This window comes from Alcaligenes sp. YSL9 (assembly GCF_030515105.1).
Lineage (GTDB): Bacteria > Pseudomonadota > Gammaproteobacteria > Burkholderiales > Burkholderiaceae_B > Alcaligenes > Alcaligenes phenolicus.
Map to the genome: position 1 here is coordinate 568,958 of NZ_JALXJU010000003.1, position 56,753 is coordinate 625,710.

The 56,753-nt window shown below is 56.8% G+C and carries 52 protein-coding genes (1 of these 52 cut by a window edge); 28 read left to right on the top strand and 24 right to left on the bottom strand.

The features are described from left to right. Positions 1-478: 478 nt before the first annotated feature. Entirely contained in the window at positions 479-2,128 is a 1,650-nt protein-coding gene (locus tag M2Q46_RS15220) for an AMP-binding protein (protein WP_009460576.1), read from the top strand. A 57-nt stretch (positions 2,129-2,185) separates the two neighbouring features. On the opposite strand, the gene hemL is transcribed toward M2Q46_RS15220, so the two are convergent. From hemL to M2Q46_RS15235, 3 genes are read right to left on the bottom strand one after another with little or no spacing between them, the layout of a single operon-like run. Beyond that, positions 2,186-3,469, bottom strand: a complete 1,284-nt coding sequence (gene hemL, locus M2Q46_RS15225; protein WP_239054677.1) for a glutamate-1-semialdehyde 2,1-aminomutase — start codon at positions 3,467-3,469, stop codon at positions 2,186-2,188. Between the two features lie 44 nt (positions 3,470-3,513). Beyond that, the gene (thiE, locus tag M2Q46_RS15230; RefSeq protein WP_239054676.1) at positions 3,514-4,200 is read right to left on the bottom strand and encodes a thiamine phosphate synthase; all 687 of its coding nucleotides are present in this window, start codon (positions 4,198-4,200) and stop codon (positions 3,514-3,516) included. Continuing rightward, positions 4,193-5,002: a bifunctional hydroxymethylpyrimidine kinase/phosphomethylpyrimidine kinase gene (locus tag M2Q46_RS15235; protein ID WP_031233047.1), complete on the bottom strand. Its 810-nt coding sequence runs from the start codon at positions 5,000-5,002 to the stop codon at positions 4,193-4,195. Before M2Q46_RS15235 ends, thiE begins: the two co-directional genes overlap by 8 nt. A gap of 140 nt (positions 5,003-5,142) precedes the next feature. Here M2Q46_RS15235 and M2Q46_RS15240 point away from each other — a divergent pair, with 140 nt between their 5' ends. The 4 genes from M2Q46_RS15240 to M2Q46_RS15255 all read left to right on the top strand — a co-directional run bounded on the left by M2Q46_RS15240 (position 5,143) and on the right by M2Q46_RS15255 (position 7,153). Continuing rightward, positions 5,143-5,307: a rubredoxin gene (locus M2Q46_RS15240; RefSeq protein ID WP_009460582.1), complete on the top strand. Its 165-nt coding sequence runs from the start codon at positions 5,143-5,145 to the stop codon at positions 5,305-5,307. 112 nt (positions 5,308-5,419) lie between these two features. After that, positions 5,420-5,941 (top strand): YqgE/AlgH family protein, encoded by a 522-nt coding sequence (locus M2Q46_RS15245; protein ID WP_009460584.1) that lies wholly within the window; start codon positions 5,420-5,422, stop codon positions 5,939-5,941. 16 nt (positions 5,942-5,957) lie between these two features. Further along, positions 5,958-6,365 carry a Holliday junction resolvase RuvX gene (gene ruvX / locus M2Q46_RS15250; protein ID WP_009460586.1) on the top strand — a complete coding sequence of 136 codons (408 nt, stop codon included), beginning with the start codon at positions 5,958-5,960 and terminating at the stop codon, positions 6,363-6,365. Between the two features lie 23 nt (positions 6,366-6,388). Next, entirely contained in the window at positions 6,389-7,153 is a 765-nt protein-coding gene (locus M2Q46_RS15255) for a 1-acyl-sn-glycerol-3-phosphate acyltransferase (RefSeq protein ID WP_009460588.1), read from the top strand. A 5-nt stretch (positions 7,154-7,158) separates the two neighbouring features. On the opposite strand, the gene M2Q46_RS15260 is transcribed toward M2Q46_RS15255, so the two are convergent. The 8 genes from M2Q46_RS15260 to mpl form a co-directional block, all read right to left on the bottom strand. Next, entirely contained in the window at positions 7,159-7,995 is an 837-nt protein-coding gene (locus M2Q46_RS15260; RefSeq protein WP_115634419.1) for a symmetrical bis(5'-nucleosyl)-tetraphosphatase, read from the bottom strand. A 3-nt stretch (positions 7,996-7,998) separates the two neighbouring features. Beyond that, complete coding sequence (lptG, locus tag M2Q46_RS15265; RefSeq protein WP_022983599.1) at positions 7,999-9,159, bottom strand: LPS export ABC transporter permease LptG; 1,161 nt, start codon at positions 9,157-9,159, stop codon at positions 7,999-8,001. 53 nt (positions 9,160-9,212) lie between these two features. Then, entirely contained in the window at positions 9,213-9,932 is a 720-nt protein-coding gene (gene mtgA / locus M2Q46_RS15270) for a monofunctional biosynthetic peptidoglycan transglycosylase (protein ID WP_035275164.1), read from the bottom strand. Between the two features lies 1 nt (position 9,933). After that, positions 9,934-10,785, bottom strand: coding sequence for a shikimate dehydrogenase (gene aroE, locus M2Q46_RS15275; protein ID WP_035270447.1), 852 nt, complete (start codon positions 10,783-10,785; stop codon positions 9,934-9,936). 106 nt (positions 10,786-10,891) lie between these two features. Next, positions 10,892-11,761 (bottom strand): energy transducer TonB, encoded by an 870-nt coding sequence (locus tag M2Q46_RS15280; RefSeq protein WP_009460600.1) that lies wholly within the window; start codon positions 11,759-11,761, stop codon positions 10,892-10,894. Positions 11,762-11,766: 5 nt separating this feature from the next. After that, a complete protein-coding gene (locus M2Q46_RS15285; RefSeq protein ID WP_060186661.1) occupies positions 11,767-13,656 on the bottom strand; it encodes a ribonuclease catalytic domain-containing protein in 1,890 nt (629 codons plus the stop codon). A 41-nt stretch (positions 13,657-13,697) separates the two neighbouring features. Then, positions 13,698-14,285 (bottom strand): YqiA/YcfP family alpha/beta fold hydrolase, encoded by a 588-nt coding sequence (locus tag M2Q46_RS15290; RefSeq protein ID WP_026484405.1) that lies wholly within the window; start codon positions 14,283-14,285, stop codon positions 13,698-13,700. Between the two features lie 28 nt (positions 14,286-14,313). Next, positions 14,314-15,678, bottom strand: coding sequence for a UDP-N-acetylmuramate:L-alanyl-gamma-D-glutamyl-meso-diaminopimelate ligase (mpl, locus tag M2Q46_RS15295; protein ID WP_239054675.1), 1,365 nt, complete (start codon positions 15,676-15,678; stop codon positions 14,314-14,316). 141 nt (positions 15,679-15,819) lie between these two features. On the opposite strand from mpl, the gene M2Q46_RS15300 reads away from it, so the two are divergent. The 8 genes from M2Q46_RS15300 to M2Q46_RS15335 all read left to right on the top strand — a co-directional run bounded on the left by M2Q46_RS15300 (position 15,820) and on the right by M2Q46_RS15335 (position 22,561). Next, positions 15,820-16,284: a TlpA disulfide reductase family protein gene (locus M2Q46_RS15300; RefSeq protein WP_302357588.1), complete on the top strand. Its 465-nt coding sequence runs from the start codon at positions 15,820-15,822 to the stop codon at positions 16,282-16,284. A gap of 161 nt (positions 16,285-16,445) precedes the next feature. Further along, the gene (gene aroQ, locus M2Q46_RS15305) at positions 16,446-16,880 is read left to right on the top strand and encodes a type II 3-dehydroquinate dehydratase (protein WP_009460608.1); all 435 of its coding nucleotides are present in this window, start codon (positions 16,446-16,448) and stop codon (positions 16,878-16,880) included. Between the two features lie 86 nt (positions 16,881-16,966). Further along, a complete protein-coding gene (accB, locus tag M2Q46_RS15310) occupies positions 16,967-17,419 on the top strand; it encodes an acetyl-CoA carboxylase biotin carboxyl carrier protein (protein WP_009460610.1) in 453 nt (150 codons plus the stop codon). Between the two features lie 4 nt (positions 17,420-17,423). Further along, positions 17,424-18,773 carry an acetyl-CoA carboxylase biotin carboxylase subunit gene (gene accC, locus M2Q46_RS15315; RefSeq protein WP_302357589.1) on the top strand — a complete coding sequence of 450 codons (1,350 nt, stop codon included), beginning with the start codon at positions 17,424-17,426 and terminating at the stop codon, positions 18,771-18,773. 96 nt (positions 18,774-18,869) lie between these two features. Continuing rightward, entirely contained in the window at positions 18,870-19,790 is a 921-nt protein-coding gene (prmA, locus tag M2Q46_RS15320; protein ID WP_009460614.1) for a 50S ribosomal protein L11 methyltransferase, read from the top strand. 24 nt (positions 19,791-19,814) lie between these two features. Continuing rightward, entirely contained in the window at positions 19,815-21,062 is a 1,248-nt protein-coding gene (locus M2Q46_RS15325; RefSeq protein WP_203145444.1) for a zinc-ribbon and DUF3426 domain-containing protein, read from the top strand. An 8-nt stretch (positions 21,063-21,070) separates the two neighbouring features. Beyond that, positions 21,071-22,012, top strand: a complete 942-nt coding sequence (locus M2Q46_RS15330) for a carbohydrate kinase family protein (protein ID WP_239054673.1) — start codon at positions 21,071-21,073, stop codon at positions 22,010-22,012. Positions 22,013-22,069: 57 nt separating this feature from the next. Beyond that, complete coding sequence (locus M2Q46_RS15335) at positions 22,070-22,561, top strand: glycine zipper 2TM domain-containing protein (RefSeq protein ID WP_026484397.1); 492 nt, start codon at positions 22,070-22,072, stop codon at positions 22,559-22,561. Between the two features lie 61 nt (positions 22,562-22,622). Here the strand turns inward: M2Q46_RS15335 and M2Q46_RS15340 are convergent, their stop codons facing one another. The 4 genes from M2Q46_RS15340 to M2Q46_RS15355 all read right to left on the bottom strand — a co-directional run bounded on the left by M2Q46_RS15340 (position 22,623) and on the right by M2Q46_RS15355 (position 29,494). Further along, positions 22,623-23,858 carry a methylated-DNA--[protein]-cysteine S-methyltransferase gene (locus tag M2Q46_RS15340; protein ID WP_239054672.1) on the bottom strand — a complete coding sequence of 412 codons (1,236 nt, stop codon included), beginning with the start codon at positions 23,856-23,858 and terminating at the stop codon, positions 22,623-22,625. 138 nt (positions 23,859-23,996) lie between these two features. Further along, the gene (locus tag M2Q46_RS15345; RefSeq protein ID WP_009460629.1) at positions 23,997-24,560 is read right to left on the bottom strand and encodes a YggT family protein; all 564 of its coding nucleotides are present in this window, start codon (positions 24,558-24,560) and stop codon (positions 23,997-23,999) included. Positions 24,561-24,674: 114 nt separating this feature from the next. After that, positions 24,675-25,574: a histone H1-like repetitive region-containing protein gene (locus tag M2Q46_RS15350; protein WP_239055700.1), complete on the bottom strand. Its 900-nt coding sequence runs from the start codon at positions 25,572-25,574 to the stop codon at positions 24,675-24,677. A 461-nt stretch (positions 25,575-26,035) separates the two neighbouring features. Continuing rightward, positions 26,036-29,494 (bottom strand): indolepyruvate ferredoxin oxidoreductase family protein, encoded by a 3,459-nt coding sequence (locus M2Q46_RS15355; protein WP_239054671.1) that lies wholly within the window; start codon positions 29,492-29,494, stop codon positions 26,036-26,038. Between the two features lie 112 nt (positions 29,495-29,606). Here M2Q46_RS15355 and M2Q46_RS15360 point away from each other — a divergent pair, with 112 nt between their 5' ends. The 3 genes from M2Q46_RS15360 to M2Q46_RS15370 all read left to right on the top strand — a co-directional run bounded on the left by M2Q46_RS15360 (position 29,607) and on the right by M2Q46_RS15370 (position 31,299). Next, positions 29,607-30,065 (top strand): Lrp/AsnC family transcriptional regulator, encoded by a 459-nt coding sequence (locus M2Q46_RS15360; protein WP_009460635.1) that lies wholly within the window; start codon positions 29,607-29,609, stop codon positions 30,063-30,065. Between the two features lie 99 nt (positions 30,066-30,164). Then, a complete protein-coding gene (locus M2Q46_RS15365; RefSeq protein ID WP_026484394.1) occupies positions 30,165-30,674 on the top strand; it encodes a hypothetical protein in 510 nt (169 codons plus the stop codon). 76 nt (positions 30,675-30,750) lie between these two features. Continuing rightward, positions 30,751-31,299: a YaeQ family protein gene (locus M2Q46_RS15370; RefSeq protein ID WP_009460639.1), complete on the top strand. Its 549-nt coding sequence runs from the start codon at positions 30,751-30,753 to the stop codon at positions 31,297-31,299. A gap of 197 nt (positions 31,300-31,496) precedes the next feature. Here M2Q46_RS15370 and gltX read toward each other — a convergent pair whose 3' ends face one another. The 5 genes from gltX to M2Q46_RS15395 form a co-directional block, all read right to left on the bottom strand. After that, the gene (gene gltX, locus M2Q46_RS15375; protein ID WP_009460641.1) at positions 31,497-32,906 is read right to left on the bottom strand and encodes a glutamate--tRNA ligase; all 1,410 of its coding nucleotides are present in this window, start codon (positions 32,904-32,906) and stop codon (positions 31,497-31,499) included. Between the two features lie 103 nt (positions 32,907-33,009). Next, positions 33,010-33,651 carry a response regulator transcription factor gene (locus tag M2Q46_RS15380; protein ID WP_009460643.1) on the bottom strand — a complete coding sequence of 214 codons (642 nt, stop codon included), beginning with the start codon at positions 33,649-33,651 and terminating at the stop codon, positions 33,010-33,012. After that, entirely contained in the window at positions 33,648-34,727 is a 1,080-nt protein-coding gene (locus tag M2Q46_RS15385; protein WP_035270490.1) for a sensor histidine kinase, read from the bottom strand. Before M2Q46_RS15385 ends, M2Q46_RS15380 begins: the two co-directional genes overlap by 4 nt. A gap of 130 nt (positions 34,728-34,857) precedes the next feature. Next, positions 34,858-37,560: a magnesium-translocating P-type ATPase gene (mgtA, locus tag M2Q46_RS15390; RefSeq protein WP_302357590.1), complete on the bottom strand. Its 2,703-nt coding sequence runs from the start codon at positions 37,558-37,560 to the stop codon at positions 34,858-34,860. A 134-nt stretch (positions 37,561-37,694) separates the two neighbouring features. Continuing rightward, entirely contained in the window at positions 37,695-37,913 is a 219-nt protein-coding gene (locus tag M2Q46_RS15395; protein WP_083054633.1) for a hypothetical protein, read from the bottom strand. A gap of 392 nt (positions 37,914-38,305) precedes the next feature. Here M2Q46_RS15395 and M2Q46_RS15400 point away from each other — a divergent pair, with 392 nt between their 5' ends. After that, the gene (locus M2Q46_RS15400; protein ID WP_060186673.1) at positions 38,306-40,777 is read left to right on the top strand and encodes a GNAT family N-acetyltransferase; all 2,472 of its coding nucleotides are present in this window, start codon (positions 38,306-38,308) and stop codon (positions 40,775-40,777) included. Positions 40,778-40,964: 187 nt separating this feature from the next. After that, on the top strand, positions 40,965-43,043 hold the full coding sequence (locus M2Q46_RS15405) for a CocE/NonD family hydrolase (protein WP_302357591.1): 2,079 nt from the start codon (positions 40,965-40,967) through the stop codon (positions 43,041-43,043). A 59-nt stretch (positions 43,044-43,102) separates the two neighbouring features. Here M2Q46_RS15405 and M2Q46_RS15410 read toward each other — a convergent pair whose 3' ends face one another. Beyond that, complete coding sequence (locus M2Q46_RS15410; protein WP_022983590.1) at positions 43,103-43,771, bottom strand: alpha/beta hydrolase; 669 nt, start codon at positions 43,769-43,771, stop codon at positions 43,103-43,105. Next, the gene (yjgA, locus tag M2Q46_RS15415; protein WP_009460660.1) at positions 43,768-44,322 is read right to left on the bottom strand and encodes a ribosome biogenesis factor YjgA; all 555 of its coding nucleotides are present in this window, start codon (positions 44,320-44,322) and stop codon (positions 43,768-43,770) included. Before yjgA ends, M2Q46_RS15410 begins: the two co-directional genes overlap by 4 nt. Positions 44,323-44,389: 67 nt before the next feature. Between yjgA and pmbA the strand changes: the two genes are divergently transcribed. The 7 genes from pmbA to erpA all read left to right on the top strand — a co-directional run bounded on the left by pmbA (position 44,390) and on the right by erpA (position 50,739). Next, on the top strand, positions 44,390-45,757 hold the full coding sequence (gene pmbA, locus M2Q46_RS15420; RefSeq protein ID WP_026484387.1) for a metalloprotease PmbA: 1,368 nt from the start codon (positions 44,390-44,392) through the stop codon (positions 45,755-45,757). 281 nt (positions 45,758-46,038) lie between these two features. After that, positions 46,039-47,142 (top strand): TRAP transporter substrate-binding protein, encoded by a 1,104-nt coding sequence (locus M2Q46_RS15425; protein WP_026484386.1) that lies wholly within the window; start codon positions 46,039-46,041, stop codon positions 47,140-47,142. Positions 47,143-47,472: 330 nt separating this feature from the next. Next, positions 47,473-47,901 carry a 50S ribosomal protein L13 gene (rplM, locus tag M2Q46_RS15430; protein WP_003801836.1) on the top strand — a complete coding sequence of 143 codons (429 nt, stop codon included), beginning with the start codon at positions 47,473-47,475 and terminating at the stop codon, positions 47,899-47,901. A gap of 9 nt (positions 47,902-47,910) precedes the next feature. Further along, positions 47,911-48,303, top strand: a complete 393-nt coding sequence (gene rpsI / locus M2Q46_RS15435) for a 30S ribosomal protein S9 (RefSeq protein ID WP_026484385.1) — start codon at positions 47,911-47,913, stop codon at positions 48,301-48,303. Between the two features lie 149 nt (positions 48,304-48,452). Continuing rightward, positions 48,453-49,517 (top strand): N-acetyl-gamma-glutamyl-phosphate reductase, encoded by a 1,065-nt coding sequence (gene argC / locus M2Q46_RS15440; RefSeq protein ID WP_302357592.1) that lies wholly within the window; start codon positions 48,453-48,455, stop codon positions 49,515-49,517. A 35-nt stretch (positions 49,518-49,552) separates the two neighbouring features. Next, the gene (locus M2Q46_RS15445; protein ID WP_143241235.1) at positions 49,553-50,290 is read left to right on the top strand and encodes a DUF6776 family protein; all 738 of its coding nucleotides are present in this window, start codon (positions 49,553-49,555) and stop codon (positions 50,288-50,290) included. Positions 50,291-50,370: 80 nt separating this feature from the next. Then, the gene (gene erpA, locus M2Q46_RS15450) at positions 50,371-50,739 is read left to right on the top strand and encodes an iron-sulfur cluster insertion protein ErpA (RefSeq protein ID WP_003801826.1); all 369 of its coding nucleotides are present in this window, start codon (positions 50,371-50,373) and stop codon (positions 50,737-50,739) included. A 387-nt stretch (positions 50,740-51,126) separates the two neighbouring features. Here erpA and M2Q46_RS15455 read toward each other — a convergent pair whose 3' ends face one another. Both M2Q46_RS15455 and M2Q46_RS15460 read right to left on the bottom strand, forming a co-directional pair. Further along, positions 51,127-52,224 (bottom strand): anhydro-N-acetylmuramic acid kinase, encoded by a 1,098-nt coding sequence (locus tag M2Q46_RS15455; RefSeq protein ID WP_302357593.1) that lies wholly within the window; start codon positions 52,222-52,224, stop codon positions 51,127-51,129. A gap of 3 nt (positions 52,225-52,227) precedes the next feature. Continuing rightward, positions 52,228-53,595: a M23 family metallopeptidase gene (locus tag M2Q46_RS15460; protein WP_026484381.1), complete on the bottom strand. Its 1,368-nt coding sequence runs from the start codon at positions 53,593-53,595 to the stop codon at positions 52,228-52,230. 242 nt (positions 53,596-53,837) lie between these two features. Between M2Q46_RS15460 and tyrS the strand changes: the two genes are divergently transcribed. From tyrS to glyA, 3 genes are all read left to right on the top strand, one after another. After that, positions 53,838-55,064 (top strand): tyrosine--tRNA ligase, encoded by a 1,227-nt coding sequence (gene tyrS, locus M2Q46_RS15465; protein WP_009460677.1) that lies wholly within the window; start codon positions 53,838-53,840, stop codon positions 55,062-55,064. Between the two features lie 19 nt (positions 55,065-55,083). Further along, a complete protein-coding gene (locus M2Q46_RS15470; RefSeq protein WP_009460679.1) occupies positions 55,084-55,719 on the top strand; it encodes a YbhB/YbcL family Raf kinase inhibitor-like protein in 636 nt (211 codons plus the stop codon). Positions 55,720-55,902: 183 nt separating this feature from the next. Then, positions 55,903-56,753, top strand: partial view of a serine hydroxymethyltransferase gene (gene glyA / locus M2Q46_RS15475; RefSeq protein WP_009460681.1) — the 5' portion only. It continues 400 nt past the right edge of the window; only the first 851 of its 1,251 coding nucleotides appear in the window; its start codon is at positions 55,903-55,905; its stop codon lies off the right edge, out of view.

The following is a 56,753-nucleotide window of genomic DNA, read 5'->3' on the forward strand; positions in this document are numbered from 1 at the left end:
GAATAATCTTCGGACGGCGCTCTAACTTTGATCCGACACGATAAGCTGGCTAAATTCAAGTGATTATTTAGTTGAAGTATAAGGCATTTGCCTCTGTATCGCCTGTTCGCTTAATCACTTTTCTGCTTTTTTTGATACTTTTTTTGTTTCAAAAATAATGCCTGCCGTAATTTTTCTTAATTGAAAAAAATGCATGCAGAAGATCGATTTATTTCTTATATCCTGAAATTCATTATTGAATTTTGCGTTGCGCGGGCAAGGGCCTCAGAGGAGCCGGGATCAGTCTAGGATACCCCTTGAAACAGCGGAGGATGATGCGCTACTGCGGATAACCCGTAGTCGGGATTGCTGATACTGGAGCATTTTTTTTGCTAATATCCTTTAGAACTAAACAATATAGACCTTGCCAATTTGGCTGGCGCCTTTGATGGACCAAGGTCTACGCCTGAGTGGGGCGTAATCTACGCAGGAGATAAGGATGGAACGTTCAGCGCACCTTGATACCTTTGCACGCGACAATCTGCCACCCATGGAGTGGTGGCCAGAGATGTTGCTGGAAGGCAATCCGGATGTGGACTATCCCGCTCGTCTCAATTGTGCCGTGGCGCTGTTGGGAGAGCAGGTAGCAGCGGGGCATGGTGATCGCGTGGCTTTGCAGTGGGCACAGGGCGATGAGAATCGCAGCCTGACCTACAAGCAGCTGGACGTGCTGACCAACCGTATTGCTCATGTTCTGGTTGAGGACATGAAGCTGGTGCCCGGCAACCGGGTTTTGCTGCGTGGTCCCAATAACCCCATGATGGCCGCCTGCTGGTTGGCCAGCATCAAGGCCGGTCTGGTCACGGTTCCCACCATGCCTTTGTTGCGGGCGGTGGAACTGAAGACGATTCTGGACAAGGCCGAGATTCATGCTGCCTTGTGTGACGAGCGCCTGCGTGAAGAGCTGGAACACTGCATGGACTCCACGCATGATTCCTACACGCCTGCTCTGAAGCAACTGTTGTGCTTTAACGATGAAAGCGCCAAGGGTCTGGAAGCCTTGTTGGCTGACAAGCCCGAAGAGTTCACCGCTTGCGATACGGCGGCTGACGATGTTTGTCTGATCGCTTTCACCAGCGGCACGACCGGCCAGCCCAAAGGTTGCATGCACTTCCATCGTGATGTGCTGGCAATGTGCGATACCTTCTCGCGTCACGTACTGCGTTTGACCCCGGATGATGTGGTCTGCGGTACGCCTCCTTTGGCCTTTACTTTCGGCCTGGGCGGTCTGCTGTGCTTCCCGCTGCGTGTGGGTGCATCCACTGTCCTGCTGGAGCGTCTGACGCCTTCCGATCTGCTGGGCATGATTGATCGCTTCAAAGTGACCATGAGCTTTACCGCACCCACCTTCTATCGTCAGATGGCTGGTTTGGTGGATCGTTACTCCTTGGCCAGCTTGCGTGCCACCGTGTCGGCAGGCGAAGCCTTGCCAGATGCGACGCGTCAGCTTTGGAAGCAGGCCAGCGGCATCGAGATGACAGATGGCATTGGTGGCACGGAAATGATTCACGTGTACGTGTCCAGCCCACCTGAAAAAGTGCGTGCTGGTGCCATTGGCCAAGTGGTGCCCGGTTATGTCGCCACGATTCTGGACGATGATCTGAATCCGGTGCCAGTCGGTACGGTAGGCCGTTTGGCCGTAAAGGGGCCAACAGGCTGCAAGTACCTGAACGACGAGCGTCAGAAGCAGTTTGTTCAGGGCGGTTGGAACTTCCCTGGCGACACCTTCAAGATGGACGAGGACGGCTACCTGTATTACCAGGCTCGTAACGACGACATGATTGTTTCCTCGGGCTACAACATTGCCGGTCCTGAAGTGGAAGGCACCTTGCTCAAGCACGAGGCTGTGGCCGAGTGTGGCGTTGTAGGTGCCGCCGATGAAGAACGGGGCCAGATTGTGCAGGCCTTCATTGTGCTCAAGCCTGGCTTTACCGGAAACGATGAGCTGAAAAAGAAGCTGCAGGATTTTGTGAAAGAGAACGCAGCGCCGTACAAGTATCCACGCGCCATTGAGTTCGTGACTTCCTTGCCTCGTACCGAGACAGGGAAGTTGCAGCGCTTTGTCTTGCGGCAGATGGCGCAAGACTGATTGTTCAGCGTATAAAAAAAAGCGGGCATATAGCCCGCTTTTTTGTGTCTGGTACTTTTAGTTTTTGAAGGTGGCAAAAACTTCGCGTGCCGCTTGCACAGTGGCGTCGGTAATGTCCGGGGTGTGCTGCACCGAAACAAAACCTGCTTCAAAGGCCGAGGGTGCGAAGTATACACCCTTGTCCAGCATGGCGTGGAAGAACTGCTTGAAGCGCTCGATGTCGCCAGCCGACACTTGGGCCAGGGAGGTGGGCACGGTTTCGCTGAAGTAGATACCGAACAAGCCGCCCTGGTGGTCTGCCGTAAAAGGTACGCCTGCTTCTTTTGCAGTGGCCTTCAAGCCCTGGATCAGGTTGGCGGTGTTAGCTGTCAGGGTGTCGTAGAAACCGGGTTGAGCCAGTTTCTTCAAGGTTGCCAGGCCAGCGGCCACAGCAACAGGGTTACCGGACAGGGTGCCTGCCTGGTAAACGCCACCGACGGGAGCGACGCATTGCATGATGTCGCGACGGCCACCGAAAGCACCGACGGGCATGCCGCCACCAATCACCTTGGCCAGGGTGGTCAGGTCAGGACGAATGCCGGTCAGGCCTTGCACGCCTTGAGGGCCAACACGGAAGCCGGTCATGACTTCGTCAAAAATCAGTACGGCACCGTATTCGGTACACAGTTCGCGCAAGCCTTCCAGGAAGCCGGGGGCTGGGCGCACCAGGTTCATGTTGCCGGCAAAAGGCTCAACGATAATGCAGGCGATTTCGCTGCCTTTCTGTTTGAAAGCATCGCGCACGGCGTCCAGATCGTTGTAGTCCAGCACCAGGGTGTGGCCGACAAATTCGGCTGGCACACCTGCAGAGGTGGGGTTGCCAAAGGTCAGCAAGCCGGAACCGGCTTTGACCAGCAAACTGTCAGCGTGGCCGTGGTAACAGCCTTCAAACTTGATGATGGTGTTGCGGCCGGTAAAGCCACGGGCCAGACGAATGGCGCTCATGGTGGCTTCGGTGCCGGAGCTGACCAGACGCACTTGCTCGATGGACGGCAGCATTTTGGTCAGAGTTTCAGCCAGCACGACTTCGCCTTCGGTAGGCGCGCCGTAGGACAGGCCGTGTACGGCGGCTTCCTGTACGGCCTTGATAACGTCCGGATCGGAGTGGCCCAGAATGGCCGGTCCCCAGGAACCCACGTAGTCCGTGTATTGCTGGCCGTCTGCATCCCAGATGTAAGGGCCCTGAGCGCGTTCGATAAAGCACGGGGTGCCGCCCACGGAACCGAAGGCACGGACGGGCGAGTTGACGCCGCCGGGGATGACTTTGCAGGCACGTTCAAAAAGTTCGGAGTTACGGGACATGAGGCAAGAATCCAGATGTGAAAAGGTCAAGGCCAGGCAAGGGGTCAGCGCATAAAGCGCGATGAGTCCTGGGCGTGAAAGTAGTCGGTAAAGCGTTGCGCCGTGGCGCGTATATCGCTGGTTTCAAACAGGCTGCTGATAACGGCAACGCTATCGACCCCTGCTTCCAGCAGTTCGGGCATTTTCTCGGGTATGATGCCGCCAATCGCAACAATGGCAGCACGTCGTCCCTCGTGTTCTTGTTCTTGGCAAAGCAGTCGAGCTTGTCGCAAGGTGTTCAGTTCAGCCGGGGGGGCTTCGGGTTTGACGCTGGAAGGGTACATGGCCCCAAAGGCAATGTAGTCTGCATCGTCTGCCAGGGCCTGGCGAGCCAGATCCAGACTGTTATAGCAGGAGCGTCCCAGCAGGGCTTGCGGCCCCAGTGCCTGACGGGCCTGGGTCAACTCGCCATCGCTTTTACCCAGGTGCGCGCCTTGCACGTCAAACTCTTGCGCCCAGCTCCAGTGATCGTTCACCAATAGCGGCAGATCCAAAGACAGGCACAGCTTGATCAACTCTTTGAGTTGTTGCTGGCGGATTGGTTCCGGGCCGTTCTTGCGACGGAATTGCAAGACCTGCAAACCCCCTTCGTGAGCGGCACGCACTGCGTTCAACAAGCGGGCGGTGTCGTCCCATTCGGGAGTAATGCCGTATAGACCGGCAGGAAAGCGCAGGGTGGTGGCGTCAGTCATTTTGGGGAGCAACAGGGTTGAACAGGCGGTGGCCCATACCGGGCTGGAAGGTGTCACTGGCACGTGCCTGCAGGTGCAACAAGGCTGATTCTACCGCGTTATCCAGCTCGTGGCCTTGAGCCAGAAAGCTCAGGCAGGCGGTAGCCAGCAAACTGTCTATGTCCTGCTGACGCAGGCCGCCATCCAGCGGCATGCTGTAGTCCAGACGACCGTGATGTCCCTGAAAGCGCGTATGCCATTGTCCGGCAGCACCGGGGACGCCGGTGACCAGTACGGCATTGGCTCCGTTATTCAACAAGGTTTCCACGGCATCGGGGGTGTCGCCCAGCAGCTCGTCGGCCTGCCAGCGCTCCAGGCTGGGGTGGTCGATCAATAATAAGGAGCTCAGGGGCAGGAGCAGGCGTAAACTGGCATCAAGAGCATCGTCCGCATCCAGTTCGTCCAGGCCGGTGGGCATGGCGCTCAGGTGCAGGACCAAGGGCAGTTCAGGGTAGTCGGAGCAAAGCTCGGCCACCATGCTGGCGATTTCAGGACTGTAGACAGGACCGCACTTGATGGCCTGAATGTTCATGTCCTCCAGCAAGCAGCGCGCCTGGTCGTCGGCAATGTCCTCTGCCAGGGTCTGAATGTTTTCTTGCTGCGCGCTATCGCGCACCAGCAAGGCGGTGGGCACGCTGACGATATGGCAGCCCAGATGAGCGCCAGTGATGGCATCGGCGGGCAGGTGGGCACCGCCGCTGGGATCATAAGGAGCCAGCACGAGCGCCAGAGCAGGACTTGAATTTTTGATTTCAGCAGCCATCTTGTCTTGGTTACCCATGCAGGGCCGGCAAGGCTCTGGATGTCACGGGTTGAGTAATTTAGTAATATGAACCCCATTTTAATGGATTGCCCCGATTTGCACGCGGATCGGACTATGTTTACAAATACAGTAGGAATACTATGCGTACGTGGATGTGCCTGATTTGCGGCTGGATTTATGATGAAGAAGCAGGTTTGCCTGAGGAAGGCATTGCGCCGGGCACACTCTGGGAAGACGTCCCTCCGAACTGGGTCTGTCCCGAATGCGGCGCTCGTAAGGAAGACTTCGAAATGATCCAGGTGTGATCATCTCAAGTTCCAAGGTGGTTTGTTTTGACGGGAGGTGTGTATGAGTGCCACTAGCCAGTCCCCGCTAATCCAAGAAAGCGCTGATCTAACGCACCACCTGTTACTTGCCATGCCTGGTGTGGTTTCGGGCAGCTTGGCCGACACGGTGATTTATGTCTGTGAACATAATGAACAAGGTGCCTTGGGCCTTGTTATCAATCGACCAACGGATCTGAGCCTGGTTGAGCTCCTGTCTCGTATCGAGGTGGATGTGGAAAACCGGGCTGATCTGGCCGCGACGTCTGTCTATTTCGGTGGGCCCGTGCAAACGGATCGCGGCTTTGTTCTCCATGATTCCGATAAAACCTATACCTCCAGTCTGGGGGTAGGTGATCTGACTCTGACTACTTCGCGGGATGTGCTGCAGGACGTGGCCCAAGGCCAGGGGCCAGTGCATATGCTGGTCACGCTGGGTTATGCCGGTTGGGCTGCGGGCCAGCTGGAAAGCGAGATGGCCGACAATGCCTGGCTGAGCATCAAGGCTACCCATGAAATCCTGTTTTCTACCCCGGTTGGGGAGCGCTATGATCGCGCCCTGGCCTTGCTGGGAATCAGTCCTTTTACCCTGACAGGTGCTGCGGGCCATGCCTGAACACGAAACACCGTCAATGGTCAGCTCGGCGCAAACCTTGCTGGCCTTTGACTATGGCCTGAAAAAAATTGGCGTGGCGCTGGGCAACACCTTGACGCGCCAGGCCCGCCCTTATACGATTTTGCGGCCCGTTACACGGGAACAGCGCTTTGCGGCTATCGAGGCTTTGCTCAAGGAATGGCAGCCCGATCGCGTCGTGGTAGGTTTGCCTTTGACCCTGGATGGTGGCGAGCAGTATGCTTCGCTGCGGTGTCGGCGTTTTGCCAACCAACTGCACGGTCGCTATGGCGTTGCAGTAGACCTGGTCGATGAGCGGGGCTCCAGCATGGAGGCTCAAGAATTGCTGGGCAATAATGACGATGATGATGCCATGGCAGCTTGCGTGATCCTGCAGCGATATCTGGACAGCCTGCCACCGGCCTGAGCTCTCTACAAGGTTGCAGCCTTTTGATTAGTTTATTTCGTTTTAGTTGGCGCGCTGTCGCTCTGATTGTGTGGATCGTGGTCGGCTTGTTAAGCGTCGGTCTGCTTTTTCCGGTATTGCGTCCAGGCGGGCGCCGCGTCATGGTGTTGCGCATGTCGCGCCTCTTGATGCTGATCTGCGGCGTGCGTGTACTGCAGCACGGCCAGGCTGTTCAGGATCGATCCGTGCTCTATGTGTCCAACCATATCTCCTGGTTGGACATTTTTGTACTCAACAGCGTGCGTAGTACCTCTTTCATTGCAAAAAGCGATATTCGCCGTTGGCCAGTGATTGGCTGGCTGGTGGCGGGTGCAGGGACGGTTTTCATTGAGCGCGGACAGCGTCGCGCCATTCAGATTGTCAGCCAGCAAATGGCTGTGTGCTTTGAGCGTGGTGATGCCGTAGGTCTGTTCCCTGAAGGCACCACTTCAACCGGACTGGATGTACAGCCTTTCCACGCCAGTTTGTTTGAGACGGCTATCAGCCTGAATGTGGATATTCAGCCGGTGGCTCTGGTATTTGAGCAGAAAGGTCAGCGCAGTGAGCGCTTTGCCTTTGTGGGCGAGCAGTCTCTGGTTGGCAATATCTGGGTTCTGCTCAGTGCGCGTAATGTCTCTGTGCACTGCCATTTTCTGGACCTGATGCCGGCTCAATCCTGTACGGAGTGGGGACGTTCGCAAACGGCACAAACAGCTCGTGAACAGATCCGTGCGGTCGTGTGCCCCGAGGCCGTCACTGTCGAGGCCTGATGGCTTTAGCCCGGTTTCTTGCTTTCCGGGCAGTGAATCTGAACCAGATGCCGGTCTTGCAGGCGTACAGCACTAAGCTGGCGACCCCAGACGCAGCCGGTATCCAGACTGATCACGGTAGGCGTGTTCAGCAAGCCCAGCGTAGACCAATGTCCAAAAATAATAGGGACCTGGGCACAGGCGCGATTCGGCATTTCATACCACGCTAGCAAGCCGGACTCGGCATCCGGCGCACCCTTGTGCTTGAAGTCCATGCGACCATTCACATCGCACATGCGCATGCGGGTCAAGGTGCTGACAATGGCGCGCAGGCGATCGTAGCCTTGTAGCCCAGCATCCCAGCGATCCGGGTTGTTGCCGAACAACTCAATAATCTTTTCTTGCCAGTCATCCGCACGTAAGAGTGCTTCCAGCTCGTGGGCGTATTCCAGCGTTTGCTCCGGGCTCCAGTCGGGGTGCACTCCGGCATGTACCATCAGATGGCCATGCTCATAATGAGCCAGCGGTTGGTGTCGCAGCCAGTCCAGCAACTCTTGTGCGTCCGGCGCGGCCAGCAGTTCCTGCAAGGTATCCTGTTTGCCGGGCTTGCGCACCCCGGCAGCGACTGCCAGACAGTGAATGTCGTGGTTGCCCAGTACACAGACGGCGCGATCGCCCAGAGAACGAATCAGGCGCAACGCTCCCAGAGAGTCCGGGCCACGGTTGACCAGATCGCCTGCAAACCAGAATTTGGCCTGGCTGTCGGCTGCAACATCAGGATGGCTGAGCAAGCTGTCCAGGGGGCGGCAGCAGCCTTGAATATCACCAATCGCCCAGATGGCAGGGGAAGTAGCTAAGGACATGATTTAGTTGGTTGTGCTGGAGTTGCGACGACGCCGGTTGTGCCGGTTTTCCATCATGATAAGAGCACTCAAGGCCATGGCCATGGCGATCAGGTTCGGAACCAGAGCGGTGACCCACGGCGCCAGATTGCTGAGCATGGCCACGTTCAAGGCCAGCTGATTGATCATGAAAAAACCCACGCCCAGCAAGATACCGGTAAAGACCTTGGTGCCCACACCGCCGTGGCGGGTCTGCATGAAGCCGATAGGCGCAGCAATGGTAATCATGACCAGCAAGGTAAAGGGGTAAGCGACTTTGCGCCACAGGGCCACAACCTGACGTTTGGTCTGCAGCTTGTTCGCGTCCAGATAGCCGATGTAGTCCTTCAGGTCCAGAATGGACATGCGCTCGGGTGTCACGACGCGTGCAATCAGTCGATCCGGCGTTAGCGTGGTGGTCAGCGTCAAGGTGGGACGTTTTTCAATTTTGACCAGCGCTTGATCAGGTGCCTTATCCTGTGACAGAGCCGTGTGGGCCTGCTCATTGACTTGGGTCTCGGTAACGTCCTGTAAGTCCAGCTGGTTCTTGTGGAACTGTCCGCTGGGCGCTTGAGTCATTGCACTCAGGCGCTGCCCATCCGCGAAGTCGAACACGCTGACATCGCTTACTTTGCCATCGCCCTGCAGGTTGGCAATATTGATGATGCGCACCCCGCCACTGTCATTGCTCTCCTTGAACCAGTAGCCACTGTCCAGACGGCCGCCACCGGAACGTCCCAGCAAGGCCATGCCTTGCTCACTGGATTTGATCTCGGCCATGGGGGTGACATACTCGGACAAAACAAAGGCCCCCCCTACCAGGGGCAGGGTAATGGTCCAGAGCATCAGCATCATGTGCAGGCCGCTAACGCCTGACGCACGCAAAATTACCAGCTCATTGCGCTGAGCCAGACTGGCCAGGGCCAGGGTGGCACCAATCAACAGGCCAATGGGCAGCAGGTCGTACAGACGGGTGGGCAGCTCCAGGGCCTGGATGTAAAACAGATTCATCAGGGTGAACTTGGAACCGACCTTGTCCAGCTCTTCAATCAGGGCGAAAAAGGTGAACAGGCCAAGCAGGGCAATCAGCACCACGGCGCTGGAGCGATAGATTTCGGAAGCGAGATAGCGGCGTGCGGTGCGCATGAAAATAGGGCCCAGGAAAGACGTGGCTAGCTTAACAAAAATGCGGATTGCAGTCAGGGAATAGCGACTTGTCGCATACGTTGACTGATAGTGCGCGTGCGCGATTGCAAATAGGGGCTGTTACGGTTTTTGTCATAGTAGGCCGGGTTGGGCAACATGCCCGCCAGACGGGCGGCCTGCATGGCACTGAGCTTGGCCGCATCAACCTTGAAGTAGTGGCGTGCCGCCGCCTGGGCACCAAAAACGCCTTCTCCCCATTGAGCTACGTTCAGGTACAGCTCCAGGATGCGCTCCTTGCTCATGACGGTTTCAATCATATAGGTCAGAATCAATTCCTGACCTTTGCGCAGATAACTGCGTGATTCCGATAGAAACAGATTCTTGGCCAGTTGCTGGGAAATGGTAGAACCACCACGACGGCGGGTAGAGCCCTTTTCCGACTGGCGACGGTTGTATTCCCAGGCTTTGCGAATGGCATCCCATTCGACCCCCGAATGGTTCAGGAAGTTCGAATCTTCGGAGGCAATCACTGCGCGTTTCAAATTGGCGCTGATCTTGTCGTACGGCACCCATTGATAGCGCAGTTCGGCATCCGCATTGGCGCTGCGCAACTGGCCCTGCTCGGCCGCCATGAAGGTGGTCATGCGGGGCGGCACCACGCTGTACCAGAGCACCATCAGAAACAGGGCGATCTGATAAAGCAGAACACCAGCGGCCACGGCCAGAACGGCCAGGCCAGCCAGTTTCCAGGGATGGGCCAGAAGGCGACGCACGTCAGATTTGTCCGATGTCCTGGCGCAGCTGGGCCAGGACGGGTTCGACATCGGCCTCTACGCCGTGCCAGATCTGAAAGCTGGCGGCCGCTTGGCCTACCAGCATGCCAAGGCCATCTTTGCTATGTGTGGCACCGGCTTGCTCGGCGGCACGCATGAAGGCAGTGGGTTCGCTGGCATAAAACATATCGTAGGCCAGAGAGTTGCTGCGATAACGGGCATCTGGCAGTTCGGGCAGATTCTGGTTCAGGCTGGCCGAGGTGGCATTGATCACAATGTCCCAGTCGCCACAATGATCGTCCAGACCGCCCGCGCTCAGGCGGCGGGAGGCATCCGGGTCCAGAGCAACGACCTGCTCACGAATGTCGTAGGCTTTGGCGCTGGTGCGGTTGATGATGTGCAGCATTTCGCAACCGGCTTCCAATAAAGGGAACACCACTCCACGCGAGGCACCACCTGCACCGATCAGCAAGATACGCTTGCCTTCCGGGTTGTGGCCGACACGCAGCAGGTCCGAGCACAGGCCCACGCCATCGGTATTGCAGCCATGCAACTGTCCATCTTCCAGCCATAGCGTATTGACGGCTCCGGCCATGCGAGCGCGACGGCTCAAGCGTGGGCCCACCAGATCATAAGCCTGCTCTTTGAAGGGCAAGGTGACATTCAGGCCGCTGCCGTCCTTGAAAAACTCCTCCACGGTGGCGTTAAAGCCATCCAGTGGTGCCAGAATGCGCTCGTAGCTCAGGGCCAGATTGAACTGGCTGGCAAACTGCGTATGGATTTGTGGAGAGCGGCTGTGCTCGATAGGGTGACCAATAACGCCGTAGCGCTTGGCGGGAGTCGTGTCGGGCATGGTTAAGCGATGCTTGTCTTGTTGTGAGGTGTCAGCCCCAAGGCTGAAAGCGCATATTTTACCCTAGGGTCTGCTTTTGCCAGAGCTTGCTGTGGACAATACGATCTTATTGCACATCCGTGCCGTGCATACTGAGCCTGTCATGCGTAAAACTCCAGCTGCGGGTAATGACGAGTACATCCGCGCCAGGAGCCACTTGTTCGGGCAGGGGGGCGAAGGGGGCGGCCAGTTCCACAATGCGGCGGGCCGCCAGATTCAAGGCGGCCTGATCTGAAGGCTCAGTAATCTGGGCACGCAGCAGGCTGCCATCGCGCCGGATATAGACTGTCATTTGCAGCTGACCGTACAGTTGCTCGCCATTTTGCTTCGGATAGTGGCGGGTGCCGGTCTGCTCAATTTTTTGACGCCACTGATCCAGGTACTGGGCTTGTTCGCTGGCTTTGGCGCTGGGGCCTACATAGTGGTAGCGGGGTTGGCGTTGTTGTTCACGAATCTGCTCACGCAAAATCGCCAGTTGGCTATTTTGCACTTGTGGGTCCAGATCATGGTCGTCCGGGCCGGGCTCAATGGACGCGCCAATATATTCAAAGCTGGGTGTCGACAAAGGTGCCTTGTCCTGACTTTCCAGCTCGCCCAGCAGGCGCTGCTGTTCAGCTTCCAGGCTTTGCTGGCGTGCACGCAAGGCTTCCAGCACTAACTGATTCGGCAGATTGGGATCGGTCAGCGGCAAAGGATTGCTGGCTTGCCCTTGCTGATGCTCTCCGCCGCCATCCAGATTCAACTGCGCTAACAGTTGGGGACTTAACGGTGCCGAGTCGGTACTGAAATTGACCAGTGCTACATCCAGACTGTTGGCTGGTGCGGGCGAGGGCGCGCGAGCCGGCCAGAAGATCAGCAAAAGATGAATCAGTGCCGAAAGGGCGACCGCCAGCCACAAATAGTCTTTGGGCGCGTGGCGGCGGTCGAGCTTGGTCATGATCGTCAGTCAGCCGTGGCGACCGAGCGCAAACGGGCTTCCACCGTCAAAGCCAGTTCGTCGAAGGACAACAGATCCAGCGTGACTTCCTGACCACGTTCAAGTGCTGGCAGGCCGGGGACATGAAGAACCAGCGGCGCATTGCTCAGGCGCACCAGATCCTCCTTGATGAAGTTGGCCTGGACTTGCTTGATGTCGTTTTGTTGCAGCCAGCGCAGGCACCAGAAGCGCTCCAGAGACGACTGGTAGTCCGACCACTGGGTGTATTGCGATTCAAAGGCGCCAATAATGGCGTACAGATCCGCATCCTTGGGCTGGAAGGGGGCGGCCAGACGTGCGGAGATGCCGTGCTCGGCCGCCGCCAGAATCTGGCCCTGATTGATCAGGTCCACATAACGGCGCAGAGGCGAGGTCGACCAGATGTATTGCGGCACACCAATGGATTCGTGCGGGCCGGGCGTGGTGGACATACGCGTACGCATGAACTGCTGGGAGCGGTAAATACCGGGCACATTGTGCTCGGCCAGCAAACCGCCCCACAGCTGATTGGCCAGAATCATGTATTCAGCCACCAGCAGGCTTAGCGGCGCATTGCGCACGCGTGGCACCAGACGAATGATGGAGTTTGGATCGTCGTGCGGGCCATCCAGCTCGAAGCTGTATTCCACACGGTTATTGTTTTCCGGTTTGCCTCGCACGGCTTCACGCTGGGCTGACAGTTGGCGCGAGAAGTTCCATAGCGGACGCAGCCATTGTGCATAGGGCAGTTCGGCGTTTTCGTCGGCCAGAGCTTCTTCGCTGATGAGCGGGTCCAGCTCGTGTTGGCGCAGGTTGCCCGCCACGGTAATGCGTTCCAGACGAGTCTGATGCGACAGGATTTCACCAGTGCTGATGTCGGCGTCTACATACAGCGACAGGGTAGGACGAGTCTGCCCTTGATCCAGGGAGAAATGCGCGATCAGCTCGGGCGGCAGCATAGGGATCTTGTAGCCCGGTGTGTATACCGTTGCCATGCGATTGCGGGCAATCTGGTCGATCTCGTTGCCACGAGCCAAGGCCAGCGAAGGCACGGCAATGTGAACCCCGATACGCAGGCGGCCCGGTTCCGGATGCTGGACGGACAGGGCGTCGTCAATTTCAATCGTATTGGCGTCGTCCACCGAGTAGGCGGTGACATCGGCCTCGGGCAGGTCCTGCCCCCAATTTTGCAGGGCAATCTCCGGAAAGCCTGTCCCTTTGGGGAAGTGCGCGGCCAAAAAGCGATGTTGATGCAAAGTCAGTGGATTGGACCAGGCACCCAGCGACAGCAGCAGCTTTTCCGTGCTGACACCCAGTTCTTTCTGGGCCTGATCAAACGCTTTCCACTCCAGCGTGTTCTTGTCTGGCTGAGTCAGGAAGGTGCTGGCTTTCTCGGCAACTTCGGGCGGCAGTTCGCCCTTGATCATCTGTGCGGCCCAGGTCTGGATCTGCTCTTGCTGCAGGCGTTTCTTTTCAATGGCGGCCAGAGCGGCTTGCAAAATTTCTGGCGGAGCAGGGCGGTACAGCCCTTTGCCACGACGGTGAAAGTAGGCGGGTGCGCTGTGCAGGGCAAAGATGGTGCCGGTTTTTTCGACAGCGCTGGGCGCGTGACCGAAATAATCCTGTGCCAGCGTGGACGCTTCAAACTCCTCCTGGGGGGCGCATTCCCATAAAAAATTGATATCCAGGGATTCGGCCAGCGCTTGGGCTTTTTCCAGCAGTTCTGCCGGGGCGGGCTGCTCGAAGGTAAATAGAACGCTGTTTTTCTTTATTTTGCTGCGTTTGCCAGACGCGGATTCCACTTGCATGGTGGTATCGCTGTCAGAAAATATTTTTTCTGCTTTGAAATTACCGCTGTCTTCAAAAAGGACGTACATGATTTTCCATCTGGATGGTGCTGGCCATCCGGTAAAGATAGTTAAGGTTGTTGCAGGGCAAAGCGCAAAATTTCGTCGATCCAGGGATCAAAGTCGGTCAGGCCGTGATCTCCGCCTTCCAGAATGTGACCTTGGCTGCCTTTGTACCAGTCCGCCATCTCGCGCCAGTTCAGGACTTCATCACCTTTGGCGGCCAGCAGGTAAAAGCGCTGGGGATCGCTGGGGCGTGGTACGTGAATGTCGTTAAGCTCATCCACATAGTCGGGCAGGAAGTGAAACGGGTCGGGCGAGTGATAACAGACATGCTCGCCCACCTGCGTAGCCAGATCGCGCCCTGCGTAGACCACCGGGTTAAGCAGCACGGCGCGGCTGTGATAGTGCTGCGCCAGGTGGCTGGCATAGTAACCGCCCAGCGAGGAGCCGATCACACACAATTGATCGGCGCTCATGCCTGCCTGCATTTCCGTGTCCACAATGCGCTTGCACATGGCAATGGCCTGGGCCGGGCTGGCGGGCAATTGCGGGCAGCGCCACAGGTGCAGCAAGCCCCTGTCCTGCATGGTTTGTTTCAGGCGCTGCGCTTTGTAGGACGAAGGCGAGGAACGAAAGCCGTGTAGATAGAGGATCATGGAGGCACCTGCTATATAGATAAGAGGGTCAGCGTGACAGTTGATCCAGCAGGCGCTGATGAATGCCGCCAAAGCTGCCGTTACTCATCACGACAATGGCATCGCCGGGCTGGCTGGCCTGAACAATGGCCGGAACCATTTTATCCAAATCATTCCACGCTGTGGCGCGATCCCCTAAAGGAGCCAGGACCTTGGCCGCATCCCAACCCAGCGCGTGCTTGCCCTGGGTCTCGCCGTAGCAAAAAACCAGGTCGGCATCTTCCAGCGAACCGGGCAGGCGGGCAGCCATGGCACCCAGCTTCATGGTGTTGGAGCGTGGCTCCAGCACGGCCAGAATTCGGGTGGCTTTACCTGTCTGGCTGCGCAAACCGGCTAGCGTAGTAGCAATGGCGGTAGGGTGATGGGCAAAATCGTCGTAGACGGTAATGTCATTGACCACGCCACGCACTTCCATGCGGCGCTTGATGCCGGCGAATTGGCTCAGTGCCGCGCAAGCCTGTTCAGGTTTGACGCCCACATGGTGGGCAGCGGCGATGGCGGCCAGAGCGTTCAGGCGATTGTGTTCGCCGGTCAGTGTCCATTGGACGATGCCTTGGGACTGGCCTTTGAACATCACGTCGAAAGAGGTGGCGCTGATTGCCTTGCTGTCCCAATCTCCGTCGGGGCCAAACTGTTCAACCGGCGTCCAGCATCCACGGGCCAGGGTTTCGTCCAGGCTGGGGGTGTGGGTGGGACGCAGAATCAGCCCGGTGGAGGGGATGGTACGCACCAGATGGTGAAATTGGGTCTGGATGGCGTGCAGATCAGGGAAGATATCAGCGTGATCGTATTCCAGATTGTTCAGGATGGCCGTGCGGGGGCGGTAGTGAACAAATTTGGAGCGCTTGTCGAAAAAGGCGGTGTCGTATTCGTCGGCCTCGATCACAAACAAGGATTGTTCTGGATTGAAGCGGGCCGACACACCCAGGCCGGGGGCCACGCCACCGATCAGGAAGTTGGGGGACAGCTGGGCCTGCTCCAGTATCCAGCCCAGCATGGAGCTGGTGGAGGTCTTGCCGTGCGTGCCGGCCACGGCCAGAACGTGCTGCTTGTGCAGAATGTTCTCGCCCAGCCATTGCGGGCCGGATGTATAAGGCAGACCCTGATCCAGAATGGCTTCCATCAGAGGATTACCGCGCGTCACCACGTTGCCCACTATATAGAGATCAGGGGACAGCCTGGTTTGCTCTGCGCCAAAGCCTTCAATAAGCTCAATGCCTTGTTCTTCCAGCTGCGTGCTCATGGGCGGGTAGACCCCGGCATCGCAACCGGTAACCGTATGGCCAGCCGAGCGGGCAATCAGGGCCAGACCACCCATGAATGTGCCGCAAATTCCTAGTATATGTATGTGCATGACAATCCTCCGGCCTGTATTCTAGACGACTGTTTGATCTGATGCGTGAGCTTTGGTGAGGGCCGGTGCTATCATCCCCAGATGATATTTTTTCAGGTGTGAGCCGGTATGCGTAGGCGTCTTTTTCTGCAGAAATCGCTAGTGTGTGCAAGTCTTTTGGCCCTGCATCCCGCCCCTTGGGCCAGTTTGCTGCCTTCAGACCCCTTTCTGGCGCAAAGCTTCAAGGATCTTCGGGGCGAAGATCGTGCGCTCTCTACTTATATAGGCAAACCCCTGGTGGTCAACTTCTGGGCGACCTGGTGTGCACCTTGCGTCAAGGAAATGCCGGATCTGCAGGAACTGCACAAACGCTACCCCGAGGTGAACTTTGTGGGTATTGCAGTGGACTCGCTGGATAACGTGAAAGAGTTTCTGGAACGCGTGCCGGTCAGTTACGACATTTTGCTGGCTGGTTCGGGTGGCTTGAAACAAATGCGCAGCGTGGGCAATAAAAAGGGCGGATTGCCCTTTACTGTCGTGTTTGGCAGCAATGGCCGGGTCAGCGAACGCATTTTGGGCCAGATAGATCCCGAAAAGTTGGACGAAGTTATTAAAGCTCAACGCTAACTGGCCGACTTTTTCGCTTAATTTCGTCAAATTGTCGGTCTGGTCCACCCCTGTTTCAAACGGGATGGGACCAATGCTAACTGTTTGTAAGCCAAGCAGGTTTATGGACAAATGACGTTATTTAGCGTAAAAAGGCGGTCTGTCTTGACGAAAAATCCGCTATGGCGAAACATGTCCTGGTCCTTAACGGGCCCAACCTCAACCTGCTGGGTACCCGAGAACCCGATGTCTACGGACATCAGACTCTCGACGATATCAACAGTGGTTTACAGGTGCTGGCCGACCAGCATGGCGCGCAGTGTCATTTTTTTCAAAGTAATCACGAAGGCGGGCTCGTCGATCGAATTCATCAAGCCCGTACCGAGGGCGTGGATTTCATCCTGATCAATGCTGGGGCCTACACCCATACCAGCGTGGCGATACGGGATGCGCTTGCCGGTGTCGGTATTCCGTTTATTGAAGTGCATCTGTCCAATGTTCACCGTCGTGAGCCGTTCCGTCACCACTCCTATCTCTCTGACATCGCTAGCGGTGTCATTGTTGGTTTGGGGGCCTACGGTTATGAAGCCGCGCTGCGGTTTGCTTTGAATAGTTAGGCGGTTCGTTTCGTTTTTTTGACCAATATTTTTTTAATGCCGTCCTGACCCAGTCAGTGGCTAGTGCGGCGTTGCGGGAAGTACGCATGGATCTTAGAAAACTCAAAACCCTGATCGATCTGGTAGCCGAGTCTGGCATTGCCGAACTGGAAATCACTGAAGGTGATGACAAGGTTCGCATTGTGAAATTTTCGCAAAGCTCGGCAGCTCCCGTGGTCTATGCTCCCGAGGCTCCTGTAGCCCAGGTGGTAGCCCCCGCCGCTGGCGCTCCTGCCGCAGCTCCCGCTGCACCCGCCGTTCCCGAAGGCCACGCCGTCAAGGCTCCTATGGTCGGCACGTTCTACCGTGCTCCTAGCCCAGGCGCTGCTCCTTTTGTGGAAGTGGGCCAGACGGTCAAGGAAGGCGAGCCTTTGTGCATTATCGAAGCCATGAAGCTGCTCAACGAGATCGAAGCCGACAAGTCCGGCGTGATCAAGGAAATTCTGGTTGAAAACGGCGGGCCGGTGGAATACGGTCAGACTCTGTTCGTCATCGGTTGATGATATGTTTGAAAAAATCCTAATCGCCAATCGGGGCGAAATTGCCTTGCGTATCCAGCGCGCTTGCCGCGAGATGGGTATCAAGACAGTCGTCGTTTATTCTGAAGCTGATCGTGGTGCCAAGTACGTGCGTCTGGCCGACGAGGCCGTGTGTATTGGCCCCGCCCAAGCCCGTGACAGCTACCTGAGCATGCCTGCCATTATCTCGGCAGCAGAAGTCACCGATGCGGAAGCCATTCACCCTGGCTACGGCTTTATGGCTGAAAACGCGGACTTCGCTGATCGTGTCGAAAAGAGCGGTTTTGTCTTTATCGGCCCACGTCCCGAGAACATCCGCACGATGGGCGATAAGGTCATGGCCAAAAAAGCCATGATCGAGGCCGGTGTGCCTGTGGTTCCCGGTTCGGACGGCGCCTTGCCCGACGATCCCGCAGAAATCGTGCGCATTGCCCGTGAAGTGGGCTACCCGGTCATCATCAAGGCCTCTGGCGGTGGTGGTGGTCGCGGTATGCGCGTGGTCTACACCGAAGCCGCTTTGCTGACGGCCGTTGCCACGACCAAAACCGAAGCCGCTGCTGCGTTCAATAATCCCGAGGTCTACATGGAAAAGTACCTCGAGAATCCACGCCATATCGAAATTCAGGTATTGGCGGATGGTGATCGCAATGCAGTCTGGCTGGGTGAGCGCGACTGCTCCATGCAGCGTCGTCACCAGAAAGTGATTGAAGAAGCACCGGCTCCAGGTATTCCACGTCGCCTGATCGAACGCATCGGCGAGCGTTGTGCCGATGCCTGCCGTCGCATGCGTTACCGCGGTGCTGGTACGTTTGAATTCCTGTACGAAAACGGCGAGTTCTTCTTTATCGAGATGAACACCCGTATTCAGGTCGAACACACCATCACTGAAATGATCACCGGCATTGATCTGGTCCAGGAGCAGATCAAAGTGGCCGCAGGCGAGAAGTTCGTGCTGCGCCAGCGTGACATCGAGTTTGAAGGTCACTCGATCGAATGCCGTATCAACGCGGAAGATCCATTCAACTTCGTACCAAGCCCGGGCTTGATTACCAAGTGGCACACTCCCGGTGGCCCTGGCGTGCGTATCGACTCGCACGTGTTCACCGGCTACACCGTGCCGCCGTACTACGATTCCATGATTGCCAAGCTGATTACCTACGGTAAGACGCGCGAGCAAGCCATTGCCCGTATGGACATTGCCTTGTCCGAAATGGTGGTGGAAGGGATCAAGACGAACGTGGATCTGCACCGGGAATTGATGCAGGACGCCAGCTTCAAGACAGGCGGCACCAGCATTCACTACCTGGAACAAAAGCTGGCCCAACGTAGCAAGTAAGGGCAGCAACAGGTCAGGCCACAGGCCTGACCTGACAAGGATGATGACTACGTAAAACAGGGGCGAGCCCCCTGTTTTGCTTTATGGAAACTATGTATGCGTGAACTCTTACTGAGCTGCCAGGAACACGAGGCCGAGCGCTTGTCCGATGCCTTGCTTGAGGCGGGCGCCTTGTCGGTGTCGGTGGAAGATGCCGATGGTGATACCGACCAGGAAAAGCCCCTGTTTGGCGAACCTGGTATCGAACCGGATGTGCTGGCCTGGGATCGAAATCGGGTGGTGGCCTTGCTGCCCGAGGAGCTGGAGCCAGAAGAGTTGCTGCAACCGCTTTTTGAAGCCGGTGTGCTGGATCCTGCAAAGGCCCAGTGGAGCGTGCGCGAAGTACCCGACGAGGATTGGGTTCGTTTGACGCAATCGCAGTTTGGTCCCATCCCGGTGGGCGATCGTATCCTGATCGTGCCCAGCTGGCACAAAGACGATGAGGACCTGCCAGTCGCCCAGGAAGGCGATGACGGCCTGGTGCGCATTGAATTGGACCCCGGCCTGGCCTTTGGTACCGGCAGTCACCCCACGACGCATTTGTGTCTGGATTGGCTGGCCCATCATGTGCAAGCGGGTCAGACCGTGCTGGACTACGGTTGTGGCTCCGGTATCTTGGCGATTGCCGCCCGCAAGCTGGGTGCTGGCCATACGGTTGGTGTGGACATTGACGAGCAGGCCGTGATTGCCACGCGCTACAATGCGCAAGTCAATCAGGTCGAGGTTGAAGGCTTGCTGCCCGATGCCATGCCCGCCGGGCAAACGGATCTGGTTGTCGCCAACATTCTGGCCAATCCCCTGCGTATGCTGGCTCCCATGCTGGCCAACCGTGTCAAACCGGGAGGGCATTTGATCCTGTCCGGTATTTACGATTGGCAGGCCGAGGAAATGATCGAGGTCTATTCCTCCTACTTGCCCATGTCGGTTTGGCAGGAGCGCGATGGCTGGGTGTGTTTGGCTGGTCAACGCCCGTTATAAGACGGCAGAACTTAAGGTGAGTTCATGGAGCTAAAGACTCGCTGCCCCCGTTGCGGGACATCGTTTGCAGCCAGTGTAGAAACGCTGCAACGCCGCCGGGGCTATATACGCTGCATTCAATGTGCGCATATCTTCGATGGCTTTGAAGAAGTCATTGATGAGCAAGCCCCTGAGCCTTCCTATCATTCCCCTGCCACGCCGGTTCAGATCGAGCCGCGTCTGGCGCCCGAGCCACCTGTTTCGCCACGGCAGGAACAGGTGCAGTCGGTGGACCTGCAAGCGCCCATTCCGGGGCCGCGATTTGTGGAGCACTCCCGTCACGCCCCGCCGCGTGATGAAGGCACGGCCCACGAGTCCTTGCAGGTACGCAAATTCCCCGACTCCATCCTGACACAAGCACCTGTCACTCCGGCCGCGCCTGCTACTGTAACTACCGAGCCTTTTGTCCGCCCGGCAGAGCCTGCGGTTGAGTCGGTAGAGCCGTCAGTCATTCGCGCCCGCTCCAGACACGAGCCTTTGCCACAGGATGATCAGGACACCTCGTTTTTCGTATCGACCGGCTCTGTTTCTGAGCCAGATGGGGACCATCATATTGGTCAGGCATCGTGGTCGGCTGCCGAGCCTGAGTTCAGTGTGGGCGATCGTGCCAGTGCCTTGCGCGCCTCTTTCCCCTCGCGTCAGGCTGATGGTACGCATGATAGTGATGGCGAGGATTTTCAGCAGGACTGGGTCATTGATCCCAACCCAGCCTTGCAACGCGAAACACGTTATGAGGGCGAAGCCAGCTTTGGTCAGCGTGTGGGTTCGCTGATCTGGACCAGCTTGTGCGTTCTGGGTGTTGTCCTGTTCGTCGTGCAGCTGATGTACGTGTATCGCGTACAGATTGTCAGCCAGATACCCATGCTGCGTCCCGTGTTCGAGAGCGCGTGTCAGACCTTGTCGTGCAAGGTTCCCTACGAACGCCGTCTGGACCAGATTCGCGTGCAGGCTTCGGCCTTGCATAAAGCGCCGAATCAGCCCGGACAGTCCACCTTGGGCTTTACGCTGCGCAACGAGTTTGAACGGCCCCAGGAGTGGCCTACGCTGGTACTGGATTTGAAAGATTTTTCCGGAGCCTTGATCGCCCGGCGCAATATTACGCCCGATCAGTACCTGGCTTCCGAGCGACGTGAGCCTGCTTTTGCAGCGCGCAGTGAAATCATGGTGCGCCTGCCTTTGAATACCGGGCAGCTCCAAGTTAATGGCTACCAGATTAGCCCTTTTTTTCCTTAAGGTAATTTATGACCGAGCGAGTGCTGGTATGTGGTTCGATCGCGTTTGATACGATCGCGGTTTTCGAGGGGTACTTCAAAGATCACATCTTGCCCGACAGCATCAAAACCCTGAGCGTGTCCTTCTTTGTGCCCAGCTTGCGTAAAGAGTGGGGCGGTTGTGCAGGTAATATCTCCTACACCTTGAACATGCTGGGTGGCCAGCCTGTTCCTGTGGGGGCTGTTGGCAGCGACGGTGTGGATTATGTAGAGCGTCTGCAGAACCTGGGTATTGATACCAGCATGGTGAGTGTGATGCCCGAGATGTTCACCCCTCAGTGCTTTATCACCACAGACCTGGCCGCCAGCCAGATCACCTCTTTCCACCCGGGCGCCATGATCAATTCTGCCCAGATCGATTTGTCTGGTCAGGAAGCGGCATGGGGCATTGTGGCTCCGGATTCCAAAGACGGCATGTTTGCTCATGCCCGTCACCTGCATGCGCAGGGTACGCCCTTTATTTTCGACCTGGGTCAGGCCATGCCTTTGTTCGCGGGTGAGGACCTGCTGGAGATGCTGGAACTGTGTCAAGTTCTTACGGCTAACGAATACGAAGCCGAAGTTATCGAGCAGCGCACCTCCAAGAGCATGGCCGAGATTGCCCAGGGCTTGCAAGCCGCTGTCGTGACGCGTGGAGAGCATGGCAGCACGCTTTATCACAATGGTCAGACTTACGAGATAGCCCCTGTGCCCGTGGAAAATGTGGTGGATCCCACAGGCTGTGGCGATGCTCATCGCGCTGGCTTGTTATATGGTCTTACAAAAGGCTGGAGCTGGCAGGAGGCTTGCAGCTTGGGTAACTTGATGGGCAGTATTAAAATTCAGGCGGATGGCCCGCAAAATCATGAATTTAAACGGTCAGATATCTCGGCCATGCTAAAACAGCACTATGGTATTGAGCGCAGTCTGTAAAAGAGCGCTCGATAGTTTTTTATGATTCGGCCAGCTACGTTTTTTGGAGTAAACCGTATGTACGTTTCTTTTTTCGATCGACCCAAAGTGCGTCTGCTGGTAGTGGCGAGTCTGGCAGCCCCCGTGTTTTTGCTGGCAGGTTGTGCCAATAAATCGGCATCCAGCTCGGTGTACAGCTACGGTCAGGCTCAGCGCGAACAGATCGTGCGTTTGGGTACCGTGGTGTCGGTACGCGCCGTCACTATTCAGGAAGACCAGAACTCGGGCGTGGGCACCGTGGGTGGCGCAGCCTTGGGTGGTGTCGCTGCCAGCAGCATTGGTGGTGGCCGCGGTAGCATCCTGGCCAGTATCGGTGGTGCGATTCTGGGCGGTCTGGTTGGTAATGCGGTTGAAAACCGCATGGGCAAGACCCAGGGTCTGGAAATCACGGTTCAACTGGATAATGGCGAAACCCGTGTGGTGGCCCAGGAAGCCGATGTACCTCTGTCCGCTGGTCAGCGTGTACGTATGCTTAGTGGTAATGGCCCAACTCGCGTGGTGCCCTTGTAATCAAAGCCTTAGTGCTTTGTGCATAAAGAACCCGGCCATTGGCCGGGTTTTTTTATGCCTGTCAGCGCTGAGCCTTTTGGGCGCGTTCGCGCTCCAGCAAGGTTTTCTTGCGCTCCAGGCCCCAACGATAGCCTGCCAGATCCCCGCTTTGCCGCACGACCCGATGGCAGGGGATGGCAATGGCCAAGGTGTTGGTGGCGCAGGCTCGTGCCACGGCACGGGCGCCTTTGGGCATGCCCAGACGTTCGGCAATCTCGGTATAGCTCAAGGTCTGGCCTGCTGGGATATGGCGTAGAAACTCCCAGACACGTTGTTGAAAAGGGGTGCCCTGGATGTCCAGGGGTAGATCCAAACCCAGAGTTGGCTTTTCTACCATGGCAACGACCAGGGCCACTCGTTGATTGAATTGCGGACCGGCTTCGATCAGCTCAGCGGCCTTGAATTGCTCTTGCAGCTGTTCCAGCAAGACTTTGGCATCATCGCCCAGGGAAATCGCACAAATCCCGCGCTCGCTTTCGGCAACGAGCAATGCACCCAAGCTGCATTGGGCAATCGCAAAATAAAGACGACTACTTGGAGTTTGTTGGCGAACGGTCTTGTCCTGCGAGCGCGGAGCGCGATGTAGCTCGTTCGAAGAAGGCGCCAATACTGGCGCCTGTTTGGGCATGCGCCACAAGTACCAGGAAGCCACGCTGCGGTAGGGTGCCCAGGCTTGGCCAATTTCACGCAAGACACGGGCTGAGGGAGCCTTGTCCAGCTGCTTCAAATTGCGATAGCCCTCGCGCACCCCAAAGTCGTCCGCAGGCAGAATGTCTTCGTGCTCCAGCGTGTACATCATCATCATTTCCACCGTCCAGCGACCTATGCCGCGCAGCGTGGTCAACTGCTTGATCAGCTCTTCATCCGGCATTTGCAAAGCGGTGGCCTGGTCGGGAATGATGCCATCCAGGCGCGCCTGGGCCAGGCCCAGAATGCTATTGGCTTTGGCACCGGACAAGCCACAAGCGCGCAGGGTGTCATACGGAGTCGCCAGCACTTCCTCGGGCGTTGGGCAATGGCCGTGCGGATAGATATCAATCAGGCGTTGCAGGATGCGCTCAGCCGCACGGGTATGCAACTGCTGATACACAACAGAGCGGATCAGGGCTTCGTAAGGGTCGCGCTCGGGGCGTGGCTGGTGGATGCAAGGGCCCACGTGGGCGACCAGCGCTTGCCAGTCGGGGTCCAGTGCGGCCAGGAATTGTTCGGCCTCGCGATAGCGGCTGGATGTGTCTGGTTTTGATGGAAGGCGAGTCATGGAAGTGGCCTGCTGATTGGTGGTGAGGCCAGTATAAGGTCCACTTTCGCACAAGACACCCTGATTCTTGCTCTTGAATTCAGCATAAAAAAAAACCTGGGCTATGCCCAGGTTTTCCATGTGTACAGTCCGCCGCGCTTAGATTGGTACCAGACTGAAAGCGGTGCGCGTGATGACCATATTGAGCACTTGAGTCAACAGCAGGACGACCAGCGGCGACAAATCCAGACCACCCAGGTCAGGCAAGACGCGACGGATCGGGTCCAGCAAGGGGGCTGTAATGGAACGCAGCAAGGGCATGCTGGGCGATTGTGGCTGAATCCAGGATAGCAGCGCTTGCAGCAGGACCACCCAGAAGATCAGGCTCAAGGTCCAGCGCAGAACGGTGAAGACGGCTGCCAGCAAGAACATGGGGAAGTTCGAGAGCATGGACACCGATCCGGTCAGTACCATGGCGCTCAAAACCAGGTATACCAGGGCGCTAAGCCAGGCGGCGAACAAAGAGGTCCAGTCCCAATGGTTGCCACTTTTAATGACACGGCGCAAAGGCATGACCAGCCAGTCCGTGACCTTGAACATAGCTTGCGAATAAGGGTTGAAGGGATGGATTCTGAGCGCATACACCCAGGCACGCAGTAGCAAAATCGTGCCCAGCAGCGACAGAACAATATGGATTAGGAAGAGGGCGACTTCACTGAACATAGTTGCTTGGTATGAATTGATGGGAGAGGGAATTGTCGCATGCAAGTGCTACAAACCAAAGAGCCACCCTGATCAGGGTGGCTCTTTGGGGAGAAACATAAAAGTAGCGTGTGCTTAAGGACGCTTGCCTGTTGGGAAGGGCCAGGAGCCAGCAGGATTGACATCTTCGCGGCGAGGTTCAGCAGGCGCTGCTGCTGTTTTGGTCGCTTTGCGAGCCGCTGTTTTATTGCCTGCTTTAGCGGTGGCGTTAGTCGTTGTGCTGGTCTTTGGGGTCTTGGTTTCTGCGGTCACGGATTTAACTTCTTTCTTCTTTGGAGCTACGGGTTTCTTGGCACTGGTAGCAGGACTGGCTTTTTTAGCCGCGGTCTTTACAACTGCTTTGGTGCCGGTTTTGGTGGCAGGTTTCGCTGCCGCTTTGTTGGGGGTGGCTTTTTTGGCCACGGGTTTGCTTGCCTTGGTGCTGGCCGGTTTTTTTGCGGCAGCGGTGGCAGCAGGTTTGGTGGTAGCGGGTTTGGCACTGGCCGTTTTGGGCGCAGCTGCTTTTTTAGCTACCGTTTTTTTGGCAACCACTTTCTTTGCCACCGTCTTCTTGGCTACCGCTTTTTTAGCGACGGCCTTTTTGGCAACGGCTTTCTTGGCTACCGCCTTTTTAGCGACTGTCTTTTTAACAGCTGCTTTTTTGGCTACGGTTTTAGCGGTGCTTGTCTTGGTCGCAGCGGCTTTAACAGCCGTGGTTTTTGCTGGAGTGGCTTTCTTTACCGCTGTTTTTTTCGCAGCCGTTTTCTTGGCAGATGCGCTGCTTGCAGACTTGGCAGGGGCTTTTACAGCAGCCTTGCTGGTCTTGGTAGCGGTGGTTTTAGCGGGGGACTTGGGGGCAGCGGTTTTGCTGCTGGGACTGGTCTTGGTAGCAGTAGCTTTTACGGGTGCTGCGGCTGCTTTTGCTGGCGTTGCTTTTTTGGGGCTAACGGCTTTTGTGCTTGCTGCTTTTGCTGCGCCTTTCTTGGCTGTTGCCATGATCATGCTCCTTGAGAACAAGTCTTTAGTTTGTCCACACCCATTTGACCTGGCCTGGAAAACTGCAATGGCCTTTTTCAAATGACGCAGGCGTTTAAGGTCGATACCTTATACGCTTAGAAGTCTAACGCAAGCCCCTACACAGTCAAGCATTAATCATGGCTTGGGGCTTATGGAATTAGGAATCGGTGTCTGCTGTCTCAAATAAGTTGCGTTCTGGACACGTGCAATCGGCCCATAGTCGCATCCAAGTCTCTGATTTTTGACGCATTGCTGGATCGATTGCATGGCCTTTTCATGCTTTGAAAGACCTGTGTTAAGCATGGAAAAGCGGTTTGAAAACGGACTTCAATTCACGACTGAGCTGCGGTTTTCAATGTCTGTTCAAACCAAAAAAAAGCCCTGCATAAGCAGGGCTGAAAGGGCAGGTTAATCGTTTCAAAAGTCGCAGCGGGCAAGGCTCAGGCGGGAACTGCCTGAATTTCCGGGCCAGTGTTTTTCAACTGCTGCGACAACTCGGCAAAGCGGGCTTCATACTTCTTGGCCGATTCCATTTTCACGGGACCGAAGCCGCGCAATTGTTGGGGCAGCTCGGCCAGTTCCAACGCTGTGGCGTAGTTGGCTTGATTCAGGTTCTTGCTCAAGCTGTTGAGCAGGCTCTGATATTCGCGCCAGAAGCGACGTTCCATACGACGCTCATGGGTGTAGCCAAATGGATCCAGCACCGTGTTGCGCAGACCTTTGCCTTTCGCCATCCAACGTAGCAAGGTGGCGGTGCGTGGGCCCAATGTGATCTTGCGCGGGCGGCCGGTAGATGGATCACGGCGCGCCAGCAAAGGTGGTGCGAAGTGAAAGCGCAAGGAGAAGTCACCTTCAAATTGCTGCTCCAGATCCTGGCGGAAAGCGGGCGAGCTGAACAGGCGGGCCACTTCGTACTCATCCTTGTAGGCCATCAGCTTGTACAAGCTGCGTGCGGCTTTTTCAGTCAAGGCAGGACGCTGACCCGGACGCAGTTTCTGCTCGGCTTCGCGCAGCGCAGTGATGGTGCTGGTGAAGCGCTGGGCATAAGCGGCGTTCTGGTATTGCTCCAGGCTGCTGGTGCAGCGCTGCATGATTTGTTCCAGTGTTTCGCGGCGCTGCAAGGTTACGACCTGAGCGGCTGGAGCCAGGAGGCTGGCCAGTGCTTTTTCATCGTGAGCCAACACGCGACCCAAATGGAAGGCATCCAGGTTGGCTTGAATCGCCACACCGTTCAGGCGGATAGCCTGTTCAACAGCCGCACTGCTAACGGGCATGGAACCTTGCTGCCAAGCCATGCCCATCAAGAGCATATTGGACAACAGGCTATCGCCAAACAGCAGGGTGGCAGCCTGGTGAGCATTGAAAGAGCGCACCTGGTTTTCGCCAGCGGTGGTCTTCAGTTGGCTCAGCAAGTGCTGGGCATCCAAAGGGGCATCCGGGTTGCGGGTGAACTCGGCCGTGGGAGCCAGATATTCGTTGATGATGGCGTGGGTATGACCAGGACGCAGGCAGGAAAGGGCATTGGGGTGAGCGGCGGCCACCACGTCGCACAAGATCGCCAGGTCGGCTTGGCCGGGATCGACACGCACCGCACCCGTGTTCTCTTTATTGGCAGATAGACGGATGTGGCTGATGACGGTGCCGCCTTTTTGTGCCAGGCCAGTCATGTCCAGCACGGAGCTGGAGCGACCTTCCAGGTGTACCGCCATGGAGAGCACCGCACCAATAGTGATCACGCCGGTACCACCTACACCGGCCACAATCACATTGCAGTCCTTGGCTTGAATATTGGGCTGCGGCAGCGTGTCCAACTTGGCCAGCAACTGGGCCTTCATATCGGCCTGACCGTTTTGATCACCACGGCGCAGGGCACCGCCCATCACCGACACAAAGCTGGGGCAGAAACCGTCCACGCAGGAGTAGTCCTTATTACAGCTGGACTGGTCGATCTGGCGCTTGCGGCCTTCGGGCGTTTCAGCAGGCACCAAAGACAAGCAGTTCGATTGCACGCCGCAATCCCCACAGCCTTCGCAGACCGCCTTATTGATAAAGAGGCGACGAGCAGGATCGGGGTACTCGTTCTTTTTACGACGACGGCGCTTTTCAGCCGCACAGGTCTGGTCGTGAATCAAAATGGTGACGCCGGGGATCTCGCGCAGTTCGCGCTGCAAACGATCCAGCTCGCGACGGTGATGAACGTCCACACCGGCAGGCAGGCTGACACCGCGATAGCGTTCTGGCTCATCGGTGGTGATGACCACACGACGCGCACCTTCACCAATGGTCTGCTGACAAATGCGAGGCACAGATATCGGGCCGTCAACCGGCTGACCGCCTGTCATGGCAACCGCATCGTTGAACAGAATCTTGTAGGTAATGTTGGCACCCGCGGCAATGGCCTGACGAATCGCCAGATAGCCGGAGTGGAAATACGTGCCTTCACCCATGTTCTGGAACATGTGGCCGGTCTGGATGAAGGGCGACAGGCCCACCCAGTCCGTGCCTTCGCCACCCATTTGAGTCAGTCCACGGGTTTTGCGGTCCATCCAGGTCGCCATGTAGTGGCAACCCACACCCGCCATAGCCTGGCTGCCTTCGGGTACTTTGGTGGAAGTATTGTGCGGACAGCCCGAACAGAAGTAGGGGCGACGAGTCAGACCATTGGTATCAATCGGTGCCAGGTTTTGCACCGTACAGGCAGGCAACTGTACATTGGCGTGATGGCCCAGCCAGCGACGCAGACCCACGGCCACACGGGCAGGGCTGAGCTGGCCATCGGCAGGGATCAGCACTTCATTTTCGATATCGCGCTTGCCAGACACCGTAGGGCGCTGGGCACGGTTAAAGAGCAGATTCTTTAACTGGTCTTCAATGATTGGGCCCTTTTCTTCAATGACCAGAACGTGGTCCAGGCCTTCAATAAAATCGTTCAGCGATTGCGGGTTAACAGGCCAGCTCAAACCAATTTTCAGATGGCGAATGGCGGGCAGATTATCCAGACCGCTGAGCTGTTGCAGCGCGTCCAGCGTATCCAGTGTGGCTTTGCCGGTGGACACAATACCGATACGCGCATCAGGTGCCGCTTCCAGCACGCGGTCCAGGCTGTACTTGTGCGCAAATTCACGCACGCTATCCAGGCGGGCGTCCAGCGTACCTTCCATGGAAGGGGTCAGGAATTTGCTCGGGTCGTAAGGGTGTTTGCCGCCTTGCTTGTCGGCCAAGGCCGGGGCCAGATCATCCAGAGGGGCAATCTCGAAAGAGCGGCCGCTTTCCACGGTTTCGGTAATGGCTTTGAAGGCCACCCAGGAGCCGGAGTAACGCGACAAGGCCCAGGCCCAGATACCAAAGCGTTCGTATTCTTCAACCGAGCTGGGGTTGACTACCGGGATGCCCCAGGCGATCAGGGATTGTTCGCTGGCGTGGGGAATGGACGAGGACGAGGCCACGTGATCATCACCCACAATCATCAGGACGCCACCGTGTTGGGAGGCACCGGCAGCATGGCCGTGGTGCAAGGCATCGCCCGCGCGGTCTACACCGGGGCCCTTGCCATACCACATGGAGAACACGCCATCGACGGTACGGTCGGCACGCTCGCCAGCTTGCTGGGTGCCCATAATCATGGAGGCGGCCAGGTCTTCGTTAATAGCGGGTTGGAAACGGACCTTGGCCTGGTCCAGATACTTCTGGGCCTTCCACATGATCATGTCCACGCCACCCAGCGGCGAACCACGGTAGCCGGAGACAAAACCGGCGGTGTTCAAACCGTGTTCTTTATCCAGGCGAGCCTGGGTCAGCAACATGCGCACCAGGGCCTGTGTGCCAGTTAAAAAGATGCGTCCTGATTGTGCGGTCAGGTTGTCGCTTAGCTTGTATTGAGTGTCGACGGACTGCGTCATGATGAAACCTCCAGATAGAGATCATGATAGAGAGTCTGCCCTCGCTTTTTTTTGCGTTATAGTTGCGTGTATTCCCTATTCTTTGAAATGTTCATTTCGTAAATATTCAAATATGGATAAAACTGACTTAAAAATATTGGATGCCTTGCAGCTGGATGGCCGAGCCTCGGCTCAGCAGGTCTCCGAGCAGGTGGGTTTGTCCACTGCGCCCGTGTGGCGGCGCATCAAAAATCTGGAAAAAAACAAGGTTATCCAAGGCTATTATGCGCGCGTGGATCGCCGTCAGGTGGGACTGCAAAGTTGCATGTTTACCCAGATCAGTCTGGACCGTCACTCGGGTGAAATAGTCGATAACTTCATTCGTGCCGTGCGCGATGCGCCCGAGATTCTGGAATGCCACGCCGTGACTGGCGATGCGGATTTTCTGCTCAAGATCATGGTGCCCAGCGCGGAGTCCTACGACGATTTCCTGCATCGCTTTCTGTTCAATATGCCGGGCGTGCGTCAAACCCGTACGATTGTGGCCATGCGTGAAATCAAAAACGTGACCCGACTGCCTTTGCCACTTTGAAGCATCTTGTTATGGGGTAATACAAGCGCCTTCGGGTAGAATAATCAGGATTCGCCGGCCTGTGGTGGGTCGGTATGTACGCATGAAGGACGGGGTTTTATGACGAAGGCGAATATCTTGCGACGCACTTCCTGGGTTGCTGTGCTGGCTACTGTGTTTTTAAGCGCCTGCGCGGTCAAGGCGCCGGCTCCCGAGCCTGCTGCACAAGCGGCTGCCAAGCCTGTCCATCCTGCATGTCAGCCTGCTGCGGCGGGGGACCAACTGGCTGGTAACTGGCTAAGCAAGCACCGCCAGAAAGGCGTGGTTGGCGAGCTGCGTACCTTGTTCACCTTGCAAACTGACGGCTCCATGGCGTACACCGAACAGGTCAAGCGCCCCAACAAGCCTTCGCAAGGCTTGAACGAAAGCGGGTGCTGGGTGCGCAAGGGCAACGACTTGCAAATCAGCACGCAAGAATCCAATGGGGTCACAACCGAACCGGGCGACCCGATTTATGAAAACCACTACAACATCGTCAGCCTGACAGCCCGCAATCTGGTGCTGCGTGACCAAAGTGGTACCACCTATCGCTTGACCAGAATGTCGCCTGGCTACCGCCTGCCATTCTGATCTCTGCTTGCTTGAATGATTCCTGGCCGTCCTGGGGGCGGCCAGTTTTTTGTCTGTTTCTTTTGCTGGACGCTCCATGGCTCTGCGCGCGACGATTTATAAAGCTGAACTTAATGTGGCCGATAACGACCGGGCCTACTACGGCAGTCATACCCTGACGCTGGCCCGTCACCCCTCCGAGACCGAAGAGCGTCTGATGGTGCGTTTGTTGGCTTACGGTTTGTATGCGCAAGCGGACGAAGCCTTGAGCTTTTCGCGCGGGCTAAGCGACTCGGACGAGCCCGCCTTGTGGGAACATGATCTGGGCGGCAATTTGCTGCATTGGCTGGAGGTAGGCCTGCCGGACGATAGACGTCTGATCAAAGCCAGTGGCCGTGCTGACAAGGTGACGGTGCTGGCCTATGGCCGCAATGTCTCCGTCTGGTGGAGTGGCATCAAGGACAAGATCAGCCGCGCCCGCAATATACAGGTCTATGCGCTGGATACCGCCGGGACTGACGCCTTAGCCGCCCTGGCCGAGCGTGGCATGACCATCAATCTGAATGTTCAGGACGGCACGGTCTGGGCCAGTAGCGATAAGGGCGAAGCGACAATTGAAATCAGCCACCTGAATGCGGCTGTTTGATATGAGCCAACTGCTTGCAACGAAGTAACCTGGCTCGCCGGAGCCAAAGAGCATCGGGCAAGTGGCGTTGGAGTCGGCCTTAGGTGGTATGCAGGTTTAACGTCGATAGACGAGCCATCGAGCCGATGTCAGGGTACCAAGCAAAAAGAAGGGCATCTCGAATGAGATGCCCTTTATGTAAGCCTTAGCTATAACGCTTACAGCCCAGCCAAACGTCCCAACACCTTGTCGCGTCCAACCAAAGCCAGCACCGCATCCACCGCAGGCGTCTGCTTCTGCCCCGTCACAGCCACCCGCAAAGGAATAGCCAGCTTGGGCATTTTCACCTCGTGATCCGCCAGAACCTGCTTGATCAAAGCAGCCAGATTCTCCGTATTCCACTGCGGCAAGCTAATCGCCTTGCTGGCAAAATCACGCAGCAAAACACGCGCCTCCGGCGTCAATACCTCGGCCATCAGCTCATCGCTGGCGGGCTCGAAAGGACGGCAGAACAGCAAAGCACCTTCAGCCAGCTGATTCAAGGTCTCGGCACGGTCTTTCAACAAACCCATGATGCCGGGCAAATCCTGACCATCCGTCTTGCCACCCAAGGCCTCAATACGGGGAGCCACACGCTCGGCCAGATCCGCATTGTCGCTGGCCTTGATGTAATGGGCGTTCACCCAGTTCAACTTCTTGGGATCCCACTGCGAAGCCGACTTGCTCAGACTGCGCGTATCAAACCATTCCACCAATTGCTCGCGAGTGAACAGCTCGTCATCACCGTGACTCCAGCCCAAACGAGCCAGATAATTGATCATGGCCTCAGGCAGATAACCGTCCTTGTCGTAATCCATGATGCTGACCGCACCATGACGTTTGGACAGCTTCTCGCCATCAGGGCCCAGAATCATGGGCACGTGACCGTACTCAGGCAAAGTCGCGCCCAAAGCCTGCAAAATCACAATTTGACGTGGCGTGTTGTTCACGTGATCGTCACCGCGAATCACATGAGTGATTGCCATGTCCCAATCGTCCACCACCACGCAGAAGTTGTATGTAGGCGTGCCATCCGGGCGGGCAATGACCAGATCGTCCAGCTCGCTGTTATCAAAGCTGATGCGGCCCTTCACCATATCGTCCCAGCTGGTTGCGCCGGACTGGGGGCTCTTGAAACGAACTACAGGCTTGCGATCAGCCGGGATGGCAGGCAATTGCTTGCCAGCCTCAGGACGCCAGGTACCGTCATAACGAGGCTTCAAACCCTGAACACGCGCTTTTTCGCGCATGGCTTCCACTTCCTCGGGGCTGCTGTAGCAGTAATAGGCATGGCCGTCTTTCAGCAACTGGGCGATGACCTCGCGGTAACGATCCATGCGCTGCATCTGGTAGAACGGACCTTCGTCCGCATCCAGGCCCAACCATTGCATACCATCCAGAATGCCTTGCACCGCCTCGGGGGTGGAACGCTCCAGATCCGTATCCTCAATACGCAGCACAAAAGTGCCTTGATGATGACGGGCAAAGGCCCAGGAGAACAGTGCAGTGCGCGCGCCGCCCAGGTGCAGATAACCAGTGGGCGAGGGGGCAAAACGGGTGCGGATGACGTTGGAAGTAGACGTGCTCATAACTTGTGTGTGGCCTTGACCTTGGGAAGCCCGCATACGGGACCGAATCTGCGTATTTTAACCCAGCACGCCAACTAGGAAAGAACCGCCGCGTAGAACTGTCCTAATGGCCGCTTTCTGTATTGAGTTGATCGAACTGGCGCACCAGTTCCGCCAGCGACCCGGCTTGCATTTTTTGCATCACGCGGGCGCGGCGAACTTTGACCGTCACTTCCTTCACATCCAGCTCGGCCGCGATCTGTTTGTTCAGCAGGCCTTGCACCACCCGCTCAAAGACATCGCGCTCGCCGGCGTTCAGGCTGTCCCAGCGTTGCTGCAAAGTCAGCCGGGTTCTGGCTTCTTCCTTGCGCTGCGCATCAGCAGCCAGAGCCGACTGCACGGCATCAATCAGGGCCTGATCTACAAAAGGCTTGGTCAGAAAATCCCAGGCACCATGCTTGATGGCCTTGACCGCCATATGAATATCGCCGTGGCCAGTAATAAAGATGACCGGCATATGCAGCCCGCGCGATTCCATCTGCAAATGAAAATCCGTGCCGCTTTGCTCGGGCATGCGCACATCCAGCACCAGACAGGCAGGGGCATCAGATAAAGGATGCGCCAGAAAGTCTCGTGTAGAGGCAAAGCTCAGCGCGTTCAAGCCTACGCTGGCCAGCAAATCGTCCAGGGCAGCGCGAACGGACGGGTCATCATCAATGATGTAGACGGTGGGCGTGTTCAGAGAGGAATCCAGATTTTCTGTCATGGCGCCAAAGGTAAGGTGAAATGAAAGGCAGCACCGCCATCGGCTTGGTCAGTGGCCCAGATATGGCCGTTATTGGCATCAATAATGGTGCGGCTGATGGTCAGGCCCAGGCCCAGGCCGCTTGCCTTGGTGGTCCAGAAGGTATCAAACAATTGGGACAGCTGCGTGCCCGACAAGCCGGGACCATTATCCTTGATGGAAAACAGCACCTTGTTGGCTTGCGGCTTGTCGCCGGGCAAAACGCTGGTTTCTATGGTGATATGAGCCGCATGATAGTCCGAGGGAGGGGACAGGGCTTCAATGGCATTGAGCAGCAAATTGGCCATCACCTGCTGAATCTGAACCCGGTCGGCAAAGACCTGGGGCAGATCGGACTGCAAGGCCAGACGCAGATCAATATGCTGACGTCGCATCTCGCCACCGGACAGGCTAAGCAGTTCGGTCAGAGCCAGATTCAAATCAAACGCGCTGCTGGTGGGGGCTTCGTTACGGGTAATGCTGCGTACCCGATCCAGCACATCCTTGGCGCGCTGGGCGTCGTACACAATACGCTGCGCGGCAGCCTGTGCCTTCTCGACATTAGGGGGCGAGGCTTCCAGCCAGCGCTGACAGGCGCCCGCGCTGCTGTTGATGGCGGCCAAAGGCTGGCTGACTTCATGGGCAATCGAGGTGCTGAGCTGGCCCAGGGTAGTCAAACGGGACAGTCGCAGCAAATGCTCGCGTGTCTCATGAGCCGCTGCCTGTACAGACTTGAGCTTCAGCCCCAGATACGAGGTGATCGCGATGGCAATAATACTGATGCCGGTATTGACCAGGCCCACGTCGTAGTCGCCCGAGCGGGTCAGCAGAAAACTGACCACGGTCAGCACCATGCTGATGGTAGTCAGGGCAACAACTTGCCGTGCCGACAAAAAACGAATCGCTATCAGCAGCAGCGGGGTGTGAAAGACCGCAGCGGCGATCGCGTAGTTGGTGACGGTATCGGCAATGAAGACCAGCGCCATCAAAATACAGATACCGGTCAGGGCCAAGGCTCGGTAGGTTTTGCTCGATAGGAAGCGAAGGGGTGGTGTCATATCTTTCGTGTATGGGCCAGGCTGCAGGATGGTGTCTGTCGTGTGGCCATCATATACCCGAGGTTCTTTCAGAATGTGCGTTAAGGCCTGGGCTCCCGAAAGGAGCTCCGGGAGTCCAGGCCTGTCAGACTTAGAACCACTGGCCAAAGCGGCGGATGTACAGCATTTTCATACCCTGTGCGACCAGGCAGTAAGCCAGCAAGGTGCCGACCAGCCATGGGAAGTATTCCCAAGGCAAAGGCTGCAGGCCAACCAGTGCACCGACGCCCGAGAAGGGCAGATAAATACCAATAGCGGCAATCAGGAAGGTCATCAGCATCACAGGCAGGGCTGCGGTGCTTTGGATGAAGGGGATCTTTTGCGTACGCAGCATGTGAACAACCAGTGTCTGCGAGAGCAAGCCTTCAATAAACCAGCCGGACTGGAACAGCGATTGCAGTTCGGGCGTATTGGCGCCAAACACGTACCACATCAGGACAAAGGTGGTGATGTCGAAGATGGATGAGGTCGGGCCAATCCAGATCATGAAGCGGCCAATATTCTTGGCATCCCATTTACGCGGTTTGCGTAGAAAGTCCTTGTCCATGCGGTCCCAGGGCAAAGCCAGCTGGGAGATATCGTAGAGCAGGTTCTGAATCAGCAAGTGGATCGCCAACATGGGCAGGAAGGGGATGAACGCACTGGCCACCAGCACCGAGAACACATTGCCAAAGTTGGAGCTGGCTGTCATGTTCAGGTACTTGATGATGTTGCCAAAGGTCTCGCGGCCTTTGATCACGCCTTCTTCCAGAACCAGCAGGTTCTTTTCCAGCAGGATGATGTCTGCCGATTCCTTGGCAATATCCGTGCCGCTATCCACTGAAATCCCCACGTCGGCATCGCGCAGGGCGGGGGCGTCGTTGATGCCATCCCCCAGAAAACCGACGGTGTGACCATTGGCTTGCAGCGCTTTGAGCACACGTGATTTTTGCAGGGGCGTGAGCTTGGCAAAAACCGAGTGGCGCTCGACAGCGCAACGCAGATCGGGGTCTTGCATCAGCTCGATTTCAGGTCCGAGCAAAGGCTTGCCGGGCTCCAGGCCCACTTCACGGCAGATTTTTGCGGTAATGATTTCGTTATCGCCGGTCAGCACTTTCACGGCTACACCGTGTTCGGTCAGGGCGGCAATGGCTTGGGCAGCACTTTCCTTGGGTGGGTCCAGGAAGGTCAGCAAGCCTTGTACCGTCATCTCGCGTTCATCCTGGGCTTCGTAACGGTTCTTGGCCTGTTCGACAGGAATACGGCGAGTGGCAATCAGCAAGACACGGAAGCCGTCCGAGTTATAGCGGTAGGCCATTTTCAGCAAACGGGCACGTTGCTCGGTATCCAGTGGCAAGCGCTGGTCACCGTCTTGTACGTGGGTGGCAATGCTGAGCATTTCCTCCACCGCCCCCTTGCAGACCATGAGCTGCTCGCCTTGCGGATTTTGCACGACAACTGATAGGCGACGACGCACAAAATCAAAAGGCAGTTCGTCGATCTTGCGGTAGGAGCCGATGGCTTGCAGGGCAGAGGGTGTTTTTTCTGCAAAGCGCAGTACCGCCTGATCCATCAGGTTCTTCACGCCGCTTTGGTGCAGGCTGTTGAGCAGAGCCAGTTCCAGAATGCGAGGGCTATTGCGATCATCCAGACCCAGATGGTGTTCCAGAATGATGCGATCTTGTGTCAGGGTGCCGGTCTTGTCAGTACACAGCACGTCCATGGCACCAAAGTTCTGGATCGCGTTCAGACGTTTGACCACCACCTTGTTCTTGGCCATGGCCACCGCGCCCTTGGCCAGGTTGGAGGACACAATCATGGGCAGCATTTCAGGGGTCAAACCGACGGCAACGGCCAGTGCGAACAGGAATGCTTCGGTCCAGTCGCCTTTGGAGAAGCCGTTGATCAGCAGCACGATGGGCACCATGACCAGCATGAAGCGAATCAGCAGCCAGCTGACGCTGTTAACGCCCCGGTCAAAAGAAGTTTCGGCGCGCGAGCCGACAATGGCTTTGGCCAGCGAGCCGAAATAGGTCTTGGCACCGGTGGCCACAACCACTGCCGTGGCCGTACCGCTGACCACGTTGGTGCCCATAAAGCACATATTGTTCTGTTCCAGCACACCAGCCTGGGAACTGGAAGCAGAGGCACTCTTGCTGCTGACGGCGCTAAAGACATCGTACTTTTCAACAGGCAGGGCTTCACCTGTCAGGGCGGCCTGGCTGACGAACAAGTCGCGGGACTCTATCAGGCGCAGGTCTGCCGGGATCATGTCCCCAGCCGACAGGCGCACAATATCGCCGGGCACGATCTGGCTCATGGGGATTTCGCGCATGACCGTAGCGCTGGACACGGTAGAGCGTCGTTGTACGCTGGCGGTGGTACGAACCATGGCTTTCAGAGCCTGGGCAGCTTTGCCGGAACGGTACTCCTGCCAGAAACGCAGCAGGCCGCTCAAGGTGACCATGACCACAATAATCAGCACGCCGGTGTAGTCCACGTCTTCGCCCGAGCGCATGGGCAAGATGATGTCGGTGACAGCGCTGACGGCGGCCAGCACCATCAGGACCGCAATAAAGGGATTTTTAAAGGCCAGCGCCAATTGAATCAAGGCGTGGGCGGGCTTGTCCCGGGCGACCTCGTTAGGGCCGTATTCGGTCAGGCGGCTCAAGGCTTCGGCGTCGGTCAGGCCATTCAGATTGGCTTGTACAGAGGCCAGGGTTGTCTCCAGGCTAAGCCCGGTTTCGGTGGCCGTGCGCAGCTTGGCGTCGTAGTCCGCTGAGCGCAGTGGCGGACGATGTTGTTGAATGCTCATGTAATGCTCCTGGTGTACAGGCGTGACGGTGCTGTCCATCCCAAAAGATGGACACAGCAGGTCCTGCCGACCGGTTTGAGAGTCGGCAAACTAAAGATAAGAACAAGCGGATTTAGTAAGCGTCAGGCCAGCGTTTAGTGGCTGGGCAAGGTGCAGCGCCAGACTCGCGCTGAGGGTGGTTTGTCACTGTCTGCAATCCAGTGAATTTCTGGTTTGCGACTGGCCGTGTTGATACGCCAGGCAATAGCGGGGCGGCGGCCGGGAACAGCACGCTCGCGAGGGCAAGGTGTGGCAAGAGGCGAACCCGACGAGGTCAGGGCCCGGATCGGTCCAGAATGAATAATGCGGTGCATGGTTGACTCCTGATCGTGCTGCGCAAGCCACATCAGCAGACAACCCGGTGGGTCAGTAGTGTCTGAGGGGCCTGTGCAGCATCTTTCTTCGACTGTCGTCGCTGGACATAGTGTGTTTTTTCCTGTCAGAGAGAACGAAAGGTCCTGCTTTCCGAACGGGTGTTATTTTACGACCTGCAAGCCGCTTTGCGACTGGCTTTGCGCCCGTTTTGCCCAGGCATTGGCGTATGGTTGCTATACGAAAGTATATGAATGGCCCGCCTCAGGATAAAAACCGGCTGCATGATGCAAGACAGAGATAGCCAGCCAAGTCTCTTTTATTTGTAGACGGCTGTGCTTAAGATGGGAGAATTCATTATTTTGGTGTGTGGTTTTCTTATGGCGGAACAATCATGGCAGCCCTAAGGCATCGTCTGACAGCATTGTTTGAGCCCCGTTCGGTGTTGGTCGTGTCCACCTTGCCTTTGCCCCTGATCAACGAGATGCCAGCCCGATTGGCTGGGCGGATCACGCAGGCACGGATTACAGCCACGCAAGTGCTGGTGCCCGATCGTCTGGAAGGACTGACCGATACACAGCGCCTGGATCTGGCGCTGGTGTGTATCGAGCCGGTGCGTTTGCCACAGGCCCTGGATGCCATCCGGGTGCATAAGCCACGTGTGGTTCTGTTGCTGCCCTCCAATCTGGCCTCCCGCGATCCTATGGAAGACATGGTGTATGCGCGCTCCTGGGCCCGTATCAATAATTGTCTGGTGCTGGGGCCGCGTGCCTTCGGGATACAACGGCCGCATCTGGGCCTCAATTTAAGTCACGAGCCGCAAATGGCTCTGGCGGGCCGTGTGGCCTTGGTGTCTCAGTCGCGCTCCATCACCTCGGCCTTGATGGACTGGGCTGAAGATGTCAGCCTGGGTTTCTCCGCCATTGTGTCGGTCGGGGACGAGGCCGTTATCGACGTGCCCGAGGTGCTTGAATATCTGGCCATGGACCCGCGCACGGACAGTATTGCGCTGTATCTGGAGCACACACCTGCTTCTCGTCGTTTCACCAGTGCCTTGCACGCCGTGGCGGCCGTCAAACCTGTGGTGGTCCTGAAAGTAGGCGGTCAGCGTCAGCAGGGCGAGGCCCACGAGGCGGTCTTCAATGCCTTGATGCGGCGTGTGGGGGCGGTGCGCATTCGTTATTTTGTGCAACTGTTCTCGGCCCTGAAAGTGCTGGTTTACACCCGCCGTCCCAAAGGGCGGCGTATTGCCTTGTTCTCCAATGGGAATGGGGCCGCGCAGATGGCTTTGGATGTACTGGGTTCGGATGCCGCGGTGACCTGCCCGGAGCTATCGCCCTCTACCCAGCGGGCGCTGGATAATCTGCTGGCTCCTGGCGACCAGGTTCAGAACCCGGTGGTCACTTATGTACCACTGACGCCCATGCGCATCGACTCGGTTATTTCCACCTTGCTGGATGACAAGGAAATTGACGGGGTGCTGGTCTTGCTGACACCGGACCCCTTGGCCGATATGCCGGCGGTATCGCGTGAGTTGGCCATGTTGTCGGCCAGTGCTCGCAAGCCCATCATTACCTGCTTGATTGGGGATGCGGATATGCGGCCCCTGCGTCACCTGCTGGATGGGGTGGGGACACCGGCGTTCCGTACCCCGGACACGGCGGCCAATGCCTTTGACCTGCTGGCTCGCTATCACTATAACCAGCACTTGTCGCAGCAAACCTTGCCACCTTTGCCGCTGGGCACCTTGCCAGAGGTAGAGCCTGCCCGAGAACTGGTACGCCAGATTCAAAGCGAGCGCCGCGAGGCTAGCGAGCAGGAGTGCCGCGATCTGTTGCGCTACTTCCACGTGCCTGTTGTCGACTTGCGTGTGACGCACGATCAGGGTGAGCCTGATCCCGATGTCCCGCCCATGGGTCTGCGTTTTGAGACCGACGACAAGTTGGGCCCTTACGCTGTCTTTGGTGGGGCCGATCACGCGGATTGGCTTTCCTCATCCTATCCGGCGGTAGAACTGCCACCGCTGAACCGCTATCTGGCGCGCCAGTTGGTGGAGCGTAGTCCCTTGTGGCGCAAGAGCCTGTCCTCGCAATTGACGCCTTTGGTGTTGACGCAGCTGTTGCAGGTGCTGGAGCGTCTTTCGGATTTGATGAGCGAGTTGCCCGGCGTGCGCCGTGTGGTGCTGGACCCCATCATGGCGGGCGAGAACAGTCTGTACATCAAGAGCATTTCCATTTCCCTGAGCAAGCAGTCCATGCTGGTACTGCCTGAAACGGCTGGCTATCGCCACATGGCGATTCATCCCTATCCGCGTCACATGATTGAGCGGCGTCAGTTCAAGGATGGGCAGCGCTGGACCTTGCGCCCTATACGTCCCGAGGACGCCGAGGCCTTGCAGACCTTTATGCGTGGCCTGTCGGATGAAAGTCGCTACATGCGCTTTGTGTCCATGCTGCGAGAGCTGACTCCACGCATGTTGTCGCGCTACACCCGCATTGACTACGACCGGGAGCTGGCGCTGATCGCTACCGTGCGTTCGCCCAATCCAGATAACCGTAACCATCCCCGTGACGAGATTATTGGCTTTGCCCACTATCTTCGTAATGGTGATGGTCGGGGGGCGGAGTACGCCCTGGTTATCGGGGATGCCTGGCAGCGGCGTGGTCTGGGAGTCATCCTGATGGAGGCGCTGATACAGGCTGCCGCCGAGCAGGGGCTGACCTACATCGACGGCTATGTGCTGGCCTCCAATGCGCCTATGCAAGCTCTGATGAAGCGTCTGGGCTTTCAGAACGATGCGGACCCGGAAGATCCCAGCATGCGTCGTGTCTGGCTGGATCTGGGTGAGACCCGTCGCTCGGATTAGGCACAGGCAGGCCTGTCTGCTTGTCAGGTAAATACCCGTTTAATTGTTCCCCTGATGTCCCGATTCACTCAACGGTGGCGGGACTATGATGCACTCGTGATGGCAGGCAGTACAGCGCTGGATTGCTGGCTGCCGCCGCATCAATGGATGGTGCCCACCACCGACGGCGCCACATACCGGGGACACAATGATGCGATTGAATCTGGCTGCTTTGCAGCGCTGGGTGCTGGGCTTGTTCTTGATAGGCGGCCTGCTGGCTTGCTCCGGGCAGACAGCGATGCCACCTGAAAAAAACCATTACGAGTTCTCCATGGAGAACGACAGCCTGGAAATGCGCGATGGTGTGCGCTTGGCGGTGACGTATTATCGGCCATCGGCTAAAACACCGGGTGAAACCTTCCCGGTCATTCTGGAGATGCTGCCTTATCGCAAGGACGACTTCTTCGCGCTGGGTGACTACGAGTACGGCTCTTATTTTGCCAAGCGGGGCTATGTGCTGGCGCGGGTTGATGTGCGTGGCACAGGAGGCAGCTCTGGCCCTGTCCCTGTCAGCGAGTATTCCGCTGCCGAGATTGCCGATGCCGAGGAGCTGATCGATCAGTTGTCTCGCAAGAGCTGGTCCAATGGCAAGGTGGGTATGTACGGCCTGTCCTGGAGCGCCTTCAACTCCTTGATGACGGCTCACAGAAAACCGCCAGCACTCAAGGCCATTATCGCGGCGCACGGTTCTACCGATCTGTTTTACAACGACGTTCACTATATTGATGGTGCCTTGCATATTGACTCCTATGCGCACCAGATTGATACCGATAACGCCATGCCGCAAAGCCCGGATTATCGGATTGACCAGGAGTATTTCAAGAACCGTTTTGACCGCGAGCCCTGGATTTTTACCTGGCTGCGTCAACAACAGGATGGCGATTTCTGGCGTGCCGAGTCCCTGGCCTTCAAAAAGCAGCCTTTGGAAGTCCCGGCCTATTTGATTGGTGGCTTGCTGGATGGCTATCGTGATTTTGCGCTGGATGTCAGTCGAACCTCGAAAGCGCCTGTAATTGTGGAAATGGGGCCCTGGAACCACGCCTGGCCAGAATATGGCGTGCCTGGCCCGAATTATGAGTGGCGCGAGAAGGCGGTGCGCTGGTGGGACTACTGGCTTAAAGACATAGATACCGGAATTCTGGATGAACCGCGTCGGATGGCCTTCATGCGTACCGGCCATGCTCCCGCTACCGATCGGACCAGCGTGCCCGGTTATTGGCGCTGTGATCCGCAATGGCCGGTGGAAGGCGCGCGGACTCAACGTCTGCATCCTCAGGCCGGACACCAGCTGGCTGCTATTTCTCCTGCCTCCGGTTTGGCTCAGACCTTGCGTTACAAGGCTGGAGCGGGTTTGGCTGGTGGTGGCTGGTGGGGTGAGCAAACGGGCGATATGGCTGCCGATGATGCACATAGCCTGGTGTATGACTCCGCGCCCTTGAGCGATGCCATGGAAATCATGGGTATGCCTAAGGTACGTCTGAAGGTCGCGGCTGATGCGCCTTTCTATCAATGGACTGTGCGACTGGAGGATGTGGCCCCGAATGGGCAGGTTTCTTTGGTCAGCGGGGCAATCATCAACCCTTCCCAGCGTATCTCGCGTCTGGAACCACAGCCCTTGGTGCCGGGTAAGGCCACCAATTTGGAAACCTCCATTCACTTCACTACGTGGCGTTTCAAGCCGGGCCATCGTATCCGCCTGGCGGTGAGCAATGCGCAGTTCCCCATGGTCTGGCCCAGCCCGACGCCGGGTGTCACCAGTCTGTTTCCGGGTGCGGATACCTGGGTAGACCTGCCCGTGGTGCCTGTGCGGGAGCAGGGTACGCAGGCTTGCGTCATGTCGCCACCCCAGGCGAGTGAAGCGGCTCCTTTCGGCCGCACTATTGACGGGGATGGCCCCGTGTTCAGCAGTGTTCGTAATGAAGCTACGGGCGATTCGACGTTCACCACCAGCAATGAGCTTAGCTGGGTGCTGCATGACAATTTGTACCGCTCCGAGGAGATGTATCGCTGGGAGGTCAATGATGCTACGCCTGCCAAGGCGCGCTATCAGGGTGATCGGCGCAATGTCTTTACGATCAAGGGGCGGGAGATTGATATGTCAGCCCAGGCTCGGATCGAGTCCGACGAGTCGTATTTCTACCTGACTTTCACGCGGGTGCTGAAAGAGGATGGGGTGCAGGTTCGGGAAAAGACCTGGCAAGAGCGTATTGCTCGGATCTATCAATGAAAAGCTGAATAAGAAACGCCGCTGTGATTGCAGCGGCGTTTTTTTGTCTTGTGCTCTGATTAGCGCAGTACCTGTTTCAGGAAGTGGCCAATCGCGCTGATTTCTTCCGGGCAAACAGCGTGGGGCATGGGGTAGACATTCCATTGCACCTGATAGCCCATGGCTTCCAGTTGCTGACGGCTGGCTTCGGCACGTGTCAGAGGCACGACCGGGTCCATGCTGCCATGCGCCATGAATATAGGCGTGTTCTGATTGGCCTGATGACGTTCTTTTTCCACCGCTGTCGCCAAAGGCAGGTAACCGGACAGGCAGAGCATGCCAGCCAGACGCTCTGGCAAGCGCAAGCCGGTTTGCAGCGTCATGGCACAGCCTTGCGAGAAACCGGCCAGAACAATATTTTCCGTGGGAATGCCGCGAGCGTTTTCGCGGGCAATCAGGTTCTGCACTTCGATCTGCGATTGGCGCAGGCCGCTTTCGTCCTCGTGGCGCACCAGGTCCGCCACATAAATGTCGTACCAGGAACGCATGGCCATGCCGCCATTGATGGTAACGGGCTGGATGGGGGCGTGCGGGAAAATGAAACGAATAGCGGGGGCGTTTTGCAGGCCCAGCTCTGGCACGATAGGGGCGAAATCGTGGCCGTCAGCGCCTAAGCCATGCAGCCAGATAACGGCGTGCTGAGGGTTGGCACCGGTTTCAATCTCAATCGACTCAAGCAGAGGGTTCATGCGGACTCCGAAAGATCTACCAAGGTCTTGATGTACTGGTACAGGGCGCGGTAGTGCTTGCGCTGTGGGTCTTGGCCTTGTACCAGTGTGGAATTTTTCTCGGCTTCTTTGCGTGCGGCACGAATCAGGGTGCGCAATTGCTGGATATCGGCGCCGGAAAATTCATTCATGAATTCGGTCAGAGCGTCGTCATCACGCAACAACAGGTCGCGTAGCGCTTCCAGCCTGTGCATGGCACGGGTGTCTTCCTTGGAGCCGTTTTCCCAGACGTCCAGTTGTTTCAGGATCGGTTCGGGCTCCACATTGCGCATCAGCTTGCCCACGTAGTGGATTTGACGGCGGCGTCCTTCGCGGGCCGTCGGGCTGATGCGCTTGGCATCCTTGATGGCAGCCATCAAGGGCTCGCCCAGATCAAGTTGTTTGAGTCGGTCGTCCGAGAGCTCAATCAGGCGTTTTCCCAGGTCGAGCAGAGCGTGCATTTCGCGTTTTACCTGCGATTTGCTGGGGCGGTCGTAACCGTTTTCATCGATTTCAGTGCGTGGACGGGCCATAAGAAGTGAAATAGCAAAGATTGTCGCCAATTGGCTATGATAACCGCCTAACCCTCAAAGAGTAGCAATGAGTCATCCAACTATTTCCCAATTGTCGATCAGTGCCAATCAGTTCCAGTTTTGTGAATTGGTGGATGAAGCGCTGCGGCATGCCAAAAAACTGGGCGCCAGTGATGCTGCCGTCGATATTTCAGAAAACAAAGGTCTGGCCGTCTCTGTGCGCCAGATGGAACTGGAAACGGTAGAGCAGACGCAAGACCGCTCCTTGGGTGTGACCGTGTTTGCAGGCCAGCGCAGTGGCTCGGCCTCCACGTCGGACTTTTCGATCAAGGCGCTGCGTGAAACGGTGGAAGCCGCCTGGCATATTGCCCGCTACACCGCTGAAGATCCTTTTGCTGGGCTGCCTGAAAAAGACATGCTGGCGCAAAGCTATCCCGATCTGCACCTGCACCATCCCTGGCTGCTGGACGCGGATCAGGCCGCCAAACTGGCGATTCGTGCCGAGCAGGCTGCGCTGGAGTTGAGTCCTCTGATCAGTAATTCCGAAGGCGCGTCGGTCGATACGCTGGAAGGGCATTTTGTGATGGGTAACAGCCGCGGCTTTCTTGGGGGCTACCCCTATAGCCGTCACTCGCTCAGCGTCAGCCCCATTGCCGGCAAGGGCGACAATATGCACCGCGACTACTGGTACAGCAGCTCGCGTGACCCTTCCCGCCTGGCCAGCCCCGAGTCGGTTGGGCGTTATGCGGCCGAGCGCACTTTGTCGCGCCTGTCGGCCCGCCGTATTCCGACCGGCCGCTATCCGGTGTTGTTTGAAGCCCCGCTGGCTGTGGGCTTGATCGGCTCTCTGGTGCAGGCCACCAGTGGCTCGGCCCTGTATCGCAAAACCAGCTTCCTGCTGGATTCTTTGGGCAAGTCTGTCATGGCCAAGCACATTGACGTGCTGGAGCGTCCGCATCTGGCTGCCGCCATGGGCAGTGCACCGTTTGACTCGGAAGGGGTGCGTACCTGCGACCGTGATGTAGTGCGTGGCGGCGAGCTGAAAGGCTATTTTCTGTCTTCCTACGCAGGCCGCAAACTGGGCATGCCTTCTACGGGGAATGCCGGTGGTTCGCACAATTTGCTGCTGAGCTCGCGCCTGACTCGTCCCGAGGACGACCTGGATGCCATGTTGAAGAAAATGGACCGTGGTCTGCTGGTAACCGAGCTGATCGGCCAGGGTATCAATTACCTGACCGGCGACTACTCGCGTGGTGCCTTCGGCTACTGGGTGGAAAATGGCCGCATTCAGCACGCCGTGGAAGAAGTAACGATTGCGGGCAATCTGGCCGAGATGTTCGCGCAGATTGTGGCCGTGGGTGCTGATACCTTTGCGGCTGGCTCCAAGCGTACGGGTTCCATCCTGATCGAGCAGATGTCGGTGGCCGGTTCCTGATTTCTGCTGTCTGGAAAACCGGTTTAGCCCCCTTATGCCTTGCCACGGGCAAGAGGGCGCTCAATAAACAGATGTTTACGGCCTGAGTTCGGAGTTGCTTCCGACTCAGGCCGTTCTCTATGGAGCGCCGTTCAGGTGTTTCAGATCAAAGACCCGACAATATAGGGCCGGATTTGCGGGATAATCCGGGCTTTCCCAGCCCCCCATTCGGGGCGCGCCAGTGTACTATCCATAGCATAAAAATATTTCCCAGTTACCGAATACCCACAAGGAGGTTATTCATGCAGCGTCGCTCGTTTCTGAAAAAGGCAGGTCTTGGCGCCGTAGCCAGTACCGCCGCTATTGCTGCTCCTGCTATTGCCCAAAGCAATCCCAAGGTTAATTGGAAGCTGACATCGACTTACGGTCCCGCTACCCCGGCTCTGTTTTCGACAGCCCAGTCGTTTTGCAAGATGGTGGAAGAGGCCTCGGACGGCAACTTCAACATCCGTCTGTACCCAGCTGGTGAAATCGTCCCCGGTTTTGGTGTGATGGATGCAGTCAGCAATGGCACGGTGGAGTGCGGTCAGACGGCCTCGTATTACTACTACGGTAAAGATCCTTCTTTCAGCTTTGACACAGCGGTGCCATTTGGTCTGAATGCTCGTCAGATGAATGCCTGGATGCAGGAAGGCAACGGTACCAAGCTGCTGCGTGAGTTGTTTGCCACTCGCAACATCGTCAACTTCGCTTTCGGTAACACGGGCACCCAGATGGGCGGTTGGTACCGCAAGGAAATCAACTCTCTGGAAGACCTGAAAGGTCTGAAGATGCGTACGGCCGGTTTTGCTGGCGAAGTGCTGGCCCGCATGGGCGTGGTGCCTCAGCAAGTTCCTCCAGGCGATATTTACCCATCGCTGGAAAAAGGTACGCTGGACGCCGTGGAATTCGTCGGTCCTGTGGATGACGAAAAACTGGGCTTCCAGAAAGTGGCCAAATACTACTACTACCCCGGTTGGTGGGAAGGTTCGGCCCAGGTGTCGCTGTATGTGAACGACGCTGCTTTCAATGCACTGCCCAAGCAATACCAGTCCCTGATTGAAATTGCTTCGCGTGCTGCGGGCGAGCGCATGATTTGTCAGTACGATGCCCAAAGCCCAGGCGCACTGCGTCGCCTGATCGCCAGCGGAGCTGTCCTGAAATCCTTCCCGCGCGACGTGATGGACGAGTCCTTCAAGACCTCCAACATTCTGTACAAGGAATTCTGCGACAAGGATCCCATGTTCAAGAAGATTCACGACGACTACATGGGCTTCCGTGACGCGATTGTGCCTTGGTTCCGTGTGGCCGAAGGTTCTTACGACAACTACCTGGGCATTGCTCTGGCAAACCAGAAAAAAGGCTGATCTCTGTAGTTGGGACCGGGCAGGGCAGTCTGCTCCGGTTCCACAGGCCAGTTTTGTTAACCCCTGTTTTCCACTTGGAAAGCAGGGGTTTTTTATGGGCTTCCCCTCTATGAGAGAGCTCCTGTTTGTGGCAAAAAACCTGTGTTTTTGTGCAAAACCCTAGTGTTATCCACTATTTATGTTATTATGGCGAGCTATTTGGCAGAAATGCACGGGCGGAATATAACGCCTTGGCAGGGTCAGGTAGAGCTGCCCGGCTTGAAAAAGCGGGTGGATTGTATGGGCCAGGCATGTTGCTTTGACCCAGAATTTTAATATTTAGGAACCATCATGAAGACCTTCGTGGCCAAGCCGCTTGAAGTCAAACGTGACTGGTTTGTGATTGACGCTAAAGGCAAAGTCCTTGGTCGTGTGGCCAGCGAAGTCGCACGCCGTTTGCGTGGTAAGCACAAACCCGAATATACCCCTCACGTTGATACCGGCGATTACATCATTATCATCAACGCTGCTGACATTGCCGTGACCGGTAACAAGGCACAGGATAAGAAGTACTATCGTCACTCGAACTACCCAGGCGGTATTTACGAAACCAACTTCCAAACCATGCAAGAGCGCTTCCCAGGCCGTGCCATCGAAAAGGCCGTCAAGGGTATGTTGCCAAAAGGCCCTCTGGGCTACGCCATGGCCAAGAAACTGAAGGTTTACGCTGGTGCCGAGCATCCTCATAGTGCTCAACAGCCTAAAACTCTGGACATCTAAGGATAGGTCATGATCGGTAACTGGAATTACGGTACGGGCCGTCGCAAGACCTCCGTCGCTCGTGTCTTCATCAAAAAAGGTTCGGGCCAAATCGTAGTCAACGGCAAGCCTGTTGACGAATACTTTGCTCGCGAAACGGGTCGCATGATTGTGCGTCAGCCTCTGGTGCTGACCAACCATGTTGAATCGTTCGACATCAAGATCAACGTGCATGGCGGCGGCGAAAGCGGCCAGGCCGGTGCTGCCCGTCACGGCATCACCCGCGCTCTGATCGACTACGACGAAACACTGAAGACAGCTCTGAAACAAGCTGGCCTGGTGACTCGTGACGCTCGTGCTGTTGAGCGTAAGAAAGTCGGTCTGCACAAAGCACGTCGCCGCAAACAGTTCAGCAAGCGTTAATTCGCCTCGCGACCTGTTTATGGTGCTCAAAAACCCCGGACGTGTCCGGGGTTTTTGTTTGCTGGCTACATTTGTCCTGCTTTGCCCGGTCTGGTGAGCAGGACTACGTTAAGATAGAATTTTTGCTCGTCTCTCTTTCAGGAAAGTTCATGGCTACACATAGCGATACCCGGATCAAGGTAGGGATTGTTGGCGGTACAGGTTACACCGGGGTCGAGTTGCTGCGTCTGTTAAGTCAGCACCCCCAGGTAGAACTGGTTGCCATTACCTCGCGTAAAGAGGACGGTGTGCCGGTATCGGATATGTATCCGAACCTGCGTGGTCATGTGGACCTGAAGTTCTCCATGCCGGAAAATGCCAATCTGGAACAGTGTGACGTGGTCTTTTTTGCCACTCCACATGGCGTGGCCATGAGCCAGGTCGAACGTCTGCTGGAAGCGGGCGTGCGCGTTATTGACCTGGCCGCAGACTTCCGCCTGCAAGATACGGACGTATTCCAGAAGTGGTACAAGATGGAGCACAGTTGCCCGGACATCCTGAGCCAGTCGGCTTATGGCCTGCCAGAGCTGCTGCGCGACAAGATTGCTCAAGCCAAGGTTATTGGTAACCCTGGTTGCTACCCCACCACCGTCTTGCTGGGCCTGGCTCCCTTGCTGGAAGGCGGCAAGGCGCTGGTTGATACCCAGCATCTGATTGCAGACTGCAAATCCGGTGTGTCCGGTGCTGGTAAGGGAGCTTCGGTTCCCAATCTGTTTGCTGAAGCCAGCGACAACTTCAAGGCATATGGCGTGTCGGGTCACCGTCACCATCCGGAAATTGTGGAACAGCTGCAGCGATTGGCTGGTGGCCCGGTGGGTCTGACCTTTGTGCCCCATTTGGTGCCCATGATCCGAGGCATGTTCTCCACGATCTACGCACGTATCAAGCCCGAAGCCATGGATACAGACTTTCAGGCCCTGTACGAGCAGCGCTATGCCCAGGAAACCTTTGTAGATGTGCTGCCTGCCGGTACTCTGCCAGAAACCCGCTCGGTACGCGCTTCCAACCAGCTGCGTATTTCCGTGCAGCGTCCTGGCAATGGCGATCAGCTGATCATTCTGGTGGTGCAGGACAATCTGGTTAAGGGTGCTTCGGGTCAGGCTGTGCAGAACATGAATATCTTGTTCGGTCTGCCAGAACAAACCGGCTTGAATCACGTTGCAATTTTGCCTTAAAGGGAACTTGGTCTTGGTGAACAGGTCAAATGTTTATGGCTGAATCACCGCAAACCAATTCTTCTACTGTCGCTCCTTCCCGTTCGCGGGGCGGGGCGACTACGATTGGGCTGGCCGTATTGCTGGGAGTGTTGTTGGGCGGTGGAGGCCTGTGGCTTTACCGCAGCCTGACTCAACCGGCCGATCAGTCCGAACAAATACAGCTGGCCATGCAAAATCTGGCGCGTAGCCAGCAATCCCTGCAGCAAATTCAAAGTGAATTTGAAGGGCTGCGCGGGCAACTGGTTCTGGAAGAGAGCACGCGCAAGGGTTTGGAAAAGTCCTTGTCGTCTACCCAGGCCGAACTGGCGCAGACGCGCGAACAGTTGGCCTTTTATGAACAGTTGCTCCCACCCGGTCCCAGTGGTTCTGTTACTGTCCGAGCCCTGGACGTTGCGAAAAGGGGTGATTTGCTGGAGTACAAGGTACTGCTGCAACGTAACGCCCCAGAAGGAAAGGCTTTTTCCGGGCGCCTCCAGTTTCAGCTGACTGGGCGGCAAGACGGAAAAAACGTTAAAATCGATCTATCACCCAGTTCCGGGCCGGACTCGGTACTGGCAGAGTCGTCTGTAGAACAGATCGATCCCTTGGTTTTAAACTTCAACCAGTTTCAGCGCGCCATGGGTTGGCTGGCTTTGCCGCCAGGCTTTGAACCCACCGCCTTGACGCTGAACGTCCTGGAAGGAAGCGTTATCCGCGCCTCTCGCCAGGAAAAAATCGCCCAGCCAGACTAATCACCTTACCCGCGGGTGGTCATGTGCAAGGCGATCACATGATAATTATTCATGCCGGCGGGGGCCGGCAGGAGAACCACATGAGCACTCTTACCGAATCCGTTGATCTGCAAGCCCCTCCTTCCCCACTGATCTTTACCGATTCAGCGGTTGAGAAGGTCCGTGAGCTCCTGATTGAAGAAGGTAGCCCCGAACTGAAGCTGCGCGTCTTTGTGCAAGGTGGCGGCTGTTCCGGCTTCCAGTACGGCTTCACTTTTGACGAACTGGTTAACGACGACGACACCATTATTGATAAGGATGGCGTGCAACTGCTGGTTGACGCCATGAGCTTCCAATACCTGGTGGGCGCTGAAATTGATTACAAGGACGACCTGGACGGCGCTCAGTTCGTGATTCGTAATCCGAATGCCACAACTACCTGCGGCTGCGGTTCTTCCTTCACGATGTAAGGAAGCAGGGCTGGCGTTGATTGCTCAGCGTTCCAGGCCTTGGCAGGTTGATACAAAACACACCCCAGACTCTGATCCAGAGCTTGGGGTGTTTTGTTTACGGGGTTTTGTTGAAGGCCGTGCAGCGTCAGGTTTCAGGGCTAATCCGTTGTAGGGCGCTTCGCGGTTCAACTTGGGGTGCTCGCTCGTAGCCTAGGTAGGGCGGCGAAGCAGCTCAATGCTGTTAATGGCACGGCCCAAAGAAAAGAACGGCTTGCTTCTATTTGTTTTGAACAGGAGGGGCGCTGCCTTGTCATGTTCTGCTTTTTTGGCAGGTGCTTGGCTAACGGATTATGAGTCCGCCGCTGTATTTTAAAGTTTTGCGAAGCTAAACGTTAAAAGCAGTTCTCAGGCCGGATAACAAGCGCCCAGCACCGTAGCGCGCCGTGCGCCTGTCACAGCGGGCAGTCCCGCAGGAATACGTTCGATATGCGCGTAAGCCAGCCAGGCAAAGGCCAGGGCTTCAATGGATTGCGGATCCATGCCCAGCTCGGCGCTGGAGCGGATAGGCATAGTCACCAGATCGCCCAGGCGTTTCAGCATGGCAGGATTGGCAGCGCCGCCGCCACACACAATCAGCTCTTGAATCTGATCTGCGTAAGGCTGGATGGTCTGTGCAACGCTATGTACGGTCAAGTCCATCAGGGTGGATTGCACCGTAGCAGGCTGAAGCTCGCCTTTCGGATCAACACGATCCAGATGCTCCTGCAGCCACCCCAAATTGAACAGATCACGACCTGTAGATTTAGGAGCAGGCAGAGCAAACCAGGGTTCGCTCAATAGGCTGGCAAGCAAGGCAGGATCAGAAGCGGCGCTATCAGCCCATTGTCCGTCCTTGTCGTAGGGCTGGCCTTCATGTTTGTTCACCCAGGCATCCAGCAGCATGTTTGCCGGGCCAGTATCAAAGCCAAAAACATCGCGTCCAGGCAGCAGCAGGGAGATATTCGCAATTCCACCCAGGTTCAGAATGACGCGGCCAAGTTCGTGACGGAACAGGGCTTCATGGACGATGGGCACCAAAGGTGCACCTTGGCCGCCCGCCGCTATATCCCGGCTGCGGAAGTCTGCAATTACATCCACTCCACAGCGCTCGGCCAGAAGAGCAGGGGCATTCAATTGCAAGGTGTAGCCCTGGTCAGGCGCATGGCGGATGGTCTGACCGTGTACGCCAATCGCACGGATCAGGTCTTTCTCGGGGCCTTGAGTCCAGGGCAGGCAAGCCTGGGCGTAGAGTTCGGTCAGTTGCTGGGCGGCGATGCTGGCGCGGGCCAGTTCGTTGTGCCCTGGATGCTGCAAAGCCAGCAGCTCGTCTCGCAGAGCGGCTGGCATAGGCAGGCTATGGGTTTGGTGTATCTGTGCCCCCTGTGGGCCGAAGGATGCCAGCACGGCATCCACACCGTCCATGCTGGTACCAGACATCAGTCCGATAAACAGGGGGGCTTTCATGGTTTAGCGGCTGGCCAGCTTTACGGGCTCAGCATCTGTGTGCAGCAAGGCAAAGCTGTTCTGGTAGGAAGCCAGGGTTTGCTGGAACTGCTTGCGCTGCGGGGCATCCAGAACGCGTGCTACTGGCAGGTCTACCGACAGGGGATCAACGGCTTTCTGGGCGATACGGAATTCGTAATGCAGATGTGGGCCTGTTGCCCAGCCCGTCGAGCCCACATAGCCAATCAACTGGCCTTGTTCTACGCGGTCGCCTTTGCGCAGTCCAGCGGCAAAGCGGCTCTGGTGAGCGTACAAGGTGGTGAACTGACCGTGATGCTTCAGGATGATCGTGTTGCCGTAACCATTTTGGCGGCCAATAAACTCGACCGTGCCATCCGCGGTAGCGTGGATGGGGGTGCCGGATGGGGCAGCATAGTCCACACCCTTGTGGTCACGCCATCCGCCATGCACCGGATGGCGGCGACCGCCAAAGGTGGAGCTGATGCGGGTGAATTTCAATGCGGTGCGCAGGAAAGCGCCTTTCAGGCTTTGGCCGCTGAAATCGTAATAACCACCGGAGCCATTTTCAGGCTGGAACCAGGCGGCCTCATGAGTTTTGCCCTGATTGATGAACTCCACTGCCAGCAAGCGGCCCGAACCCACGTCCTGGCCTTCATGACCGTAGGACTCGTAGACCACGCGGAAACTGTCGCCTTTGCGCAGATCTTTCAGAAAGTCGATCTTGCTGCCCATGACATCCGCCATTTGCAGCGTGATGTTGTCGGGGATGCCGGCCTGATCGCTGGCGCCAAACAGCGAGCTGTTGATGGTGGCTTGAGCCACGCGCACTCGGGTCTGGGTCAGGTCGGTTTGTTCCTGGGCGATAAAGCCATTGTTACCGTCCGGGCGTACTTCCAGCCAACTGGCCAGACCTTGGCCGGACTGATCGGAGTAGGGGGTATGACGGTAGCGCAGCCATTGCAAATTGCCATTGGCATCCAATGCGGCTTGGATGGTACGGCCAGGGTAAAGCTTGTAGATGGAGCGCGCTTTCTTGTCGTGCGTCAGAAATTGCAACAAGCCTTCTTCACTGACTTCCATGCGCTGGAGCAGGGCGGACAAGGTGTCGCCACGGCGGATGCGGGTTTCAGTAATGTAGGCTTGCTGGTCCTGGGCCTGCAGCACGGTCAGGTCCGAGGGCAGGGTCAAGGCGGTGCGGGCTTGGTAAATCTGGGGTTCCGGGCTGCTGGGCATCACCACGGCGAGTGCACCGGCGGCTACAAAAGAGCCAAGGGCAAGCGTGATCAAACCGGCACGGATAAAAAGGGCTCGGGCGGACCGAGGCTGGTGGATGTTGAGGTGGGAGGAGGAGCGTTTCCCTTTGCTGAACATAAAACCAGAACCTTGTTGGACGTACGGTTTACCGTCCACCCGGCTGGCAGGCGGAGGTCAGTTGTACTGGGCGGACAGAACATTCCAGCCCTGGCGATCTGACCTGCGCGGGAATGATAAAATAATTCGGTTTACGAAACCTTGCTCAATTCTTAAGCACGTCTCGCAATAGCAGGCTATCCTAGCGCATTAGGCTTAATTTTTCGAGCATTTTTACTCATTAGTTTGTCACCAGATTTGTTATGTCATCCCCCTCAGAGCCCCTTTCTCCAGAAGTCCTGGCTGATTTAGCCATCGTCAAACGCGGCTGCGACGAATTGCTCGTCGAATCCGAGTTTGCCCGCAAACTGGCGCGCAGCCATGCAACAGGACAGCCGCTGCGGATCAAGCTGGGTCTGGACCCCACGGCTCCCGACATTCACCTGGGGCACACAGTGGTGCTCAACAAGATGCGCCAGCTGCAGGATTTGGGGCATACCGTCATCTTTCTGATTGGCGACTTCACCTCCACCATTGGTGATCCCAGCGGCCGCAACACGACTCGTCCGCCCCTGACGCCCGAGCAGGTCATTGCCAACGCCAAGACCTACTACGATCAGGCTGCGCTGGTTCTGGACCCGGCCCGTACCGAAGTTCGCTACAACTCGGAGTGGTGCGACAAGCTCGGTTCGCGCGGCATGATTCAACTGGCTTCGCGTTACACCGTGGCCCGCATGATGGAGCGTGATGATTTCACCAAGCGCTTCAAGGCGAATCAGCCTATTTCGGTGCACGAGTTTTTGTATCCTTTGCTGCAAGGCTACGATTCGGTTCAATTGAAAGCGGACGTGGAATTGGGCGGTACCGACCAGAAATTCAATTTGCTGGTGGGTCGTGAATTGCAAAAAGAATATGGTCAGGAACAGCAATGTATTTTGACCATGCCATTGCTGGTGGGTTTGGACGGCGTAGAAAAAATGTCCAAATCCAAAGGCAATTACATTGGTATCAGTGAAACGCCGGACTCCATGTTCGGCAAGTTGATGTCCATCTCCGATACCTTGATGTGGCGTTACTTCGAGCTGTTGTCGTTCCGTAGTCTGGAAGACATCGCCGGTCTGCAAAAGCAGATTGAAGAAGGCCGTAACCCACGTGAAGTCAAAGTGGAGCTGGCACAGGAGATCGTCACACGTTTCCACAGCGCCCAGGCCGCCGAGCAGGCGCTGGAAACTTTCGATGCCCGTTTCCGTCGTGGCGAAATGCCCGAGGACATGCCCGAGGTAACCGTGGCGGGTGAACTGGCCTTGCTGCGTGTCTTGCGCGAAGCAGGTCTGGTTGCTTCCGGCAGCGAAGCCCAGCGCAATGTGGAGCAGGGCGGCGTGCGCATCAACGGCGAACGTGTGGACGATAAAGGTTTGCAACTGGAGCCGGGCAGCTATGTGCTGCAAGTGGGCAAGCGCAAGTTTGCGCGAGTCACTTTGACCGGCTGATTGATTGTGGAGGTCTGCAATGAAACTGCGTAGTGATTCTTTTCAAGATCAGAGCGTGATTCCCGAGCGTCTGGCGTTTTGCCGTTACGACGCGCAATCGAGAGTCGCCTTGGCCGGTAACGCCAATCCGCATCTGGAATGGTCCGATGTTCCCGAGCAGACCCAATCCTTTGTGGTTATTTGCCACGACCCCGATGTCCCCAGTAAACCGGACGATGTGAACCAGGATGGGCGCGAGGTACCGGCGGATTTGCCACGGGTGGATTTCTTTCATTGGGTCTTGATCAACATCTCGCCCGAACTGCGTAGCCTGGCAGAAGGCTCTTATTCCAAGGGCATCACGCCACGCGGTAAAGCCGGTCCACTGGCTCTGGACGATACGCGCCAGGGCGTGAACGACTTTACCAACTGGTTTGCCAGCGACCGCGACATGAACGGTGATTACTTCGGCTACGACGGCCCGTGCCCTCCGTGGAACGATGCTTTGCCGCACCGTTATGTCTTTACGGTTTATGCCCTGGATATTGCCGAGCTGCCTTTGGAAGGTCGCTTCAATGGCCAGGACGTGTTGCGCGCCATGGAAGGTCATATTCTGGGTCGTGCATCCCTGACCGGTATGTATACCCTGAATCCCCGTTTGATCCAGCAATCCTGATTCCCCAGGGCGGACTGTTTGAGTTTTTTTCATATTCTCTTGAGTCCGCCTGCCGCCGCCTTACTTATTTCCATGTTTTTTGGGGTTTCTGCCACCAGAGACGTTTGTCTCGGTGGTTTGACGCGCTTCCGCGCTAAAATGTTGCTTTCTTAGTTTGCTACCACTTTATCCTTAGGAACCCTCATGTTTGACCGTTCTGCGACTCTTGACAAAGTTGACCCCGATCTTTGGGCTGCGATTCAAAGCGAAGATGTGCGCCAGGAGCAGCACATCGAGCTGATCGCCTCGGAAAACTACACCAGCCCCGCCGTGATGCAGGCCCAGGGCACACAACTGACCAACAAATACGCGGAAGGTTATCCTGGCAAGCGCTACTACGGCGGTTGCGAGTTCGTGGACGTGGTCGAGCAACTGGCTATTGACCGTCTGAAAGAGCTGTTCGGTGCAGAAGCCGCCAACGTGCAGCCCAACTCCGGTTCGCAAGCCAACCAGGGCGTGTACATGGCTGTCCTCAAGCCCGGTGATACCGTTCTGGGCATGAGCCTGGCAGAAGGTGGTCACTTGACCCACGGTTCCCCCGTGAACGCATCGGGCAAGCTGTACAACTTCGTATCCTACGGTCTGGACGAGAACGAAGAGCTGGACTACGACGAGCTGGAGCGCCTGGCCAAAGAGCACAAGCCCAAGCTGATCGTGGGTGGTGCTTCGGCTTACGCCCTGCGCATCGACTTCGAACGCATGGCTCGTATTGCTCATGAAAACGGCGCCTTGCTGATGATCGACATTGCCCACTACGCCGGTCTGGTTGCTGGTGGTGCTTACCCCAACCCCGTGCCTCACGCTGACTTTGTGACTTCTACGACTCACAAGTCCCTGCGTGGTCCTCGTGGTGGCGTCATCATGATGAAGGCCGAACACGAAAAAGCCATCAACTCGGCTATTTTCCCCGGCATTCAAGGTGGTCCACTGATCCACGTGATCGCTGGTAAGGCTGTTGCGTTCAAGGAAGCTCTGGCTCCCGAGTTCAAGACCTA

Bases quoted from the DNA above. Each gene is read 5' to 3' on its own strand.
- accB (WP_009460610.1), top strand. From the start codon at position 16,967: ATGGATCTTAGAAAACTCAAAACCCTGATCGATCTGGTAGCCGAGTCT.
- yjgA (WP_009460660.1), bottom strand. From the start codon at position 44,322: ATGGCCCGTCCACGCACTGAAATCGATGAAAACGGTTACGACCGCCCC.
- M2Q46_RS15335 (WP_026484397.1), top strand. From the start codon at position 22,070: ATGTACGTTTCTTTTTTCGATCGACCCAAAGTGCGTCTGCTGGTAGTG.
- thiE (WP_239054676.1), bottom strand. From the start codon at position 4,200: ATGACTGACGCCACCACCCTGCGCTTTCCTGCCGGTCTATACGGCATT.
- M2Q46_RS15410 (WP_022983590.1), bottom strand. From the start codon at position 43,771: ATGAACCCTCTGCTTGAGTCGATTGAGATTGAAACCGGTGCCAACCCT.
- aroE (WP_035270447.1), bottom strand. From the start codon at position 10,785: ATGCCCGACACGACTCCCGCCAAGCGCTACGGCGTTATTGGTCACCCT.
- M2Q46_RS15405 (WP_302357591.1), top strand. From the start codon at position 40,965: ATGATGCGATTGAATCTGGCTGCTTTGCAGCGCTGGGTGCTGGGCTTG.
- M2Q46_RS15240 (WP_009460582.1), top strand. From the start codon at position 5,143: ATGCGTACGTGGATGTGCCTGATTTGCGGCTGGATTTATGATGAAGAA.
- mgtA (WP_302357590.1), bottom strand. From the start codon at position 37,560: ATGAGCATTCAACAACATCGTCCGCCACTGCGCTCAGCGGACTACGAC.
- hemL (WP_239054677.1), bottom strand. From the start codon at position 3,469: ATGTCCCGTAACTCCGAACTTTTTGAACGTGCCTGCAAAGTCATCCCC.
- M2Q46_RS15235 (WP_031233047.1), bottom strand. From the start codon at position 5,002: ATGGCTGCTGAAATCAAAAATTCAAGTCCTGCTCTGGCGCTCGTGCTG.
- M2Q46_RS15400 (WP_060186673.1), top strand. From the start codon at position 38,306: ATGGCAGCCCTAAGGCATCGTCTGACAGCATTGTTTGAGCCCCGTTCG.
- M2Q46_RS15290 (WP_026484405.1), bottom strand. From the start codon at position 14,285: ATGATCCTCTATCTACACGGCTTTCGTTCCTCGCCTTCGTCCTACAAA.
- M2Q46_RS15355 (WP_239054671.1), bottom strand. From the start codon at position 29,494: ATGACGCAGTCCGTCGACACTCAATACAAGCTAAGCGACAACCTGACC.
- M2Q46_RS15365 (WP_026484394.1), top strand. From the start codon at position 30,165: ATGACGAAGGCGAATATCTTGCGACGCACTTCCTGGGTTGCTGTGCTG.
- pmbA (WP_026484387.1), top strand. From the start codon at position 44,390: ATGAGTCATCCAACTATTTCCCAATTGTCGATCAGTGCCAATCAGTTC.
- ruvX (WP_009460586.1), top strand. From the start codon at position 5,958: ATGGTCAGCTCGGCGCAAACCTTGCTGGCCTTTGACTATGGCCTGAAA.
- gltX (WP_009460641.1), bottom strand. From the start codon at position 32,906: ATGAGCACGTCTACTTCCAACGTCATCCGCACCCGTTTTGCCCCCTCG.
- M2Q46_RS15285 (WP_060186661.1), bottom strand. From the start codon at position 13,656: ATGTACGTCCTTTTTGAAGACAGCGGTAATTTCAAAGCAGAAAAAATA.
- M2Q46_RS15460 (WP_026484381.1), bottom strand. From the start codon at position 53,595: ATGTTCAGCAAAGGGAAACGCTCCTCCTCCCACCTCAACATCCACCAG.
- M2Q46_RS15445 (WP_143241235.1), top strand. From the start codon at position 49,553: ATGGCTGAATCACCGCAAACCAATTCTTCTACTGTCGCTCCTTCCCGT.
- M2Q46_RS15350 (WP_239055700.1), bottom strand. From the start codon at position 25,574: ATGGCAACAGCCAAGAAAGGCGCAGCAAAAGCAGCAAGCACAAAAGCC.
- erpA (WP_003801826.1), top strand. From the start codon at position 50,371: ATGAGCACTCTTACCGAATCCGTTGATCTGCAAGCCCCTCCTTCCCCA.
- rplM (WP_003801836.1), top strand. From the start codon at position 47,473: ATGAAGACCTTCGTGGCCAAGCCGCTTGAAGTCAAACGTGACTGGTTT.
- M2Q46_RS15340 (WP_239054672.1), bottom strand. From the start codon at position 23,858: ATGACTCGCCTTCCATCAAAACCAGACACATCCAGCCGCTATCGCGAG.
- M2Q46_RS15260 (WP_115634419.1), bottom strand. From the start codon at position 7,995: ATGTCCTTAGCTACTTCCCCTGCCATCTGGGCGATTGGTGATATTCAA.
- tyrS (WP_009460677.1), top strand. From the start codon at position 53,838: ATGTCATCCCCCTCAGAGCCCCTTTCTCCAGAAGTCCTGGCTGATTTA.
- aroQ (WP_009460608.1), top strand. From the start codon at position 16,446: ATGGCGAAACATGTCCTGGTCCTTAACGGGCCCAACCTCAACCTGCTG.
- M2Q46_RS15385 (WP_035270490.1), bottom strand. From the start codon at position 34,727: ATGACACCACCCCTTCGCTTCCTATCGAGCAAAACCTACCGAGCCTTG.
- mpl (WP_239054675.1), bottom strand. From the start codon at position 15,678: ATGCACATACATATACTAGGAATTTGCGGCACATTCATGGGTGGTCTG.
- M2Q46_RS15380 (WP_009460643.1), bottom strand. From the start codon at position 33,651: ATGACAGAAAATCTGGATTCCTCTCTGAACACGCCCACCGTCTACATC.
- prmA (WP_009460614.1), top strand. From the start codon at position 18,870: ATGCGTGAACTCTTACTGAGCTGCCAGGAACACGAGGCCGAGCGCTTG.
- M2Q46_RS15360 (WP_009460635.1), top strand. From the start codon at position 29,607: ATGGATAAAACTGACTTAAAAATATTGGATGCCTTGCAGCTGGATGGC.
- M2Q46_RS15325 (WP_203145444.1), top strand. From the start codon at position 19,815: ATGGAGCTAAAGACTCGCTGCCCCCGTTGCGGGACATCGTTTGCAGCC.
- M2Q46_RS15395 (WP_083054633.1), bottom strand. From the start codon at position 37,913: ATGCACCGCATTATTCATTCTGGACCGATCCGGGCCCTGACCTCGTCG.
- argC (WP_302357592.1), top strand. From the start codon at position 48,453: ATGGCTACACATAGCGATACCCGGATCAAGGTAGGGATTGTTGGCGGT.
- M2Q46_RS15455 (WP_302357593.1), bottom strand. From the start codon at position 52,224: ATGAAAGCCCCCCTGTTTATCGGACTGATGTCTGGTACCAGCATGGAC.
- M2Q46_RS15220 (WP_009460576.1), top strand. From the start codon at position 479: ATGGAACGTTCAGCGCACCTTGATACCTTTGCACGCGACAATCTGCCA.
- M2Q46_RS15470 (WP_009460679.1), top strand. From the start codon at position 55,084: ATGAAACTGCGTAGTGATTCTTTTCAAGATCAGAGCGTGATTCCCGAG.
- M2Q46_RS15345 (WP_009460629.1), bottom strand. From the start codon at position 24,560: ATGTTCAGTGAAGTCGCCCTCTTCCTAATCCATATTGTTCTGTCGCTG.
- M2Q46_RS15370 (WP_009460639.1), top strand. From the start codon at position 30,751: ATGGCTCTGCGCGCGACGATTTATAAAGCTGAACTTAATGTGGCCGAT.
- M2Q46_RS15330 (WP_239054673.1), top strand. From the start codon at position 21,071: ATGACCGAGCGAGTGCTGGTATGTGGTTCGATCGCGTTTGATACGATC.
- accC (WP_302357589.1), top strand. From the start codon at position 17,424: ATGTTTGAAAAAATCCTAATCGCCAATCGGGGCGAAATTGCCTTGCGT.
- M2Q46_RS15245 (WP_009460584.1), top strand. From the start codon at position 5,420: ATGCCTGGTGTGGTTTCGGGCAGCTTGGCCGACACGGTGATTTATGTC.
- rpsI (WP_026484385.1), top strand. From the start codon at position 47,911: ATGATCGGTAACTGGAATTACGGTACGGGCCGTCGCAAGACCTCCGTC.
- lptG (WP_022983599.1), bottom strand. From the start codon at position 9,159: ATGCGCACCGCACGCCGCTATCTCGCTTCCGAAATCTATCGCTCCAGC.
- M2Q46_RS15280 (WP_009460600.1), bottom strand. From the start codon at position 11,761: ATGACCAAGCTCGACCGCCGCCACGCGCCCAAAGACTATTTGTGGCTG.
- M2Q46_RS15425 (WP_026484386.1), top strand. From the start codon at position 46,039: ATGCAGCGTCGCTCGTTTCTGAAAAAGGCAGGTCTTGGCGCCGTAGCC.